Annotated in this window: 44 protein-coding genes (2 of these 44 only partly in view); 10 read left to right on the forward strand and 34 right to left on the reverse strand. The window is 54.5% G+C overall.

The genetic code is table 11. The features are described from left to right. The 10 genes from dnaJ to gpr form a co-directional block, all read right to left on the reverse strand. On the reverse strand, positions 1-1,099 hold the 5' portion of the coding sequence (gene dnaJ, locus MKX51_RS23125; protein WP_340994013.1) for a molecular chaperone DnaJ. The gene continues 29 nt to the left of window position 1, outside the view; only the first 1,099 of its 1,128 coding nucleotides appear in the window; the start codon lies at positions 1,097-1,099; its stop codon lies beyond the left edge, outside the window. A gap of 118 nt (positions 1,100-1,217) precedes the next feature. Beyond that, complete coding sequence (dnaK, locus tag MKX51_RS23130; RefSeq protein ID WP_340938839.1) at positions 1,218-3,065, reverse strand: molecular chaperone DnaK; 1,848 nt, start codon at positions 3,063-3,065, stop codon at positions 1,218-1,220. Between the two features lie 73 nt (positions 3,066-3,138). Continuing rightward, on the reverse strand, positions 3,139-3,726 hold the full coding sequence (gene grpE / locus MKX51_RS23135; RefSeq protein ID WP_340994014.1) for a nucleotide exchange factor GrpE: 588 nt from the start codon (positions 3,724-3,726) through the stop codon (positions 3,139-3,141). 49 nt (positions 3,727-3,775) lie between these two features. Next, positions 3,776-4,807, reverse strand: a complete 1,032-nt coding sequence (hrcA, locus tag MKX51_RS23140) for a heat-inducible transcriptional repressor HrcA (protein ID WP_340994015.1) — start codon at positions 4,805-4,807, stop codon at positions 3,776-3,778. Positions 4,808-5,058: 251 nt separating this feature from the next. Further along, positions 5,059-5,568 carry an N-acetyltransferase gene (locus MKX51_RS23145; protein WP_340938834.1) on the reverse strand — a complete coding sequence of 170 codons (510 nt, stop codon included), beginning with the start codon at positions 5,566-5,568 and terminating at the stop codon, positions 5,059-5,061. A 74-nt stretch (positions 5,569-5,642) separates the two neighbouring features. Then, positions 5,643-6,827: a radical SAM family heme chaperone HemW gene (gene hemW, locus MKX51_RS23150; RefSeq protein WP_340938832.1), complete on the reverse strand. Its 1,185-nt coding sequence runs from the start codon at positions 6,825-6,827 to the stop codon at positions 5,643-5,645. Between the two features lie 144 nt (positions 6,828-6,971). Beyond that, positions 6,972-8,783, reverse strand: coding sequence for a translation elongation factor 4 (gene lepA, locus MKX51_RS23155; protein WP_340938830.1), 1,812 nt, complete (start codon positions 8,781-8,783; stop codon positions 6,972-6,974). A gap of 225 nt (positions 8,784-9,008) precedes the next feature. Continuing rightward, complete coding sequence (locus MKX51_RS23160; protein WP_340994016.1) at positions 9,009-9,524, reverse strand: hypothetical protein; 516 nt, start codon at positions 9,522-9,524, stop codon at positions 9,009-9,011. A 30-nt stretch (positions 9,525-9,554) separates the two neighbouring features. Continuing rightward, entirely contained in the window at positions 9,555-10,928 is a 1,374-nt protein-coding gene (locus tag MKX51_RS23165; RefSeq protein WP_340994017.1) for a stage II sporulation protein P, read from the reverse strand. 193 nt (positions 10,929-11,121) lie between these two features. Beyond that, entirely contained in the window at positions 11,122-12,132 is a 1,011-nt protein-coding gene (gene gpr, locus MKX51_RS23170) for a GPR endopeptidase (RefSeq protein ID WP_340938827.1), read from the reverse strand. A 180-nt stretch (positions 12,133-12,312) separates the two neighbouring features. On the opposite strand from gpr, the gene rpsT reads away from it, so the two are divergent. Further along, entirely contained in the window at positions 12,313-12,585 is a 273-nt protein-coding gene (gene rpsT / locus MKX51_RS23175) for a 30S ribosomal protein S20 (protein ID WP_036732246.1), read from the forward strand. A 190-nt stretch (positions 12,586-12,775) separates the two neighbouring features. On the opposite strand, the gene holA is transcribed toward rpsT, so the two are convergent. The 5 genes from holA to MKX51_RS23200 form a co-directional block, all read right to left on the reverse strand. Then, positions 12,776-13,795, reverse strand: a complete 1,020-nt coding sequence (gene holA, locus MKX51_RS23180; RefSeq protein ID WP_340938826.1) for a DNA polymerase III subunit delta — start codon at positions 13,793-13,795, stop codon at positions 12,776-12,778. Between the two features lie 308 nt (positions 13,796-14,103). Beyond that, positions 14,104-15,360, reverse strand: coding sequence for a zf-HC2 domain-containing protein (locus tag MKX51_RS23185; protein WP_340994018.1), 1,257 nt, complete (start codon positions 15,358-15,360; stop codon positions 14,104-14,106). Further along, positions 15,357-15,908, reverse strand: a complete 552-nt coding sequence (locus MKX51_RS23190) for an RNA polymerase sigma factor (protein ID WP_036690462.1) — start codon at positions 15,906-15,908, stop codon at positions 15,357-15,359. Before MKX51_RS23190 ends, MKX51_RS23185 begins: the two co-directional genes overlap by 4 nt. Before the next feature lie 290 nt (positions 15,909-16,198). After that, the gene (locus tag MKX51_RS23195) at positions 16,199-16,459 is read right to left on the reverse strand and encodes a hypothetical protein (protein WP_340994019.1); all 261 of its coding nucleotides are present in this window, start codon (positions 16,457-16,459) and stop codon (positions 16,199-16,201) included. Positions 16,460-16,750: 291 nt separating this feature from the next. Next, positions 16,751-17,392, reverse strand: coding sequence for a bifunctional 2-keto-4-hydroxyglutarate aldolase/2-keto-3-deoxy-6-phosphogluconate aldolase (locus MKX51_RS23200; protein WP_340994020.1), 642 nt, complete (start codon positions 17,390-17,392; stop codon positions 16,751-16,753). Between the two features lie 340 nt (positions 17,393-17,732). Here MKX51_RS23200 and MKX51_RS23205 point away from each other — a divergent pair, with 340 nt between their 5' ends. Beyond that, a complete protein-coding gene (locus tag MKX51_RS23205; RefSeq protein WP_339250324.1) occupies positions 17,733-18,686 on the forward strand; it encodes a sugar kinase in 954 nt (317 codons plus the stop codon). A 376-nt stretch (positions 18,687-19,062) separates the two neighbouring features. On the opposite strand, the gene MKX51_RS23210 is transcribed toward MKX51_RS23205, so the two are convergent. The 3 genes from MKX51_RS23210 to MKX51_RS23220 all read right to left on the reverse strand — a co-directional run bounded on the left by MKX51_RS23210 (position 19,063) and on the right by MKX51_RS23220 (position 21,914). Further along, positions 19,063-20,088, reverse strand: coding sequence for a LacI family DNA-binding transcriptional regulator (locus MKX51_RS23210; protein ID WP_340994021.1), 1,026 nt, complete (start codon positions 20,086-20,088; stop codon positions 19,063-19,065). Between the two features lie 135 nt (positions 20,089-20,223). Further along, positions 20,224-21,381 (reverse strand): hypothetical protein, encoded by a 1,158-nt coding sequence (locus MKX51_RS23215; protein ID WP_340994022.1) that lies wholly within the window; start codon positions 21,379-21,381, stop codon positions 20,224-20,226. Then, positions 21,378-21,914, reverse strand: a complete 537-nt coding sequence (locus MKX51_RS23220) for an RNA polymerase sigma factor (protein WP_340994023.1) — start codon at positions 21,912-21,914, stop codon at positions 21,378-21,380. Before MKX51_RS23220 ends, MKX51_RS23215 begins: the two co-directional genes overlap by 4 nt. A 615-nt stretch (positions 21,915-22,529) precedes the next feature. On the opposite strand from MKX51_RS23220, the gene nrdI reads away from it, so the two are divergent. The 4 genes from nrdI (at position 22,530) to MKX51_RS23240 (ending at position 27,215) form a co-directional block, all read left to right on the forward strand. Continuing rightward, positions 22,530-22,889 (forward strand): class Ib ribonucleoside-diphosphate reductase assembly flavoprotein NrdI, encoded by a 360-nt coding sequence (gene nrdI, locus MKX51_RS23225; protein WP_036732265.1) that lies wholly within the window; start codon positions 22,530-22,532, stop codon positions 22,887-22,889. After that, a complete protein-coding gene (gene nrdE, locus MKX51_RS23230) occupies positions 22,876-24,960 on the forward strand; it encodes a class 1b ribonucleoside-diphosphate reductase subunit alpha (protein ID WP_340994024.1) in 2,085 nt (694 codons plus the stop codon). Before nrdI ends, nrdE begins: the two co-directional genes overlap by 14 nt. Positions 24,961-24,996: 36 nt before the next feature. Then, on the forward strand, positions 24,997-25,956 hold the full coding sequence (gene nrdF / locus MKX51_RS23235) for a class 1b ribonucleoside-diphosphate reductase subunit beta (protein ID WP_340938813.1): 960 nt from the start codon (positions 24,997-24,999) through the stop codon (positions 25,954-25,956). Positions 25,957-26,405: 449 nt separating this feature from the next. After that, positions 26,406-27,215, forward strand: coding sequence for an alpha/beta fold hydrolase (locus MKX51_RS23240; RefSeq protein ID WP_340994025.1), 810 nt, complete (start codon positions 26,406-26,408; stop codon positions 27,213-27,215). A gap of 22 nt (positions 27,216-27,237) precedes the next feature. Here the strand turns inward: MKX51_RS23240 and MKX51_RS23245 are convergent, their stop codons facing one another. The 7 genes from MKX51_RS23245 to MKX51_RS23275 all read right to left on the reverse strand — a co-directional run bounded on the left by MKX51_RS23245 (position 27,238) and on the right by MKX51_RS23275 (position 35,341). Next, entirely contained in the window at positions 27,238-28,002 is a 765-nt protein-coding gene (locus tag MKX51_RS23245) for an ABC transporter permease (RefSeq protein WP_340994026.1), read from the reverse strand. Next, positions 27,995-28,921, reverse strand: coding sequence for an ABC transporter ATP-binding protein (locus MKX51_RS23250; protein WP_340994027.1), 927 nt, complete (start codon positions 28,919-28,921; stop codon positions 27,995-27,997). Before MKX51_RS23250 ends, MKX51_RS23245 begins: the two co-directional genes overlap by 8 nt. An 80-nt stretch (positions 28,922-29,001) precedes the next feature. Next, complete coding sequence (locus MKX51_RS23255; protein ID WP_340994028.1) at positions 29,002-29,709, reverse strand: response regulator transcription factor; 708 nt, start codon at positions 29,707-29,709, stop codon at positions 29,002-29,004. Further along, positions 29,687-30,640, reverse strand: a complete 954-nt coding sequence (locus MKX51_RS23260; protein ID WP_340994029.1) for a sensor histidine kinase — start codon at positions 30,638-30,640, stop codon at positions 29,687-29,689. The genes MKX51_RS23255 and MKX51_RS23260 overlap by 23 nt, the downstream gene beginning before the upstream one ends. A gap of 35 nt (positions 30,641-30,675) precedes the next feature. After that, complete coding sequence (locus MKX51_RS23265; RefSeq protein ID WP_340994030.1) at positions 30,676-33,372, reverse strand: ComEC/Rec2 family competence protein; 2,697 nt, start codon at positions 33,370-33,372, stop codon at positions 30,676-30,678. Between the two features lie 159 nt (positions 33,373-33,531). After that, the gene (locus MKX51_RS23270; protein WP_076082103.1) at positions 33,532-34,050 is read right to left on the reverse strand and encodes a deoxycytidylate deaminase; all 519 of its coding nucleotides are present in this window, start codon (positions 34,048-34,050) and stop codon (positions 33,532-33,534) included. A gap of 406 nt (positions 34,051-34,456) precedes the next feature. Next, a complete protein-coding gene (locus tag MKX51_RS23275; RefSeq protein ID WP_340994031.1) occupies positions 34,457-35,341 on the reverse strand; it encodes a ComEA family DNA-binding protein in 885 nt (294 codons plus the stop codon). 138 nt (positions 35,342-35,479) lie between these two features. Here MKX51_RS23275 and comER point away from each other — a divergent pair, with 138 nt between their 5' ends. Next, positions 35,480-36,331, forward strand: a complete 852-nt coding sequence (gene comER / locus MKX51_RS23280) for a late competence protein ComER (RefSeq protein WP_340938799.1) — start codon at positions 35,480-35,482, stop codon at positions 36,329-36,331. A 589-nt stretch (positions 36,332-36,920) separates the two neighbouring features. On the opposite strand, the gene leuS is transcribed toward comER, so the two are convergent. Both leuS and MKX51_RS23290 read right to left on the reverse strand, forming a co-directional pair. Beyond that, entirely contained in the window at positions 36,921-39,350 is a 2,430-nt protein-coding gene (gene leuS / locus MKX51_RS23285; RefSeq protein WP_340938798.1) for a leucine--tRNA ligase, read from the reverse strand. Between the two features lie 819 nt (positions 39,351-40,169). Further along, entirely contained in the window at positions 40,170-41,237 is a 1,068-nt protein-coding gene (locus MKX51_RS23290) for an AI-2E family transporter (RefSeq protein WP_340994032.1), read from the reverse strand. Positions 41,238-41,464: 227 nt separating this feature from the next. On the opposite strand from MKX51_RS23290, the gene bglS reads away from it, so the two are divergent. After that, a complete protein-coding gene (gene bglS, locus MKX51_RS23295) occupies positions 41,465-42,154 on the forward strand; it encodes a beta-glucanase (protein WP_036732455.1) in 690 nt (229 codons plus the stop codon). Positions 42,155-42,434: 280 nt separating this feature from the next. Here bglS and MKX51_RS23300 read toward each other — a convergent pair whose 3' ends face one another. Further along, on the reverse strand, positions 42,435-44,015 hold the full coding sequence (locus tag MKX51_RS23300) for an extracellular solute-binding protein (RefSeq protein ID WP_340994033.1): 1,581 nt from the start codon (positions 44,013-44,015) through the stop codon (positions 42,435-42,437). Positions 44,016-44,099: 84 nt separating this feature from the next. Between MKX51_RS23300 and MKX51_RS23305 the strand changes: the two genes are divergently transcribed. Together MKX51_RS23305 and MKX51_RS23310 are read left to right on the forward strand one after the other, a co-directional pair. After that, positions 44,100-45,848, forward strand: a complete 1,749-nt coding sequence (locus tag MKX51_RS23305; protein WP_340994034.1) for a sensor histidine kinase — start codon at positions 44,100-44,102, stop codon at positions 45,846-45,848. Then, the gene (locus tag MKX51_RS23310; RefSeq protein ID WP_340994035.1) at positions 45,826-47,433 is read left to right on the forward strand and encodes a response regulator; all 1,608 of its coding nucleotides are present in this window, start codon (positions 45,826-45,828) and stop codon (positions 47,431-47,433) included. Before MKX51_RS23305 ends, MKX51_RS23310 begins: the two co-directional genes overlap by 23 nt. Positions 47,434-47,438: 5 nt before the next feature. On the opposite strand, the gene MKX51_RS23315 is transcribed toward MKX51_RS23310, so the two are convergent. The 6 genes from MKX51_RS23315 to MKX51_RS23340 form a co-directional block, all read right to left on the reverse strand. Continuing rightward, the gene (locus MKX51_RS23315; RefSeq protein WP_340994036.1) at positions 47,439-50,411 is read right to left on the reverse strand and encodes a GH36-type glycosyl hydrolase domain-containing protein; all 2,973 of its coding nucleotides are present in this window, start codon (positions 50,409-50,411) and stop codon (positions 47,439-47,441) included. A 209-nt stretch (positions 50,412-50,620) separates the two neighbouring features. Beyond that, on the reverse strand, positions 50,621-55,177 hold the full coding sequence (locus MKX51_RS23320; RefSeq protein ID WP_340994037.1) for a carbohydrate binding domain-containing protein: 4,557 nt from the start codon (positions 55,175-55,177) through the stop codon (positions 50,621-50,623). Between the two features lie 256 nt (positions 55,178-55,433). After that, the gene (locus MKX51_RS23325) at positions 55,434-55,643 is read right to left on the reverse strand and encodes a hypothetical protein (protein ID WP_036690502.1); all 210 of its coding nucleotides are present in this window, start codon (positions 55,641-55,643) and stop codon (positions 55,434-55,436) included. Positions 55,644-55,657: 14 nt separating this feature from the next. Continuing rightward, the gene (locus tag MKX51_RS23330; protein ID WP_340938789.1) at positions 55,658-56,179 is read right to left on the reverse strand and encodes a PRC-barrel domain-containing protein; all 522 of its coding nucleotides are present in this window, start codon (positions 56,177-56,179) and stop codon (positions 55,658-55,660) included. 90 nt (positions 56,180-56,269) lie between these two features. Further along, on the reverse strand, positions 56,270-57,421 hold the full coding sequence (locus tag MKX51_RS23335) for a cysteine desulfurase family protein (RefSeq protein ID WP_340938788.1): 1,152 nt from the start codon (positions 57,419-57,421) through the stop codon (positions 56,270-56,272). Between the two features lie 157 nt (positions 57,422-57,578). Further along, positions 57,579-57,671: the 3' end of a DUF523 domain-containing protein gene (locus MKX51_RS23340; protein ID WP_340994038.1), read on the reverse strand. It continues 378 nt past the right edge of the window; only the last 93 of its 471 coding nucleotides appear in the window; its start codon lies off the right edge, out of view — the gene reads right to left on this strand; it ends in the stop codon at positions 57,579-57,581.

Genomic DNA, 57,671 nt, shown 5'->3' on the forward strand with positions numbered 1-57,671 from the left:
GGTCGAAGAACGACTGCTCCTGCTCATGCGTGTTCTCTCCGTTGAAGGAGGCGAACTGGCGGAGCAGGTCCTTCTGCTCTTCGCTGAGCTTGCTAGGCGTGACGACGATGACGCGGACATGCTGGTCGCCGACGCCGTTGCCGCGCAGATGCGGAACTCCTTTGCCTTTGAGGCGGAAGAAGGTACCGGTCTGGGTGCCTGCCGGGATCTTGAGCTTCACCTTCTCGGTCAGCGTTGGGATCTCAATCTCGTCACCCAGTGCCGCCTGAGCGAACGTCAAGGGAACCTCGCACATAATATCGTTGTTCTCGCGCTCGAAGAAATCATGATTCTTCACACGGATCACAATGTACAGATCTCCGGCCGGGCCGCCGCGTGTGCCGCCTTCGCCTTCACCGGTCATGCGCAGCTGTGCGCCGTCATCGACACCGGCAGGGATACGCACATGAATCTTGCGCTGTCTCTTCACCTTGCCCTGGCCTGCGCAGGTGGTGCATTTCTCTTTGATGATTTTGCCTGTGCCGCTGCAATTCGAGCAGGGACGGCGGTTACGCATCTGTCCAAGCGGTGTATTCTGCACGAATTCCTGCTGTCCGCTGCCGTGGCAGACGGAACAGGTCTCCGGCTTCGTACCCGGCTTGGCTCCGGAGCCGAAGCAGGTATCGCAGGTCTCCGTGCGTGGAATGGTAATATCGGTCTCTTTGCCGAACACCGCTTCCTTGAACTCAATGGTCATCGTATACTGCAAGTCGCCGCCGCGCTGTGGGGCATTCGGATCACGCCGTCCACCGCCGCCGCCGAAGAACATATCGAAGATATCACCAAGACCGCCGAAATCTCCGCCACCGCCGCCAAAGCCGCCGCCCATTCCCTGATTAGGGTCAATATGCCCATATTGATCATACCGCGCGCGCTGTTGCCCGTCGCTCAGAACGTCATAGGCTTCCTTAACCTCTTTGAACTTAGCCTCAGCATCACTGGCCTTATTCACATCGGGATGGTACTGGCGCGCCAGCTTGCGGTAGGCCTTCTTCACTTCGTCTTCTGAAGCATCTCTTCCGAGGCCCAGAACCTCATAATAATCACGTTTATCTGCCACTGCTTTCACCTCCGTACATCGTTAATTCTCCCCATTTACAAGGTAAAAGGAAAGCCAAAACCCGGGATGCCCCGGTCTTGACCTTCCCTCTCACCACCATAGAACTTATCGTCTAAGGTTACCCTTGATTCTTCTCATCGTCAACCACTTCGTAATCCGCATCTACCACGTTATCCTTCTTGGCATTGCCTTCAGCAGCATCCTGACCCGCTTCAGCGCCCTGCTGCTCCTGCGCAGCCTGCTCATACAGCTTCACGGACAACTGCTGCACAATCTCATTGAGCGCCTCTGTAGCGGCATTGATTTCTTCCAGGTTGTCAGTTTCAAGGGCAGCCTTCACTTTGTCCTTAGCTTCATTCGCTTTATCGATCTCGGAAGCATCGACCTTGTCGCCCAGATCCTTAATTACTTTATCTGTGGAGTATACGAGCTGGTCAGCACCGTTCTTGGCTTCGACCAGTTCTTTACGCTTGCGGTCTTCCTCAGCGTGCAGCTCGGCATCCTTCATCATCTGTTCCACTTCTGCGTCGCTCAGACCGCTGGAAGAAGTGATGGTGATCTTCTGGCTCTTGTTGGTGCCTTTATCTGTAGCAGAGACGTTAACGATACCGTTGGCATCGATGTCGAAGGTAACTTCGATCTGCGGTACGCCGCGCGGTGCCGGTGGAATCTCATTCAGCATGAAGCGTCCCAGCGTCTTGTTGCCGTTCGCCATCTCGCGTTCACCCTGCAATACGTGGATTTCCACGCTAGGCTGGCTGTCTGCGAAGGTCGAGAACACCTGCGATTTGCTTGTAGGGATCGTAGTGTTGCGCTCGATCATCTTCGTGAACACGCCGCCAGCAGTTTCAATACCGAGGGACAGCGGAGTTACGTCGAGCAGAACTACGTCTTTTACATCGCCAGTCAGTACGCCCGCTTGAACAGCAGCACCCAGGGCTACTACTTCATCCGGGTTAACGCCTTTGTGAGGCTCTTTGCCGGTAAGCTTCTTGATCGCATCCTGTACGGCAGGAATACGGGTGGAGCCGCCGACCAGTACGATTCTGTTCAGATCCGCAGGGGTCATTCCGGCATCCTTCAGCGCTTGACGTGTAGGTCCCAGCGTGCGCTCAACCAGACTTGCCGTCAGCTCGTCGAACTTGGCGCGGGTAAGGTTGATCTCAAGGTGCTGAGGCACTCCGTCAACTACCGTGATGAACGGAAGCGATACTGTAGTTGTAAGTACGCCGGACAGCTCTTTCTTCGCTTTTTCCGCAGCATCCTTCAGACGTTGAACAGCCGCTTTGTCCTTGCTCAGGTCAATGCCTTGCTCTTTCTTGAATTCAGCTACGAGATAATCCATAACCAGTTGGTCAAAATCATCTCCGCCCAGACGGTTGTCACCGCTGGTAGCCTTTACTTCAAAGAAGCCGTCGCCCAGCTCAAGGATGGATACGTCGAAGGTACCGCCGCCAAGGTCATAGACCAGGATGGTGTGATCTTCGGATTTCTCCAGACCGTAAGCAAGAGCTGCTGCTGTTGGCTCGTTGACGATACGCAGCACTTCAAGGCCGGCGATTTTGCCTGCATCCTTGGTAGCCTGACGCTGGCTGTCATTGAAATAAGCAGGAACTGTAATAACCGCCTGAGTTACAGGCTGGCCCAGATAGGCTTCAGCATCGGATTTCAGCTTCTGGAGAATCATTGCCGAGATTTCCTGTGCAGAATAGTCTTTACCGTCAATGCTTTCTTTGTGGCCTGTACCCATGTGGCGCTTGATGGAAGCGATGGTACGGTCCGGGTTCGTAATGGCCTGGCGTTTTGCCGTTTCACCGACGATGCGCTCGCCGTCCTTCTTGAAGCCTACAACCGATGGGGTTGTACGCGCGCCTTCCGGATTCGGGATAACGACGGCTTCGCCGCCTTCCATAACGGCAACGCAAGAGTTCGTGGTTCCTAAGTCAATACCGATAACTTTACTCACAGTAATGTGCCTCCTCAGAAATAATGTGAAGCCCGGGGCTTCATCCATTTAAATTATCTTATATAGAACAGATCTACATGCTGACTTTGACCATGGCCGGACGAAGAACCTTATCCTTCAGGAGATAGCCCTTCTGGACCTCTTCCGTCACGATGCCTTCCTCGTACTCCTCGCTCTCCACCTGCATGATCGCCTGATGATATTCAGGGTTAAAAGGCTGTCCTACCACTTCCATGGCTGTAAGTCCTTCAGTCTTAAGGACTCCCTCCAGCTGCCGGAAAATCATATTCACGCCTTTGATGAACGCTTCAGCGTCTGCACCTGCTGCAGGAGTCGCCAGTGCGCGTTCAAAGTTATCCATTACCGGAAGCAGCTCGGTTACAAGCTTAGACGTTGCGTACTGCGCCAGCTCTTCCTTTTCTTTCTGGGTCCGGCGGCGGAAGTTATCGAAATCAGCCTGCACACGCAAGGTGCGCGCCTGATGCTCATCTGCCAGCTCCTGCAGCTTTCTGTACTCCTCATTGCCTGAAGCCGCCTCGCTGGCCTCTTCAGCCGTGAATGCGCCGCTGCCTTCTGTAGTATCTGCCTCTTCAGCGGCGTGATTATCATTCACCGAGGGATCATTCTTCTCATTCATTTCCTGAACCTCTTCCTCTTTCAAGTTGTCTTCACCTCCTTAATAATATTCATCATGGACTAGTACACTCTGTTCACTTATACCAGTGTGCCAGCATCGCTGTCAAATCCCGGGACAAAATCCCCAGAATACCCATTACACGTGCGTACTCCATACGGGTCGGACCCAGGATACCAATGCTCCCCAACGGCTTGCCGTCTAATGAATAGGTGGCGGTGATCAGACTGCAGTTGGCAAAAGCCTCATGCTTATTCTCTGTACCGATGCGCACCTGCATTCCTGCTTCGCTGCTGGCCGGGGTAAGCATTTTGAGCAGCGTGGGTGTCTCCTCCAGCAGATCCAGAATCGTCTTCACCTTGTCGACGTCCTTGAACTCCGGCTGGGTCAGCATATTCGTGGCTCCGCTTAAGTAAATCCGCTGATCTTGGTCGCTCTCAAGCGCCTTATCCAGCACCTGCATTAATTCTTCATAATGGGAGATGTGGCGCTGCATTTCTTCGCCCAGCTCGGAATAGAGCTGACTCTTCAGCTTGTAGAGCGGTACATTGACCAGCTTGCTGTTCAGCAGATTCACGACCTTCTCCATCTCGGAGACAGATATCTCCGGAGGAAGACTCACGGTTCGGTTCTCTACCTGCCCGGTGCTGGTAACGATAATCGCCACAGCGGTCTTGTCATCGAGCGGAAGCAGCTGAAAATGGCGCAATGAAGTATGAAAAACCTCCGGTCCCAGCAGGATGGAAGTATAATTCGTCATATTGGACAGGATCATTGCCGCATGTTGGATAACCTGCTCTGTAGCATTCAGCTTCTCGGCGAAAAAAGCGCGGATCGTGCCCAGTTCGGCAGTTTCGGCGGAATTCCACGGTACCAGATGATCCACATAATAGCGGTAGCCCTTATGGGACGGGATTCTCCCTGCCGACGTATGAGGTTGCTCCAGATAACCCAGATCCTCCAGATCGGCCATTTCGTTGCGGATCGTGGCTGGACTGTAGCCCACATCCCCGCGTTTCGAGATACTGCGCGAGCCCACCGGCTCAGCGGAAGAAATATAGTCATCGACAATGGCATTCAGTATCATTCTCTGGCGTTCAGTTAACATGTTATTCCCTCCTATCCGGCTGTGGCTCCGATTCGTTAGCACTCTAGTGAGATGAGTGCTAACCACTAATACAAAAATACCAAACTGACCTCGGCATTGTCAAGTGAGTTCAGCAACTTGATTGCGCCTATTTTAGTCAAAGCAAGATTTGGGTCTGTTATCCGTAAAAAACCACTGTCACCCTGAAGCATCAGCTTCCGGGTGAACAGTGGTTTCTTATTATAGTTTACCTGGGGCTATAGCCCGCCGGATTAGTCCAGTCTCTTCAGCACGGCGATCTCATCGCAGGCATGCTGCTTCTTGCAGTTCACACAATCGGTCCAGACCTTCTCGGGGAAAATCTCCTTCTGCACTACATCGAAGCCGTTCTTAAGGAAGAAGTCCACGGCATAGGTCAGTGCCATAATCTTCGGGATCCGCTGGCGTCTCGCTTCTTCAACCAGCTTTTCCAGAATCATCGTGCCTACACCTTTGCCCTTACCTGCATCATTCAAGCCAATCGAACGGACCTCCACAAGATCACTTCCTAGCCGGAACAAGGAACCGCAGCCGACAAACTTGCCGCCGATCTCGGCGATCACGAACTGGTCGATCTGGCGGGTCAGTGCTTGCCTTGAACGGGGCAGCATAATCCCCTGCCTGGCATACTCCTCTATCATCAGATACAGCGGCTCTACATCCTCCACCGTAGCATTTCTGCATATCACTTGCTGCTCTCCTGCTGGAGAAGCCTTTTGGAAATGATCCGTTTTGACAAGCACCTTGACTCACCCCTTGTTGTTAATATGAATAAATATACAACAAGGTGAATTACAATTCAAGGGGTATTTCAAAATTAAACCACTGTCAAAGCACCGACAAATTCCCCGAAAACATCGTTGCCAAACAGGATTCCCTGCTTGCTCAGGCGATAGGTGTCCCCCGACTGCTCCAGCAGCCCGGCCTTCAGCATTTTATGCAGCGGTTTTGCAAAAACAGCCTCCAGCGGCTTTCCGAATTGTGAGCGGAACGCCGCATCCGAAATCCCTTCGCGCATCCGCAGGCCGACCATCATGAAATCCTCCATCGCCTCCTGCTCGGAGACCTCAAAGCTGTCCAGACGCGGCAGCCCGCTGCGCGAAGCCTCGTTATACGGGTTCACGCCCTTGATATTCATGTGCCGCTGCCGGCCCACATATCCATGCGCCCCTGCGCCCAGACCGTAATAATCCTCGTTGCGCCAGTACGTTATATTGTGGCGGCTCTCCAGCCCCGGCTTGGCAAAATTACTGATCTCATACTGCGTATAACCTGCGGCCTCCATAGTGGACATCAGCAGCAGATACATCGCCAGCTCATCCTCTTCATTCGGCAGCGGAAGCTTGTTCTTGTTGAACAGGGTGTGAAACAGCGTATTCTCCTCCACCTTCAGACTGTAGATGGAATAATGGGGAAGATCCAGCGCCAGCGCCTTGTCGATACTCTCTCTGAGCATATCCACCGTCTGGTTCGGCAAGCCGAACATCAGATCCAGCGACAGGTTATTAAGCCCGACCGCACGGGCATTCTCCAGACTGCGGTATACGTCATTCACATCATGAATCCGGCCGATTCCGCTCAGCAGCTCATTCTGGAACGCCTGCACCCCGAAGCTGACCCGGTTGACGCCGCCTTCCTTCATTACTCTGAGCTTGTCGATATCGGTTGTGCCGGGGTTAGCCTCCATCGAGAATTCAATCTGCTCATCCCACTGCGGGAAATGCCTGCGGACCGATTCCAGGAAATAAGCCATCTCATCAGGCTTGAGGACAGTAGGCGTACCCCCGCCGACAAAAATCGTCTTGATCACACCCGGAGGCGTGTGCTGCACGGTCAGCTCCATCTCGCGGTCAAGCGCATGGAGATAGTCCATCACCGGCTGATCCTTCAGCACGTAAGAATTGAAATCACAATAGAAGCATTTATTGGTGCAGAACGGGATGTGAATATATACGGCCTCAGGGGGACGGCCACTCTGTGCAGAGTTCATAGCTGAGTTCATTAGCTGTCTCCTTTTGTTCTATTAATATACAGGCCTGCCACACTACCTGCTGCTGAAAAGCAAGAAGAAACGGCTGCACCGCCCTGCGTAGGGCGGCACCCGTTTCTGCGATAAACCGGAAGCTCCGGGGGAGCTTATATGCTGCTACTCAATCTGAAGCACGGCCATGAACGCTTCCTGCGGCACCTCGACGCTGCCGACCTGCTTCATGCGCTTCTTCCCTTCCTTCTGCTTCTCCAGCAGCTTCCGCTTACGCGAAATATCGCCGCCGTAGCATTTGGCGAGTACGTTCTTGCGCATGGCCTTAACGGTCTCACGCGCAACCACCTTCGTGCCGACGGAAGCCTGAATCGGCACCTCGAACATCTGGCGCGGGATAATGCCGCGCAGCTTCTCACAGATGACCCGGCCGCGGTTATAAGCGCGGTCGCGGTGAACGATGAAGGACAGTGCATCGACCTGCTCATTGTTCAGCAGGATGTCCATCTTGACGAGATTGGACTGGCGGTAACCGGAGATCTCGTAATCATAGGAGGCATAACCCTTCGTGCCGGATTTCAACTGGTCGAAGAAGTCGTAGACGATCTCGGACAACGGAATTTCGTACGTAATGGTTACACGGTTGCTGTCCAGATACTCCATGTTGACGAATTCACCGCGTTTGTTCTGGCACAGCTCCATAACGGTACCCACGAAGTCGTTAGGCACAATAATGGCTGCTTTGACATACGGCTCTTCGATGAAGTCAATCGTCCCGATCTCCGGGTAATGCGACGGATTGTCGATCTGGATGGTCTCCCCGTTCGTCAGCTTAATACGGTAAATAACGCTCGGCGCAGTAGTAATCAGCGGCAGATTGAACTCGCGTTCGATCCGCTCCTGAATAATCTCCATATGCAGCAGCCCCAGGAAGCCGCAGCGGAAGCCAAAGCCGAGGGCGCTGGAGCTCTCCGGCTCGAAACTCAGGGAAGCGTCGTTCAGCTGCAGCTTCTCCAGCGCTTCACGGAGATCATTATAATCGGAAGTCTCAATCGGATAGAGACCGCAATAGACCATCGGATTAATCCGGCGGTAGCCCGGCAGCGGTTCAGGGGTCGGATTCTTGGCATCCGTCACCGTATCCCCGACACGGGTGTCGCCTACATGCTTGATCCCGGCCACAATGAAGCCGACATCACCGATGTTCAGCTCCGGCACAATGGTCATACGCGGCATGAAGGCTCCGACCTCGATCACCTCAAAGGTTTTGTCGGTGGCCATCATTTTAATCTTGGAACCGGCACGGATACTGCCGTCCATTACGCGGACATAGACGATAACACCCTTGTACGGGTCATAATGGGAGTCGAAGATCAGCGCCTTGAGCGGTTCTTCCGAGCTGCCTGTCGGCGCCGGAACCTGCTTCACAACCTGCTCCAGAATCTCCTTGATGCCGATGCCTGCCTTAGCGGAAGCCAGAACGGCTTCGCTGGCATCCAGCCCGATGACATCTTCAATCTCCTGCTTTACCCGGTCGGGATCTGCGTTCGGAAGATCGATCTTGTTGAGTACCGGAAGAATCTCCAGATTGTTATCCAGGGCCAGATACACGTTGGCCAGCGTCTGGGCCTCAATCCCCTGGGCTGCATCCACTACCAGAAGAGCGCCTTCACAGGCAGCTAGACTGCGTGATACCTCATAGGTGAAATCGACATGCCCCGGTGTGTCAATCAGATTCAGATAATAATCCTGTCCGTCATCGGCACGGTACGTCAGACGTACGGCCTGCAGCTTAATGGTTATGCCGCGCTCGCGCTCCAGGTCCATCTGATCCAGAACCTGCTCCTGCATTTCACGCGTAGACAGCGCACCCGTATACTCCAGAATGCGGTCAGCCAGTGTCGATTTGCCATGGTCTATATGTGCAATAATCGAGAAATTGCGAATTTGTTGTTGTCGTTTCTGAACGTCAGTCATTCCTTACCCCCACAGACAGCCTAATGTTAATCCACTTATTATAACAGTACGGGCTCCGCCCATCAATCCCGCCAGCCGCCGGAAAAGAAAGAAACCGCCCAGACCCTCTACATTTGCGAGCTGAACCCTGCAAAAAAACACACAAACGGGTGCGGGCTTCCATCATCCGCAGCCGTTTGTGTCCTCAACCTCATTGCAGCCCGGGAGACTCCGGGCAGCTCCTGCTCACTCCTCCGAGGAGTCGAAGAGGGAGACCACCCAGCGGATGCCCTTCTGCGAAGCCTGCTGGAGCAGCCCGGCGGTCTTATCCGCCAGCACATCCACAGTCGGCTTCCGCTCCTCTGGAATCAGAATCTGCTCGGGACTGAGCGCAGAGTAGTCCTTCACCTCCTGCTGCGGGAGACTGCCCTTGCCGCTAGACGTCTGCGCCTGTGTACCTGCAACCGGCTGCTGTACCGGCAGCACGGTGTAGGCGCCCGTTACCGGATCAATAGTCACGGGCACATATACATAAGCCTGGCCGCCCGGGGCCGTGCTGGCAGCCGGAACGTACGCAGTCCCGGCTGTGCCGTTCTGTCCAGCCGGAAGCTGGCTGCCGGCCGCGCTGCTCCCGGCCGGCTTACTCCAGTCCGGCAGGATACCGGAGACTCCCGAACCGCCGCCGCCGAACTGCAGGCCGATCAGCAGCCCCACGCCTGCCCATATTCCGACCATTACCAGCTTTTTACCGAACCGTGTCATAATCTCCACTCCTTTTCAGCTATAATCCGTTCAGGAACCTGTCGATGTCTCTGCCCCGGTGCCTCCAGATTGCGTACTGCCCTGATCTGGCGCAGCTGCCTTCTCGGCGTCCCGGCTGCTCCAGTACACATCAGCGATGGCATCCGCCAGAATATCCGCCGTCCGCTTCAGCTCATCGGCGCTGTTGTCAATTCCGCCTACCTCAATCAGCACACTGTTCGGGGACAACGTCTGGTTATATTCCCCATTATTCCCGTTTCCGGACGATTTCCCCCATATCCCGCGTGAAATTCCAGGATAATTTTTCTCAAGCAGCTGATGGATCTTATTGGCGAAGGCCTCGTTTTGTTTCCAGTTTTTATTCGCATGCCCCAAAATAAAATAGACCTGGGCATAATTTTTCCCGTTAATCAAAGCTGTTGTTTTGCCGTGCCGCTGCGAATCGCGGTGGATATCAATCAGCTCACTCATGTTCTGATTGGAGGCCATGGCCGATTTCACAGTCATACGTGAATATTTATAAGAGAAGTTCCAGTTGTAGCCCGGTACCTCTGTAGCATAGTCCTCCTGGGCATGTACAGTTCCGATCCCCCGCTCTTCCAGCCTCTTGGCAATATAGGAGCCTACCAGCATGACATTCTTGGAAGGGACTGCCGAGCTGGGATTGTCGCTCTGTGCGCCAAGCAGCGGATTATAGGCCTCCCGGGGATGGGAATGATAAACGAGAATCCGCTTGACCGAAGTATCTCCTGTGCCGTTCTCGGCATCTCCGCTTCCGGAGTAGCCCTCGTCAGGTTCTGTACCGGACGGGTCAGGGACAGGCGAAGCCTCGGGCTCTGCCACGCCTTCCCCCGGACTGTCATGGCCATTACCAGCCTCAGTACCGTTCCCTGAATCTGGCAAGGCTCCAGGATCGCCCCCTGCTCCGGGATCTTCCCCGGTGGCCAGTTCATCGCCCCCCGGATGATAATCGGCCGGCGCCCCTGTACTCCCCCCTGAGCCTTGCCGCAGCAGGAAGGGATCATCGGCAGCAAGTCCTGGCATCTCACGCGAGACCAGACTCTTGGGATCACCTGGATCAACACTGGTAAGCAGCCGGAATACGAAGGAGGTCACCTTGTCCCCGGAGAAGGCCGAAGGCTCCTCGCCCTTCGGCAGATGGGGAACCTCCATGCCCAGCAGCTCCATGAAGAATCCGCTGGAGAGCGAGGCCGCCAGACCTTTCATGGAAGGAATGGGCGAAGAATTCAGCTTCTGCCCGGCCAATCCGCCGGCTCCAAGCAGCATGAACAACACAAGCGAACCTCCGGCCAGCAGCAGCATCGTCCTTCCCAGCGACAGAATATCCATCAGCCGTCCGCGCAGCCGCCCTATATTCCATAGCTGAAACCATTTTCTGTTCATGATTGTTATGTCCTCCTCTAAGCCCTCTGTAATCTCTCATACTCCAAATCTATGAGCGGAAGAGTTGTGCTAGAACCACAGAATGAGAGATAGCAGGGAGCATCGATAGAGAAGTGAAGGGGCAACACACAAAGAGCCCGCGACCAGTTCTGCGTTATGGCAGGACGGTGCGGGCGAGGTGATAAGTGACAGATCAGTGAGTGTAAGCTCCGACATTGCCCGGATCTACCGCTTCATGGAGTGCAGCATTCAGTCCGCTTGCCACAATGTTGGCGATCTCTTCAATGAATTCATCGATCTCTTTAGGGGTCACAATCAGGTCATGCCCCAGCGGCTCAAGCACTTCCTTCACCAGGGCGAGACGCTCCTGCTCAGATATATCGTCAAGGAGACCCATAATTTCTTTGGTGTGAGCACCGCCGTCCGCCATCTGCCCGAAATGAGTCCGCATCATCTCCAGCACATTGTTGACGATGGTGGAAGCATAGCAGACCGTTGGGACGCCGATGGCGATGCAGGGCACGCCCAGCACCTCCTTGGTCAGCCCTCTGCGCTTGTTCCCGATCCCTGAGCCGGGATGAATGCCGATGTCCGCAATCTGGATGGTGGTATTGATTCTCTCCAGTGAACGGGAGGCCAGCGCATCAATAGCTATAATGACATCCGGGCTGGTGCGGTCCACAATCCCCTGTACAACTTCGCTGGATTCAATCCCCGTCAGGCCGAGCACTCCGGGAGCAATAGCACTGACATTCCGGTACCCGGGCGAGATCTGGTCGGGCACCAGCTCATAGAACTGGCGGGTAATCAGCGAATTCTCAACGACCAGCGGGCCGAGCGAGTCGGGCGTCACATTCCAGTTGCCCAAGCCTACGATAAGGACCTTGGAATCGCGGCCAATGCCGATTTCATCCAGGAAGTGCTCGAATTCCCGGGCAAACACTGTGGAGACCTTCTGCTGCAGCCCGGTGTCCCCGCCGCGCAGCCCAGGCACCTCCAGGGTCACGTAATTGCCGATAGCCCGTCCAATCGCCTGAGAACCGGCAAGGTCTGCTACAGCAAGTCTCGTGACCTTGATGCCGTCCGCTTCTTCCACTTCCTCATTGACACCCGGGATCGGCGCATTGGCGTGCCGCTCTGCCATTTCCTTCGCTTCCACTGCCAAGTCCGTACGTACCGAATACAGCTGAAGATCCAGTTCCATTCTTAGTTCAGCCTCCTTTTGCATATTGCTGATAGTGTGCGAGAGAAAGCCTCCGTTTATACAAACCGCTCTAAGGGAATTACAAAGCTTTTTATCTTGCTTTTTGCTACCCTTCATGCTAAACTATTTTAAGTTGTGAATCATTTGTTGATTTCGAATGTCTTTCAGGAGGTGAATGCAATGCCAAATATCAAATCCGCGATTAAACGCGTCAAGACGATCGAGAAACGCCGTGCACTGAACGCTTCCCAGAAGTCTGCTCTTCGTACAGCTGTGAAAACTGCTGATGTAGCAGTGACTGGTACGGAAGTTGAAGTAGCTCAGGCTGCTTTCCAAGCGGCTTCCAAAAAGCTGGACAAGGCTGTAACTAAAGGCCTGGTTCATAAAAATGCGGCTGCCCGCAAAAAATCCCGCTTGGCTAAGAAATTGAACGCTCTCAAGGCTCAAGCCTAAGCCAAGGGCGACAATCATAACGAGCACTGAAGAACCTGACCGCTATGCTGCATACGGTTAGGTTTTTTTATGCTCGTTAGCTTCATTCATTGAATTTCGCTGTGCAATCAAAGAGCCTGTCCATCCCATGATACACGCGGGTGGACAGGCTCTTTGATTCGTTGATTCGTTCCATGAGAAGCCGCTCTGTTCAGGCTCCAAGGCGCAGCATGAACATCTCCAGCCCCAGCACCTTATCGACAGCTCCCGTCTTCATCTGATAGTCCAGATCCGCCAGAATACTCAGGATCTGCCGCAGCCGCTGGCTTCCGAACTTATGAGCCTGCTCTCCGGCCAGCTTCACTGCATACGGATGCAGTCCGAGCTGGGAGGCAATCTGTCCCTGCGAATAGCTCTGGGCCGACAGATCCTTGACCTGCAGGATGATTCTGAACTGCCGGGCAATCAGCGAAGCGATCTTGATCGGCTCCTCCCGCTGCTTGAGCAGCTCATAGAGCGTATTCAGCGCCTTGTCCAGGCGCAGATTCGCAATATCCTCCACCAGCGTGAAGATGTTCTGCTCCGTCCCCCGGTGGACCAGACTCTCCACCGCTGCCGCATCCACCCGACCGCCAGTACCGGCGAACAGACACAGCTTGTCCATCTCCGCAGACAGACCCTGGAGTCCGGTTCCGCTGCTTGCAATCAGAGCCTCCGCTGTCCCCGGCGCAAGGGAGCAGCCGCGTTCGCGGAAGCCCTTCTCCACCCAGCGCAGCAGCTCCTCCGCACCCAGGGGATTGAAGGCCAGCACGGTGCCGGCGGTCTTGATGCTTTTGACGATTTTTTTACGTTCATCCAGCTTGTCGCCGTTCACCATAAATACAATCACACTGAACTCGGCAGGGTGCTGCATATATTCGCTCAGCATCTCCACGTTATGTTCCAGCTTCGCCTTCTCCTTGCCTGCCGTGAACAGAGCCGCATCCCGCACCAGCAGAAGCTTACGCTCTACCATGAACGGTACCGTTTCCGCCTCTTCAATGACAGCCTGAACCGGAGTTTCGGAGAGATCGAACGGGATCACCGCGAAATCGCGGTCTTCTTTGGGGATCAGGTGTTCCTCCAGCATGGCCGCGAATTCATTCATCCGGAACTTCTCACTGCCGTACAGCAGGTACAGCGGAGAGACCTTTCCTTGCTTGATGTCTTTGGCAGCCGTTTTGGCATCCATCCCGCCACTTCCTTTTTCATTTACTTGCCTGATCCGTATCAGACACACACATTCGTACATTTTAACAAAAAAACGGCTGAAAACATAGGTATCATTATCACTTCTCTTGACCGGGGCGCAAGCCAAAACGGAGCAACCTCGGCAGCCAGGGCCAAAGTTACTCCGTTTCAGCGGCGCATCTATATAAACGACGGAGGGAGCAGCTCTAGAAACTCTCCCGGCCGCCGGTCATACCGATGATACTCGCAAAGCCTGTAATTCATGTCCTCATGCCTTAGCATATTCCGCAGGCCGGAAGAACGTTCCGGTTATTTGTCGGACGTTGCCGCATCCGGGGTAATAGCCGGGCTGGGGACAGATGAAGCAGAAGCCGCCGGAGAAGCGGTAGGCGCTTGAGAGTTGGCAGGAGCCGGAGAAGCAGATGGAGCAGGTGTCGCACTCTCTGCCGGAACCGTGTATACCTTCGTCGTCTGCGTACCGTCCTCAAGCTGTAGCACATAAGTGAACTGGGTGCCGTCTTCCGACCACACACCGGAGACCCAGTTCCCCTCCAAAGGAAGCGAGGTTAATACTGTCCGTTGTTGTTCTTCTCCTTCTGCGGTTAGGCTGTAGATTACAACATGCTGACCCGTCAGCTCAGCCGTATGCTGCCCGTCCGGTGAAGTCCACGAGGAATCTGCGACCATCAGCATGGCTCCTGCCTCGTTAGGGGCTGGAGTCGGCGCCATCCTTGTATCTCCCGCAGCCGCTTTATCATCCGCCATCTTCTCTTGTGTTGGTGCACTCGACTGTGTGCCTTGGGGTTCCGCTGACTGGCTATCCGCTTTCTTGGTGCTCTTAGGGCGGTCCGCCGGAGGCGCAGTAGCGGTGCGGTTACTAATCGGAGCTTCGCTTACCGCAGGCACCTTGTCAGAAGACGTACCGCCGCCAGCTGCGGCCGGTTGATCAGCTCCCTCACTGGGAGCAGGCGGTGCAGATTTCAAATTAACTTCTGCAGATTCACTAGGCGTGGCCTGGTCCATCTTATTAAGCTCACTGCTGCCGCCGCTGTTATTCTGTCCGTCCGCCTGCGGGGCGTCCGCACTGCTTTCCGTGCTCATGTTGGAGTTCGCCGCTCCGCTGCTCATCAAATTGGATGACATATCCAAGTCTGCGCCCGGCAGGCTCTTAGGCATATTGAATACGGCGATGAGCAGAATCACCGCTGCCGCCGCAGCACCAATGCCTGTCCGCGCAGCCAGTGAAGGGCCCTTGGACTTTTTGCCCCGGCTATTGGAACGGGAGAAGGGAATAACCTTCGGATCCTCCGGCTCCATTACAGCAGGCTCTTCCGGGACACCGCGGTCCAGCTGTTCAAGCTGAGGCAGGATAGAGTCAACCAGACTGAAGGGGGGCTTCACGTCGGGAAGCTGCTCCAGCTGCTGGGAGAGCAGCGTCAGCCGGTCCAAGACTTCCGCGCAGGCAGGACAATCGTCGATATGACGGAACATTTCAAGCATTTCTTCCTGACTGAGATCATGATCCAAATAGCGGTGCATCCATTCCATCACCTCCGCGCATTTCATCCTGACACACCACCTTTCTGATACTCCTGAAGTCTATTCTGCAGCTGCTGCCGCGCCCGGAACAGGTACGATTTGACCGTGTTCAGAGGCAGATCCAGACAGTCTGCAATCTCGTTGTAAGAAAAATCCTGTAAATAGCGGAGCACGATTACCGTCCGGTGATGCTCCGGAAGCTGGTCGATGGCCTCACGGATATCCTCCGCCAGATAACCCGACATCACTTCGCGCTCTACGTTATGTTTTTTATCCTGGAACACCATTTCGTGTTCATCGATAGAAACGGTAGGCTTCGTTCTCCGGAATTTGTCTATACATATGTTGGTTACTATTCGCTGAACCCATGTTTTGAACTGCGCCTTCTCCTCATAGGAGCCGATCTTGGTGTACACCCGGATCAACGCTTCCTGGGAGGCATCCAGAGCATCCTGTTCATTATGCAGAATGTAGAAGGCCGTCTTATATACATGCCCCTCAATTTCTCGCAATAGGGTGATTAGAGCGTCGCGATCGCCCGCTTGAGCGGCTCTGATGAGTCCCTGCTCCACCACGAAGGTTCCCCCTCTCTATGCAATCTTACTGACGCGCAAGACTGCGAATTTGTTGCAAGCCTGTAATGATTATTTTAAAAGATAAAAACTATATGCTTCGCGCATAAATGTTCCTTATCTTTCCCGCTGAAACGGTACCGTCCTAAAAAAGGACGGCAAAGCCGTTTCTACTTGTAGTCCACAATCCCTACTAAGCATACAAGGGATGCTGCTATCATTCAAATACTCTTTTTATAGAAGTTAGTTACAGAAATGACATGAGAAGCAGACCGTCCCATACCTGACTTACGCTACGACCGGGACGGGTCCTCTAATGTATATAATGTCGTTGCGCACACCAGGAGCACCGCATAATTCTCCCTGGAGTCATCATCAAGCACATATACTTCTCCCTGCTCAAAAAGTTGCGGATGATTATAGTTACGATACAGCTTATAAAGAGCTCCCGCGCTCACCCTGCAGCCGTGGACTGCAGTTCGAATCTCCACATAATCGGCTTCTTCCACTACCAGTGTCGGGTACAGCTTGCTGCGAAGATCGTCGCCAGTCATGGCATCACCTTTCAGGTATACTTCTCAATGTCCGCAGGCGCTTAAGCACTCTGCTCTATTATAAGTATTGCCCGAAGCGGCAGCAATTCTATCATTTAGGCTTAGCTAACAGTTAACAAAATAACCCCACAAAGTGGGGCTTTAGCGCAGGTGATGACCCAGGTACTTTGCGGGGACCCCAAAACATATAAATTCATCAAAAAAATGCCCTGCCTCATAGAGGCAAGACATTCCTGTTGTTCATGTATGACCGGGGTCCAATTCCGCGAACGGCTCACCCTGACTCCCAGTTTACTTGCCTTGAATCTCCTTGAACTTCGCTACATACTGCGCAGCCAGCTCGGTGATCTGGTCATAGCGGCCTTCCTTGGCCGGTGCGGTCAGGTTGCCGCCGATGCCGACAGCGATGCAGCCGTTCTTGATCCATTTCTCCATATTGTTCAGATCCACGCCGCCGGTAGGCATAATGTTCACATGCGGCATTGGCCCCTTAACCGCCTTGACATAGTCCGGTCCGAACGCACTGCCAGGGAACAGCTTCAGCACATCCACACCGAGCTTCAGAGCTTCCTTCATCTCATTCAGCGTCATGCAGCCCGGCATGTAAGGAATGCCGTACAGATTACACATCTTGGCCGTATCCTCTTCAAAAGAAGGGCTGACCACAAATTCCGAGCCTGCCAGAATAGCAATTCTTGCCGTCAGCGGGTCAAGCACGGTACCGGCACCAATCACGGCGCGGCCCCCGTATTCGTCAACCAGGCGCTTGATCGCTACTTCGGCTCCCGGAGTCGTGAAGGTAACTTCAATATTATTCAGTCCGCCCTCGATACAAGCCACCGACATGGCATAAGCATCATCGGCATTATCCGCACGGATAACAGCTACTACGCCAACAGAGGTGATATTCTGCAATACTTTAATTTTCTTCATGGTTGTTACTTCCTCTCTGGTTATATTCCACTTAGAATATTTATTTAGATAAATTAATTTATCTATTTTACTAACATCAGGCTTTATCCTTCTAAGAAAATAGTAATAACATTGCCGCTAACAGTCAATATATATTTATTCAGGAAGCGTTATTAATCCTTCAAAAATCTTCGAAAACGCTTATGTATCAAGGACAAATGAATCTGACCCCCTGTTTCCTGTGCAAAATAAGCCCGCAGAATGAGCATTGCTATATTGTACAAAACCGTTTTATGTGATAATTTCAACTTATATTTTATTCTAAACCATAATAACGTGTTCATTTTAGGAGGAACTATTCATGAACAAACAGCTGGATGCAGTCACCTTCGGGGAGCCGATGGCCATGTTCTACGCCAATGAAGCCGGCCCTCTGCATGAGGTCACTTCCTTCTCCAAGGCGCTGGCAGGTGCGGAGAGCAATGTAGCCACCGGATTATCACGCCTGGAGCATCTGACCGGTTATGTGACCAAGCTTGGCGAAGACAACTTCGGCCAGTTCATCACCTCGGCGCTGAACAAGGAGAAGATCGATACCGCGAGCATCACAACGACCAAGGAGTTCTCCACGGGCATGCTGATCAAATCCAAGGTACTCACTGGAGATCCCAAGGTGGAATATTTCCGCAAAAATTCCGCCGCCTCCAAGCTGAGTCTCGCCGACTTCGATGAAGATTACTTCGCTTCCGCAGGCCATCTGCATGTGACCAGCATCTCTTCCGCACTCTCGGCTTCGTGTCACGAGTTCTCGCTGCATGCCATGGAGTTCATGAAGCAGCGCGGCAAGACTGTATCACTGGACCCGAATCTGCGCCCGACCCTGTGGCCGGACACTGAAACTATGGTTAATACGATCAACGATCTGGCTACCCGCTGCGACTGGTTCCTGCCCGGCCACGGAGAAGGTAAAATCCTCACCGGACTTGAGACTCCTGAGGAGATTGCCGGGTACTATCTGGAGCGCGGCGTATCCCTTGTAGTGATCAAGCTCGGTCCCGAAGGCGCTTACTACAAGACCTCCGCTGGTGAAGAGGGTTATGTGGACGGCTTCAAGGTCGAGCAGGTTGTCGATACAGTCGGCGCCGGAGACGGCTTCGCGGTTGGGGTAATCAGCGCCATGCTGGAGAAGCTCAGCGTAGCAGAAGCCGTGAAGCGCGGCAATGCGATCGGCGCACTCGCCGTGATGTCGCCTGGCGATATGGACGGCCTGCCGACCCGCGCCCGGCTGGAGGAGTTCATGAGCGCTGGCGTATAGCCAATGAGCAGGTGCTCTGCTGCCGGCAGCGCCCGGCTTCAGCATGAACACACATTAGCACAGCAAAAAGGGTGTCCCTGAGCCGGCAGACGGCTGGGACACCCTTTTGCATATGTTATTGACTTACGGACCGGAGAGCCGTTATTTGGGGAATTGCTGCACTATAGCAAGCCTAACGGACTCAGATGACGTTAAGCCGCACTTTCCGCGCCATCCAGTGCTCTAAATAGCCATTTAACGGCTCCTGTGTCCGTAAAACTTACACCCCCCCTTATTTTCCGCACCATAACGGCCCCTGGGTCCGTAAAGCCGTGGATTCCTGAGCAGATTTCCTATCTGTTGTCACCACGATGGACCTTTCGCCGCCCGCCCTGCTCTATTCCGGCTTAGCCGGCGGTTGCACCGAATCGCCCTGCTGCAAGGAAGGCGGGAATCTGTAGGTGATGGGCATCGCGCTGTCCGCATCATTGATCAATGAGAGCATGATCTTCGCTGCCTGCATCCCCATCTCGTAAGCCGGCTGGCGGATCGTTGTAATATCGGGATTATAGATCCGGGCGAATTCGGCATCGTCAATGCCAATCACTGACAATTGGCCGGGGATGGAGATGGCCTTGCGGTTCGCATATTTAAGAATCTCGCCCAGCACCAGATCATTGGCGGCAAGCAGCGCCGTCGGCGGCTGGGGCAGCTGTAACAGCTCGTCCAGTGCGGAAGCGATATCTTCGCGCGACACACTGCGCATATACGAACCCAGCAGAGGCAGACCTGCTTCCTCCATCGCTTTTTTGTACCCGCTCATTCGCTCTTTGCGCGGGGTGATCGCATGTACGCCAAGCGGCAAGGATAGAATAGCAATCGCTTCATGGCCGTGGCCGGTCAGCTCCCGGATAGCGGTCTTCACCGCCATCTCGTTATCCAGAAGCAGGCTCTGGGTCGTAATCCCGTCAACCAGCCGGTCCATGAAGACCAGCGGATATTCCGCTTCAATTAATCTGGTGTAAGGCGCAGGCTGATCTCCAGCCGGGAAAATAATCAGGCCATCCACCTGACGGGCGACCAGCGTCTCCACATAAGTATTCTCCTTATCGGCATTCTCGTCCGAGTTGCAGATGATCACCTGAATACCGTGGCGCTGCAGCTCATTCTCGATGGCCCGGATACACTGAATGGACAGCGAATAATCTATATTGGCCACAATAATGCCAACCATATGCGTGCGGTTCTGCTTGAGACTGCGGGCAAGCCCGTTGGGCTGGTAATTCAACTCATCGATAACCTCGGCAATGCGGTTTTTGGTCGCCTCACTCATATACTTGAACCGTTTATTCAAAAATTGCGAGACTGTGCTTTTCGATACGCCCGCTTTCCGGGCCACATCCTCAATAGTCAGCTTCTTCATTGTTCCCGCTCCACTCTTCGATATCGAACTCCAGAAGTAAACACAAACCAAGTTTACTTAGAGATATTATCAAAAAGTATAGCTTTTTTTTAGTAAATTATCTATATGATCCACGTAAAATAATTAGGAGCCCCTTCACTTCCCTGTCTTGGCAGGATCAATCTGCTGTCCGTATTCCTGATAGTACCATTCATAGTACCACTGCTGACCGAGGAGCAAAACGATATCCGCTTTCCGCTTCTTACCGTTCACTTCATAAATAGCCGTCTGCTGCTGGCCTTGAACGTCGATGCCGATTTTGCTGCTTATATTCTGTATCGCTCCAGTAGCAATATCGTACAGACTGCCATGAACGTCAAAACCATTCTTTTTATCATCACTGTAATATACAAGCAGCATCTCGCTATTAGTTTTATCAAAAGCAATAAAGGATCTGTACAAGGAATATTTGTCACCTAAGCTGCTTAAATCCAGCAGTTCCTGCGGGGCTATTGTTTCTCCAGCTGCGGCTGCTTTTAAATTCAATACGGATAACTTTTCAGGTGTCATTCCTACCCCTTTACCCAAAGTGATCGTTCCGATACCCAGCACTACATAGTTACCTCCATCGCAGATCCCCGTTAATTCATAATATTTCTGCGAGCCACCCGCATAGAGCGGAAGAGTATATATCCGCTTAGCTGTGGCTTCAGATAACTCGGCCTGACCTTTGGGAGACAGATACAATGTGTAAGGCTCTGTAGGATGGGTGTATTTGGGCTTGCTGTAATTTACCATCGGAGGCGGCGGCGACCAGACAATCCCGGCGTTGGTCTCAACGGCACGCGCACGTGTCTTGTCTCTGTTCATGGGCAGGGGCATGTAGTACTTCACTCCACCAAGCTCGAACTCCGCAGAACCAACCGGCGGGTTGTAGGCTTGCGGCGATGTTGGTGAAGCAGCATTCTGCGTAGCCGAAGGAGACGCCGACGGCATCACCACAGCCGCTCCCGAGCCAGGCTTAAAGACCGCTGCCAGCCTCCCTGCCGGATCGAGGCCGGCCCCTGGGCCAAACGGCCAGATCAGCGTGACGAGCAGCAGGGCGGCTGCCAGTCCGCCGAAGGCGGCCATACGGCTGAAGCGGCGGCTGCCTCCACTTTTGCCGCTGGAGGATTCATGGGCAGCCTCTTCAATCCGCGCCATGAGCTGTGGCGTGAATCCAGGCTCTGCAAGCGGGCTCCGCCCGGCTTGCCTGTACCAGTCCTTCTCCCCGCTCATCACCTTCACTTGCTCCTTCTCTTGTCTCGTCTTCACAGGTCTTCCTCCTTTATCGCCGTTCTCACTTTCTCTCTGGCCCGTCCGAGCCGGGATTTGACCGTCCCCTGCGCGATCCCGAGCAGCGCGGACATCTCAGCAACCGGAAGATCCTGCTGGATATCCAGCACCAGCACCTCTCTGTACTTGTCCGGCAGGGCCATAATAATCTCCCAGATCCGGTTGGCGTATTGATTGCCGATGGCCTCTTGTTCTGCGGACAAGGTGCCTCCCTTATCCTGATAGCTGCCCAGCGGAGTGAACCTCCGCCAGAAGCTGTTGCGCCGTAAGCTGAACGCGGTGTTGCGCGTGATGGTCAACAGCCAGGTTTTCAGGGTGGCCTGTCCCCGGTACTTGCCGATGCTCTTGTAGGCCTTGAGGAATACCTCCTGGCTGATGTCGCTGGCCTGCTCCCGGCTGCGGGTTAAGACATAAGCATAATTCCATACGTCCTGGCCGTAGGTCTCCATCATCTCGCGAAGCGATACCGATGAGGCACAGGTCATGCTATACGTTAGTTCTTTACTCTGCATGTTCTCTCCCCTCTCACCTAATAAGACTCCTGCCGGCGGATATGGTTCCCTGTTATTGTAAAACTGAATATGCGGATTGCACTTTCTGCAATAGAATTGCCGATATTTGCCGTTAATCTCCATTCTATTGTATTTCCTGCATTAGAATTTGAAGAATCTGCTCAATTAGCCGCTTTTAGCTGAAATCAACTGTACAAAATACAACAGATCTCAACTCTTCCCGAATTTAAGGAGCATCTAATGTACGAAGTGCAATGAAATCCAGAACCGCTGAAGGCTAAACGCTTTCAAAAATTACAGCCGTTTCCCCTTCCCGGGAGCCCCTGTCTGCACCATTCCACAGCCCCGCAAAATGCTTAAAAAAAATACTAATTAATTATAAGAGAATAGAATGCAGGCGGGGCGTGGGATTGGCGGTTTTAAGCTCTGTTTTGAGGGGCCGCAGAGGTCTGTCTGTCTCTTGACTTTTCAATATATGGTATATAAAATGATTAAGCATTACTAAATATAGTGTATATAAGAGCTAAGCCCATAAATCTAGTGATTTCGCCCAAGTTCATTTGTCAAGTAGAAAGAGCTGTAGAATGGGCAACATGTTATAGGAGGTTAGGAGCCATGTTGATTGCTTACGATTCCAAGACCGGCAACGTCAGAAGATTCATTAATAAACTGAAGCTTCCGGCGGTTCAAATCGAAGAGCATATGACGATCGACGAGCCTTATGTGCTTGTTACATACACTACCGGATTTGGACAGATTCCAGAGAAGGTGTCAACATTCCTTGAACGAAACCACTCCAGGCTCAAAGGCATCGCCGCGAGCGGCAACAAAAACTGGGGCGAGCTATACGCGCACAGCGCAGACTTAATTGCACAGCGTTACAACGTACCGGTGGTCGGCAAGTTTGAATTGTCGGGAACCTTCGGGGACGTACAGCGCATAAAACAGGAGGTGGACCGGGTTGCGGCATATTGAATTGAACAACATGTTGATGAAGAGAGACGAAAGCGGCTTTTTCCAATTGGATAAGGACCAGGAAGCAGTAGCCGAGTTCATGCAGGATGTGGAGCGGCGCAGCCTGACCTTCACGGATACGAAAGCCAAGATTGATTATATGATTGCCAATGACTACTACGAGGACCTGTACGACCGCTACTCCGCTGCTGAGATGGAGGATGTCTACCGGATCGCCCATGAATATAATTTCCGCTTCCCTTCCTATATGGCGGCTTCCAAGTTCTATACCGACTATGCCGTCAAAAGCAATGACCGTAAGCAGTACCTGGAGCATTATCCGGACCGCGTAGCGGTAGTGGCTCTGCATCTGGGACGGGGTAACGTAGAGACTGCCCGTACACTGGCCCGCTCGATGATGGAACAGCGCCTGCAGCCGGCGACACCAACCTTCCTCAATGCCGGTAAAAGCCGCCGCGGCGAGATGGTCTCCTGCTTCCTGCTGGAGATGGACGACTCGCTCAATTCAATCAACTATGTGCTGAACACCTGCATGCAGCTGTCGAAAATCGGGGGCGGCGTTGCCGTCAATCTGTCCAAGCTGCGCTCGCGCGGCGAGACGATTAAAGGTGTCGAGGATGCGGCCAAAGGCATCATGCCTGTCCTGAAGCTCATGGAAGACGGCTTCTCCTATGCGGACCAGATGGGTCAGCGTAAGGGTTCGGGGGCGGCTTATTATAATATTTTTGGCTGGGACGTACTTGAATTCCTGGACAGCAAGAAGATTAACGCCGACGAACGGACACGCCTGAAGACGTTGTCTATCGGCCTGATCGTGCCTAACCGCTTCTACAAGCTCGCACAGGATAATCAGCCGCTGCATGTGTTCGCTCCTTACACGGTCTACCAGGCGTACGGTACGCATCTGGATGACATGAATCTGGACGTAATGTATGATACCCTGCTTGCCGATCCGCGCGTGAAGAAAAGAATCGCCATGAGCGCACGCGACATGCTGACCAAGATCGCCATGATCCAGCTTGAATCGGGCTATCCGTATATTATGAACAAGAGTAATGCCAATAACGCCCATGCCCTGCGTAATGTGGGCCAGATCAAGATGTCCAACCTGTGCACCGAGATTTTCCAATTGCAGGAGACTTCAGAGATTAACGACTACGGTCAGCAGGACGAGATCCGCCGCGATATCAGCTGTAACCTGGCTTCCCTCAACATTGTGAACGTAATGGAGCACGGCAAGATTCGTGAATCCGTACATGAGGGCATGCTGGCACTGACGGCTGTCAGCGATATGACAACTGTCTCCAACGCTCCAGGCGTGGCTAAGGCGAACAAGGAAATGCACTCCGTGGGCCTGGGTGTAATGAACCTGCACGGCTATTTTGCCAAGAACAAGGTGGCTTATGAGAGTGAGCAGGCCCGTGATTTCGCACGTACCTTCTTCATGACCATGAACTATCATTCGATTGAGAAAAGTATGGAGATTGCCGCCGAGACAGGTGAGACCTTCTATGGCTTCGAGCAGTCCGACTACGCCAGCGGCGTGTATTTCGACCGTTATCTGACTACAGACTACCGTCCGGTTACGGCAAAAGCGCAGGAGCTGTTCGAGGGGATCTACATTCCTACTACAGAGGATTGGAAAGAGCTGCGTGACAAGGTGATGAAGCACGGCCTGTACCATGCCTACCGTCTGGCGATTGCGCCGACCGCAAGCATCTCGTACATCCAGAATGCGACCTCCAGCGTCATGCCGATTGTAGAGCAGATCGAGACCCGCACGTATGCCAACTCGACCACCTACTATCCGATGCCTTACCTGCGTCCGGACAATGTGTTCTATTATAAATCCGCCTACCAGATGGACCAGTTCAAGGTGATTGATCTGATTGCGGAGATTCAGCCTCATATCGACCAGGGTATTTCAACGGTCCTGCATGTGAACAGTGATGTCACAACCCGTGAGCTGGCCCGTTCTTACCTGTATGCGGCGCACAAAGGGCTGAAATCCCTGTACTACACCCGGACCAACAAATTGTCTGTCGAGGAATGCCTGGCCTGCTCCATCTAAGAGGAGCACAGGTACAGAAAGGGAGAAGATACGATTATGAGCGCAATCCAAGCGGTGAACTGGAACCGTCCCGACGACGATTTCTCGCTGATGTTCTGGAATCAGAATATTATGCAGTTCTGGACCGATGATGAAATACCACTATCCGATGACAAAATGTCCTGGCTCACGCTAAGCGAGATCGAGAAGGACTCTTATATGAAGGTGCTGGGCGGACTGACCCTGCTCGATACGATTCAGGGCGGCGTGGGGATGCCGCAGATTATGGAGCATGTGGACGGCTTGCAGCGCAAGGCGGTCCTTGGCTTCATGGGCATGATGGAGCAGATTCATGCGAAGTCGTACAGCAGCATTTTCACCACACTGGCTTCGACTGAACAGATTGACGGGATTTTCCGCTGGGTGGAGGACAATACGTTCCTACAGTTCAAGGCGGAGACGATCTCGGAGTATTATCAAAAGATTGAGACGAAGAAAGACCTCTATCTGGCGATGTCCGCCTCGGTCCTGCTGGAGAGCTACCTGTTCTACAGCGGCTTCTTCTACCCGCTCTATCTGGCCGGTCAGGGCAAAATGACCTGCAGCGGCGAGATCATCGACCTGATCCTGCGCGATGAGAGCATCCACGGCGTCTATGTCGGCGTGCTGGCCCAGGAGATTTTTGAGGAGCTGTCCGAAGAAGACCAGAGCGATGTCTACGAGACCCTGGTCGGCCTGCTGCGTCTGCTCCACGCGAACGAGGAGCAATACACCGAGCAGATCTACGCACCGATCGGTCTGGTGGAGGAAGTGAAGACCTTCCTGCGCTACAATGCCAACAAGGCGATGATGAACCTCGGCCATGATCCGCTGTTCGATGAGGAAGAGATTAACCCGATCGTCCAGAACGGAATCAGCACCCACACGAAGCAGCATGACTTCTTCTCGAAGAAGGGGAACGGGTATGTGCGGGCGATGAATGTGGAGCCTTTGCGGGATGAGGATTTTAATTTTTGAGTGGGTAGATTGAACTTGCAGTATCTTTATCTTGGGATAGTCATGACTCCAGAGAATGTTTGGACTTCCGGCCGCTGTTGTATACAGATTTCCTTGATTTAACCGCTGTTCGCGATAGAAATCCGTATACAAAGGCGGACGCTACCGCTCCTACAGTTCCAAAATTCCCTTCCGCCATTCATCCCTTAATTTGTATATTACAAGTTCAATCTATTGGATGGTATGTAGAATGAGCACCCGGCAGCTTGGACAAGCTGCCGGGGCTTTTTTATGAATACAGTGCCGATCCCCGCAAAGATCCTGAGTAAACATCGAAACCCAAGCTTCACTTTTCACTGAAACAGTACCGTCCCGAAAAGGAAGACAAAGCCGGTTCTACTTATGAGACCATATTGTTACTGGGACGTAGGAGTAGGAGTGGCTATTTTACAAGAAAGAGGTGTAAAGGGATGGCGATACATATTCATGAGTACGGAGACCCGGATGGGGCTTGTCTGATGGTCTTCCTGCATGGCGGGGGCGTGAGCGGGTGGATGTGGGAGAAGCAGGTGGCGGCGTTCGCCGGGTATCATTGTCTGGTCCCGGACCTGCCGGGGCACGGGTTCAGCCGGGAGGATACGGAGTTCACGATCCGCAGCCGGGAGGATACGGAGTTCACGATCCGCAGCAGTGCGGAGGAGCTTCTGTTGCTCATTGAGGAGCGGGCTCAGGGACGAAAGATCGTTGTCACCGGCTTCTCACTGGGCGCACAGGTATTGGTTCAGATGCTGGGGATAAGACCGGAGCTGATCGATTATGCCATCATCAACAGCGCGTTAGTGCGGCCGATTCCCTCCGCCAGCAGGCTGATCGGGCCGGCGGTCAGACTCTCTTTTCCGCTGATTAAGTACAGATGGTTCGCGAAGCTACAGGCTAAGACGCTCTATCTGGGCGAGGAGTACCTGGAACGGTATGTTCAAGAGAGCCGGCAGATGGAGTTGAAGACGCTGATCCGGGTGCTGGAAGAGAATATGTCGTTCCGCATTCCAGTCGAGTTCAGTGAGGCTGCAGGCAAAATACTGGTTACTGTAGGTGAGCGTGAGAAATCTGTCATGAAGCAATCCGCCCGGGACCTTGTAGCTGTGAATCCCCGCTGCATGGGCGTGGTGATTCCCCGGATGGGACATGGCCTCTCTCTGGCGAAGCCGGAGCTGTTCAATAAACTGGTCGAGGCCTGGATTCAGGGCGGGGAGCTGCCCGGGGAATGCAGAAGAATCTGATTCCCTCAGGCGCGAAATGACGCTAGTTCAGATCCTCCCTGATTTTGTAGCGGACAGCAAGATAGCTTAGTATTAGAATCGCTGCAACCGCTACTCCGAATGTATGAATCAGGTCAGCCGTGCTGCCTAGATCCTTGACCCGTAAGAGCGTGTTGATCAGCAGATATTGCGTCAGATGAGTGCCTGTGAACTGATTCTCCAGCGCCCCCAGTACCATCCCGATCACATTCAGGGCCAGAACGAAGCCGGCGCTCAAGCTGATGAGCAGGTTCTTAGTCATCATAGCAATGCAGAGAACAAGCAGTGAGAACGCCCAGTGCAGCAGGAATTGGCTGGCCAGCAGGGTAATGAGCATGCCTGGATCTCCCATATCCGTCTGGTCAAAGAACATCCTTCTCCCGATCCCATCCGCAATTAACAGCGTCAGGAACATCATGGCCACAAACAGGGCGAGGATCGCCATTTTGGAGAACACGGAGTGGCTTCTGGCCTGCCGCATGGAAACATAATTCTTATGGAAGCCGGAATTCCATTCGCTCATATAGAAATAGATCGTGAACACGGCGATATAGATCAGCATCCAGGAAGGCGGCTGTGAGATCGTGTACTGGATGAAGTCTATCTCCGTTAAATTTCCGATCTGAACACCGCCTTCCTCCACAGGCTGCGCGTATTGCTTCATCATATAGATGCCGAAGATCTGAAAGGCACAGAACAAAAGCAGCAGCAAGTACATAATCTTGTTCCGTGTGAAGCGGTACAGGTCCATCCGCAAGAGGTTAATCATGGCGTTCACCTGCACTCTCCGTGCGTTCCAGGAAATACTGCTCCAGGCTCTGCTTATGTCTTGAAATGGAATCTACCATTATCCCATGCTGCGCCAGTTCCTGGACGATCTGCCGGATGCGGATATGCTCGTCGTATACATACACCGTACGGCTGTCCACCACTTTATATTGTGTAATCTTCAGCTCGCGCTCCAGCACCGGGAGAGCCTCCCGGGCTTCCTCCACGCTAATCTCGATCCGTTCCACACAGCGCTGCTGTAATTCTTCCTTGGAGATGACCTCGGCGAATTCCCCCTGATGGATAATGGCATACTTGGTGGCGATTTTGGAGAGTTCCTCCAGAATGTGGCTGGAGATCAGAATCGTCAGACCCGCTGCGTTCAGCTCCAGGATGAGCTCCCTGATCTCTACAATCCCCTGCGGATCAAGCCCGTTAATCGGCTCATCCAGAATCAGCACATCGGGACTTCCAAGCAAGGCCACCGCGATCCCCAGCCGCTGCTTCATACCCATGGAATAGCTTTTGACTTTGGCGGTATTCTTAGGGTCCAGTCCTACGAGCCTCAGCAATTTCTCTATCGTGGTAACCCTGTCACTTAGACCATATGCGATGGCGAGCAGCTTCAGGTTCTCGTAGGCCGAGATGTTCGGATATAACCCGGGCTGCTCAATCAGTACCCCCATCCGCTCGAAAAAAGACTGGTCTCCCGCCGCCGCACGGTTGAAAAAATGCAGCTCTCCCGAGGTTGGATACACGTGTCCGCTGATCATTTTGAGCAGGGTCGATTTGCCCGCCCCGTTCTTACCGATGATGCCGACAATCTCTCCTCTGTAGATTTTGAGATTGGCATTCCGTACTGCCGCTTTCGATTGGTACATCTTGGTCAGTCCGCATAGTTCAATGATGCAATCTGTCATGTCTGCCACCTCCTTACCCTAAGTTAACAGGATGAAGACTAATAGTTCGCCAACAAAAGGTTAAGAAAGTTCAAAGTTCATCATGGACTCAGCCGGAAGCCGATGCCCCAGACCGTATCGATATAGGCTTCGCTGTCGTGCGCTTTGATTTTATTGCGGATATTGCTGACATGTACCGTTATCGTCTTGTCCTCGCCCAGATAGATCTCCTCCCAGGCCAGCTCATAGAGATCCTGCTTCGTGAACACGCGGGTAGGATTCTTAACCAGCAACTCGACAATTCTGAATTCCTGGCGGGTCAGCGAAAGCTCAGTTCCATGAATCCTGACACTGTAGGCCGTGCAGTCCAGTACCAGATTTTTATGCCTGAACTCCTTCACCGGCTCACCGGCAGCCGTCCGCTGGATATGGACATGGATGCGGGCAATCAGCTCCTCCAGCTCAAAGGGCTTGGTCACATAATCGTCAGCGCCCAGCGTGAACAGATCCAGCTTATGATCCAGCTGATCCTTTGCCGAGAGGACAATTACCGGAATCCGGGACTTCAACTCCTCACGCAAACGGTGCATGAACCCTTCGCCGGACAATCCGGGCAGCATCAGGTCTAAGACAATCAGGTGGTACTCCTGCTCTGCCAGATTCAGCATCCCTTCACTGCCCGAATAGGCCCGGGTACACTGAAAGCCTGCGGCGGTAAGCCCGTCATGCAGAATTGCGTTAATATGCTCGTCATCCTCAACGATGAGAATTCTCCTGCGGTGCCCGCTATCCTTGAGATGGGTACTCATGGCTATGCTCCTTCCCCCTTTTTGAGAATCCGATTAATATACTGAAGGTATCCGCTGTACACCCGGCCTCTGCATCCCCGTTCATTTTCTCCATCAGCGCCTTCACAATCGAGAGTCCAAGCCCTGAGGAATGCCGGGTACGCGAGGGATCTTCTCTGTAAAAGCGGGTAAAGATCTTCTCCGTATCCACCCTGCTGCCTGCCTTAAGCCGATTGGTGAAGCGTATACACAGCATCTCTTGCCTGTCTTCAACCTCTACGGTCAACGGGCCTTCGCCGTGGATGAAATAGTTGCCGATGATATTGGTAAAGATTCGTTCCAGCGCATGGATATCCCCCATCACCCGGGGAGAACGCTCCGGCAGCCGAAGCTCAGGCTCATTCCCGGACCGGGTAAAATCATCAATGAACGTGAATAGGTTCCGCTTCAGCACCTCCGCCACATCAACCGCCTGCAGCTCCAATTCATATTCGGGATTCTGCAGCTTGGTATAGAGGAACAGCTCCTCTACCAGCTTAATAATCTGCTGTATTCTCGACTGGGCAAGCGCTACGTACCGCCCCTTCTCCTGCTCCGCCTCTGTCCGCAGCGCCAGCTGAAGGTAACCATCCAGCGAAGTGAGCGGCGTGCGGATATCATGCGACAGACTGGTAATCGCCAGATTCATCTCCTGATTCTTGCGGCTGAACTGTTCTCCCATCGCTTGCTGGCGGCTTAACAGGTTATTGCACTCCCGCACCAGCCTGCCGATCTCCCTTGGCTTCAACTGGGTCGCTACCAGCTTACGGGACTCATGCTCCATAATAAAAGACAGCTGGCTGCTGATCTGACCGACCTGTCTCCGGTAGTTCAGCAGGTACATAGTCTGGGCAATCAGCAGCAGCAGCAGGAGTCCTGCCAGAACAATAAGGATAAGATCAACCCCTTTCATATGATTGTATTATATACGATTACAGATACAGAGTCTTAGTGCGGGACGGGAATGGGGGTGAGCTTGTGGCGTAGGGAGATGCCCTCCTTGCCCACTCTAAGCTGAATCTCCCCCTGCTGATCGGTCCGGTAGATCTCAGTATTTGCGTCAGCCAGCCGTTCCAGCACACTGCCATTCGGATGCCCGTACAGGTTATTCACACCGGCTGAGATAACAGCGGCCCCGGGGTTCCAGAAGGCCAGCCAGTCTGCGCTGGTGGCGGTTTTGCTGCCGTGGTGGGCGACCTTGAGGGCATCGATGGGTCTGCCTTGCTTAATCCCGGATTGACTTGCGGAATGTAGGATGGCCTCCTCTGCAGCCTGATCCATATCTCCTGTGAAAAGAAAGCTCCGGCCGTTCATCTCCAGCCGGAACACCACCGATTCGTGGTTCTGGTCCTCCACTTCCTCCGGCAGGGTCTGTCCATCCGCTCGCGGCTCCGGCCAAAGGAAATTCAGCCGCGTGGCATCGTCCGGTTCCAGCGACATGCCCTGCTGCACCGGATACAGCCGGACACCCGCGTCCAGCGCAGTCGTCATCAGCTTAGTGTACGGCTGCGTGTCGGCCAATGTTCCGTTGAACAGTAGCGCTGATACCGGCATCCCTTCTAGCACCGCCTGGAGCCCTCCGGCATGGTCCTGATCGCCATGCGTCAAGATAACCGCATCCAACCGGTGGATGCCCCGCTGCTTCAGGAGCGGTAGCAGCGTCTTCGCCCCGACCTCGAACGGGCTGCGGCGGATGCGCCATTCCTCCCGGTTGCCGAAGCTCACGGTCCCGCCGCCGTCCACCAGGATATGGGCTCCGCCCGGCGTGGTAATCAGGCTGCTGTCCCCCTGGCCTATGTCCAGGTAACTGATGGAACCGAAGCCGTCGCGTATAGCCTCAGCTTTATAGCCCTTATAGAGCAGAATGGTCAGGCCTACGGCACACAGTATGGCTGCGGAATTACTCCAGCGCGTAGCTCCAGTCGGCGGATAGGCTTGAAAGGCCAGCGTCGCTCTTCTGCTGTTCGCAGTGGATGGAAAATCTGGCTGGTTGGTGGTGTTGATATGGTTACCCGGCGGTTCCGGCCTCTCCAGCTCTGCCAGCGGACGGGTCTCATCATCCATGAACTGGGGAACAAGCATGGCCTCAGTCCTCCGTTTCAACGCGTGTAACAAACCATATAACAGACCGTAATAGAGGCAGATCCACAGGAAGGAAGGCGAAGCCCAGATCAGCACCCCGGCGGTGAATCCGTTCACCCACTCTACTGCTGCGAATGTAATATTATTCAGGAACTCTGCAAGCTGCGCCGTCAGTAGTGATGCTGCATTCCAGACCCTTCCGAGGAGCAACGCCAGTGTTCCTAAGGGCAGCACCAGGAAGGTGATGAAGGGAACCAGCAGCAGATTAGCAGCAACGGACAACAATGAGAATTGGTTGAAATAATAAATCGTCAGCGGAAACGAGACCAGCTGAGCAATAATCGTTACAGAGAGACTGCTGCCCAGCCAGCCCGGTAATCGCCTGAACAGCGGCGCAGCGAGCGGTGTATACACCATAAGTCCTGCCGTCACCAAAAAAGACAGCTGAAAGCTGACACTGAGAAGCAGATAAGGATTCCAGACCAGCATCATCAGAGCGGATGCAGCCAGAATGTTCAGTCCATCCTTGAGCAGGCCCAGCCTTGCCGCCAGCAGGGCAATCATGCTCATGATCCCGGCGCGGATCACAGACGGTCCGGCCCCGGACAGCAGCACATAGACCGGCACCAGCAGCAAGGTCACCGTTAGTGCGGTTTCCCTGGTTAAGCGGCAGCGGCGCAGAAGAACCAGGATTACTCCGACGTACACCGCCACATGCATCCCCGAGATGGCTAGGATATGGGTGAGCCCGAGCTGAGAGAACTGTCTGAAGGTCTCCGGGTCCAGCTCCTTTTGGATGCCGATGACGAGACCCTTCATATAACCCGCATGAGGCTCCTGAAATAAGCGGCTCATTTCTGCACCGAGCACAGATCTTGCCTTATCATTCCAGCGGAGAATAGTGGACGGCTCCCACGAGACTTGGGGGTTAACCGTTACACTGGCTGTTCCCGTTCCTTTGAGCAGCCAGTGAATCTTTTGGGTGAGCAGATAGGCACGGTAGTCGAATCCGCCGAAGTTGCGCGCTATCTGGGGCTGTATCAATTCCCCCTCAATGACCACCCGGTCTCCCCGCTGCCACAAGGCAGCCTCAGCGATCTCACTCTCCTCCTGAAGCTTGATCTGTACAGTTACACGTTCACCTTCAGGATCACTCCCCACTGCTCCCGCTGCGGCAGACTGTTCCCCTTGCTGGTGTAGTCTGACACTGGACAGCTTCACGACAAAATCCACCCGGTCCCCGTCCCGCTCCACCGGAGAAGCGATAACGCCTGCGGCTGTTATATATGCTTCATTCAGTTCGCTTACCGGTTGCACCAACACCTCAGGCAGCAGACTCACATTGCGTACCTCGCTGTGCTCCCAGTATAGGGCTGCCACGATCAGCGCTGTCACCAACACTCCAGCCATCCTCCAGCGTATTCTGCTGCTCACCGCCCAGACTACAGGCAGCAACAGCAGCCCTGTGAGGCAGAACAGCAGACTGCGGCCAGAGAACAAACATCCTGCGGCACTTCCCGCTACCCAGCAGACCGTAAAGCTTAAGAGCGGCCTTCTGTTCATAATCATCTCTCCTTCCTAATTAGCACTAGACGCCAAAGAACCCCTGCATACGCATACAAATGCGTGTACAGAGGTTCTTCCTCTGGAGCCCGTCACTATTCTTTTCGCGGCTCGTTCAGCCAACTATGTTAAGCCCGTCAGCCCATCCGTAGATGCTGGTTATTCAGATACCGAAATCATCGTTTCCTTAGGCGGCTCGTAGTTCTCCAATTGACGGAACACGATTCCTTTGGAGGAGAGCATCGCCTGTACCTTCTCCATGTCTTTCTTGTAAGGACGCAGGTAGACAATCTCCACGATTCCGCTGTTAGCCAGCATATTGGCACAGGTCCAGCACGGCTCATCCGTAACGTAGACCGTACTGCCTTCCCGGTCGCTCCGGTCTGTGAACAGCAGCAGATTCTGCTCGGCATGGATTGTACGGATACAGCGCTGCTTTTTGACCATTGTCTCTACACCGTCTATCATCTCACGCTCGTATTGCTCAGATACCATACAGCCTGCTTCCGAGCAGTCAGGAACGCCCATCGGCGCACCGTTATAGGCCGTACCCAGCAGCTTCTTCCCCTGCACCAGCACCGCGCCGACATGGCGGCGGGGACAGCGCGAACGGGTGGAGACCATGCAGGCAATATCCATGAAGTATGTATCCCAGTTCTTGCGGTAAGCCACAGTCATCAGCAATCTCCACTTTCTCTTCAATAGTTGTTCATTATTGTAGCATACCTGTCTGCGTTTTCACTAGGATATTGATAGCCCACAACACCCCACATTTCACCTAACTCTCACTTAGATCTCCCGTCCTGCTCACTTTTACAGCTCATTTGCTCATCAGTAGAGTCGGGTGTGATTGCACTTCATACAGTAGAAATTGCATTCTCAGCGCCTAAGTAACGTTCTGCTGCACTTCATACAATTGATTCTCTCATTTAGTCTCCAAAGACCCTCTTTTGCAAAATTCTAATGTACGGAGTGCAGCAGATTCAGTTTTCAGGCGGATTGAGGGATAATCTAATGTACAGAGTGCAATTGCAACTTACTCTGTCTCGGCAGACAGGGTTGTTAGTGGTTCAGAACGGCAGCCTTAAAAGACCACCAGCGGCTTCAGCTTCTCCAGCAGCTTGGGGCCGATGCCCTTCACCTTGCCCAGCTCGTTCGCGCTGCGGAAGGCTCCCTTACTGGTGCGGTAGTCGATAATCGCCTGTGCTTTCTTCTCTCCGATGCCCGGCAGGTCCATGAGGGCTTTGGCATCGGCTGTATTCACATTGATCCGGCCGTCAGCCGCTGCCGGGGGTGCAGTGCCAGCGGCTCCACCAGTTCCAGCTGTTGCAGCCGCCGTTCCACTTGCACCGCCGCTTCCCGCCGCTCCTCCGGGTCCTCCTGAGTCCGCCGCACCCGCACCCGATATCCCGGCACTCGCCGCTCCAGCGCCAGCTGTTCCATCACCAGTGGCCGCACCGCCAACAACTCCGCTACCCGCCTCGCCTACAACATTCGCGCCAGCAACTCCATTACCAGTCACACTCCCGCCAGCTCCTGTGTCTACTGTTGCACCACCCGTGGCTGCGTTGCCAGTTACTCCACTACCCACCTTACCGCCAACAGCTACCTCGCCACCCGCCTCTCCACTACCCGCCGTACCTGCAACACTCCAGCCAACTGCTCCGTCTCCCGCCGCACTCCCGCTAGCCACTCCACTACCCGCCTTACCACCACCAACTACCTCGCTACCAGCCACTCCACTACCTGCCGTACCGCCACCCGCTACCTCGCCACCTGCCACCTTACCGCCCGCCGAACTCCCGCCATCAATGCCTACGTCCGCCACTCCCAGCGCCTGCGCCATTCCGGCGTTCAGCGTCGTCCATCCGGCGATGCCGGTGTCCTGTGCTTTATGGTCTGCGGCCCATACCAGGCCGCCGCCCAGCAGCGCGGCGGTGATGGCACAGATGATCATTCTTTTATCCATCAGGTTGTCCTCCCTCATCGAACTGGAATTTTATTCAAAAATCCGATTAAAACCTGTCATTGGTCCAAGTCTGGTGTGCATACATTTAACGAAGAGTATCACTGTAAGCCAGCAGCATAAGAAAGGAGGTACCACAGGATGAAAGTGGGATTTATCGGAACAGGCAGCATGGGAAGTCTGCTGATCGACACCTTCCTTCGGTCGGGAGCCCTTGATCCATGTGATGTGATGGCCAGCAACCGCAGCCCGGGCAGGCTGATGGAGCTGAAGAAGCTTCATCCCGGAATTACGATATGCTCCGGCAACATCGAAGCCGCCTCGGAGAGCGACCTGGTGTTCCTGTGTGTCAAGCCTTTGCAGTTCAAGCGGGTAACCGATGAGATCGCCCCTTATCTGCGCAGCGACCAGATCGTTGTATCGATTACAAGCCCTGTGCAGCTCTACCATCTGGAATCGGCCCTGCCCTCCAAGGTCGCCAAAATCATTCCCAGCATCACCCATTCCGTCAGAGGCGGGAGTTCGCTGTGCATTTTTGGAAGCCGATTAAATAAAAAAGACAGGCTCCTGCTGCTCCAGCTATTCTCCTGCATTGGAGTTCCGGAGGAAATTCCTGAGGGCCATACGCGGATTGCCTCAGATTTCTCTAGCTGCGGCCCGGCCTTTCTTAGCTATTTCCTGGAGAGGTGGATTGAAGCGGCTGTTGAAGCAACCGGCATCGACGAAGCCCTGGTCACCCGGCTCGCAGGGGAGATGCTGCTGGGTACGGGTAAGCTGTTGACCGAAGGCTCGTTCACCCCGCAGGAGCTGCAGGAACGGGTAGCCGTCCGCGGGGGTATTACCGCGCAAGCCCTGAATCACTTGCAGACCAGTCTGGAAGGGGTGTTTGAACGCCTGATCACCACCACACATGACAAGTATGATGAGGATGTGGAAAAGCTCGACGAGCTGTTCGGGCTTGGCAGTATCGCCCAGAGCCGCATCGACCGTTAAGCTGCCCTCATCTGTCCTATACCGCTTGTCATCCCGCCGCACGGTACCCTGCTTTGAACGGGCCACACGCGCTAATCTTCGCGGTACCAGCCTTGAAGCCATCGTTCACGCTCCAGGCTAGGCCGCCCGAAACCAAGTGGAAACGGCTTTGCCGTCCTTTTAAAGGACGGTACCGTTTCAGCGAGAAATAGAAGGATAATTTATCGTATGCAACATATAAATTCTTATATTTGAACAAAATCACCCTGCGGGTGAACGATGCTAATGCCTCTCTCACCGGCCGCTTTTAAGGAGCAGTAATGTTGCCCTTTTTGCAGGATTTCTCTATACCTTTTACGGGTTGAAGTACAATGTTGCATTATTTGCACAAATTTCGGTGTTTAGAGCAAGTTAGTGCTGAATTTGTTGCATTTCGTGCAGGATTTCAGCATAGACTGCTTCTTTGGGGCAGTATTGTTGCACTTTTGGCAGGATTCCTCTTAAAATGTTACCGCCTGTGATGCATGGGGCCCTTCCCTCGGCGCCTAAACAGCAACAAAGCCCGCAGCACGGAAACCTCCGTTGCTGCGGGCAGAATTGCGTTCTTCGCTTAACCCACTACGATATTTACCAGCTTGCCGGGAACGGCAATGATTTTGCGTACGGTTTTGCCTTCGACGGCCGCCTTCACATTCGGCAGGGCCAGGGCGTGGTCCTGCATCTCCTGCTGGCCCATATCCGCCGGAATCAGCGCGCGCTGGACGATTTTACCGTTGACCTGCACCACGATCTCAACCTCAGCATCTACGGTCCAAGCTTCATCATAGGATGGCCAGGCGACATAGCTGATGCTTCCTTCATGGCCCAGCAGCTCCCACAGCTCTTCGGCAATATGCGGTGCCAGCGGGGACAGCATCTGTACGAACTGTTCTGCCGCTTCCTTAGACAGGCTCTCCTGCTTGTAAGCGTCATTGATGAAAATCATCAGCTGGCTGATTGCCGTATTGAAACGCAGATGCTCGAAGTCTTCGGTTACCTTCTTCAGCGTCTTGTGCCAGGTGCGTTTGAATTCATCCGTGCCGCCGCCCTCTGTAATCTTCGCGCTGAGGCTGCCGTCTTCATTCACGAACAGGCGCCATACGCGGGAGAGGAAGCGGTGAATGCCTTCGACACCCTTCTCGTTCCAAGGCTTGGTGGCTTCCAGCGGCCCCATGAACATCTCATAGACGCGCAGGGTATCTGCCCCGTAGGCTTCCACGATCTCATCCGGGTTAATGACATTGCCGCGTGATTTACTCATCTTCTCATTGTTGTTCCCCAGGATCATTCCCTGGTTGACCAGCTTGTGGAACGGCTCCTTGGTATCGACTACGCCGATATCATAGAGTACCTTATGCCAGAAGCGGGCATACAGCAGGTGAAGCACTGCATGCTCGGCTCCGCCAATGTACAGGTCAACCGGCAGCCATTCCTTCTGCTTCTCCGGTGAACACAGCTCCTGATCATTGTGCGGATCGATATAGCGCAGGTAGTACCAGCAGCTGCCGGCCCACTGCGGCATCGTATTGGTCTCGCGGCGGGCCTTCATGCCGGTCTCGGGATCAATTGTCTCCACCCATTCTGTCACATTCGCCAGCGGGGATTCACCAGTGCCCGAAGGCTTGATGGCATCCACATCCGGCAGAACCAGCGGCAGCTGATCCACAGGCACGGTCTTCATCGTGCCGTCTTCCAGGTGCAGAATCGGAATCGGCTCGCCCCAGTAACGCTGGCGGCTGAACAGCCAGTCGCGCAGGCGGTAGGTTACTTTACCCTTACCGCTGCCCTTCTCTTCCAGCCAGGCGATCATCTGAGCCATCGCTTCAGTATTGGACAGGCCGTCGAGGAATCCCGAATTGACATGCGGACCGTCACCGGAGTAGGCTTCTTCTTCGATATTGCCGCCCTGCACCACTTCGATAATGTTCAGGCCGAACTGCTTGGCGAACTCCCAGTCACGGGCATCATGGCCCGGAACGGCCATAATGGCTCCGGTTCCGTAGCCCGCCAGCACATAGTCAGCAATCCAGATCGGCACCTGCGCGCCGTTCACCGGATTAATCGCATAAGCGCCGGTGAATACACCGCTTTTCTCCTTAGCCAGATCCGTGCGTTCCAGATCGCTCTTGCGGGAAGCCTTGTCGCGGTATTCGGCAACGGCTGCCTTCTGCTCATCCGTGGTGATGGCATCCACCAGCTTATGCTCCGGTGCGAGTACGCAATAGCTTGCTCCGAACAGGGTATCGGGACGGGTAGTGAACACTTCAAGCACAGCCTCATGCCCCTCAATCGCAAAGGTCACCTCAGCGCCGGTCGATTTGCCGATCCAGTTGCGCTGCATATCCTTGATGCTCTCTTCCCAGTCCAGCTCCTCCAGATCCTCCAGCAGGCGGTCGGCGTATTCGGTAATCTTCAGAATCCACTGGCGCATCGGTCTGCGGACGACGGGATGGCCGCCGCGCTCGCTTTTGCCGTCGATGACTTCTTCATTCGCAAGAACCGTTCCCAGCGCCTCGCACCAGTTCACCGATACTTCGGCCACATAAGCCAATCCACGATTGTACAGCTGGATGAAAATCCACTGCGTCCACTTGTAGTACCCCGGATCTGTCGTACTGATCTCACGGTCCCAGTCGTAGGAGAAGCCCAGCGACTTGATCTGGCGGCGGAAATTGTCAATGTTCTTGAAGGTAATGTCACGCGGATGCTGGCCGGTATCCATGGCATACTGCTCTGCCGGAAGTCCGAAGGCATCCCAGCCCATCGGGTGCAGTACGTTGTAGCCGCGCATCCGTTTGAAGCGGGACACGATGTCGGTGGCGGTATAGCCTTCCGGATGGCCTACGTGCAGCCCTGCGCCGGAAGGATACGGGAACATATCCAGGGCGTAGAATTTCGGCTTGCCTGATTCTTCACTTGTCTTGAAGGTCTTGTTCTCGTCCCAGAATTTCTGCCATTTCGGCTCGATGGTCTGGGCGCGGTATCCAATATTATCGCTCATCTTGTGCTCCTCCTTGGAGTGTTGCTGTAATAGGTGGTACTGCTGCTGTCTTAAAAAGTTAAGAGATTAGTCTCCACTACAAAAAAGTTTTGGGCTTCCGATCGCTGTTATTCTCTGATTTCTTGATTTTATCCGCTTCTAGCGGTAGAAATCCGAGCATAAAGGCGAACACTTCGTTTCTCCAGCTCCAAAATTTCTTTCCGTTCCGTTTCTCTATAACTTAGGTTAACATCATCTGTTCCCCCGGCGGAACAGCAAAGCCCAAGAGCCGCCCATGATTCGCTGAGCCGTAAAAACCACGGCAAGGCCATGTACCCGCCCATGATTTGCCGGGCCGGGAGCCGGAGCGAATCAACATAATCGCTCCAGCCTGCTCAGGACCTGCGGCTCCGCCGGGCTAACCGCAAAAAAACCTCCCATCCCTAGCGTATAATCGCTAGGGACGAGAGGTATGAATTCCCGTGGTACCACCCTAGTTAGCGGCGGACATTCTTTGTCCGGCACTCACTTTGACACCCTGTATCGGGGGTGAGGCGACGGCGGTTCACACGCTGGTCCCTCTAAGGAACCTGCGGCTCGCGCCATTACTCGGAGGTGAGTTCACTGCGGTCCGTTAACCGGCTCGCACCTGGGGTGCCGGCTCTCTGCAATAACGGTCTCACGAATTAATACTCCTCTTCATCGCACTGCTATGATAATTCTTCTTATCGTAATATTCACCACATTATAACCAAAAGATACATGTACCGTCAATCCTTTCACCCGAAGTAGCAGCAGGTCCCCTTGTTCCTGCATGTGACGGGATGAATTACGGCTGCTTTATGCCGGCCTTCTGCGGATATAATAGCCGATGATATGCTGAATGACCACCTTGGCGGCGGCGAAGAAAGGAACGGCCAGAATCAGTCCGATCATTCCGGCAATCTCCCCGCCGACCAGCAGCGCGAAGATGATCAGCAGCGGATGCAGATGCAGCTTCCGTCCTACAACCTGCGGAGAGATCACGTTGCTCTCCAGCATTTGGCACAGGGTATTCACCACCGCCACCAGCAGGACAAGGCGCCAAGACAAGGTTGAGGCCATTATAATGGCCGGGGCCGCCCCCAGAAACGGACCCATATAAGGAATAATGTTGAATACCGCGACAACACAGGCGAACAGCAGCGCATAAGGCATGCCGATAATCGCGTAGCCGATATAAGCGAGCACACCGATGATGATGCAGACGAGAAACTGCCCGCGGATATAGTTGCCGAGCGCTTCATCAATGTCTTTTAGCAGCATCACAATCGACTTGCGGCGCGAACGGGGCAGACAGGAGACCACCATCCGTTCGAATACCTCGAAGTCCTTCAGAATATAGAACACGAGAAAAGGCACAATGAATGCGTTGAACAGCACGCCAATGGTCGAAGCGATATTATTAAGGAAGTGGGAGATGCCTTCGGCCAGGCGGTTCTCCAGCTGATAAAACCAGTTATTCATTCCCGTCTCCACCCCGGGCGGAATCAGTCTGGAATTCATGCCCTTCATCAGCCCCTGCGCGTGCAGCGTCATCTCCGGCAGATGCTCGTTCAGTTCCTCCAGCTGTTCAATGAACATCGGGATCAGATTGATTAGAATCACCGCAAGCGAGGTCAGGAACACCGCATAGATCAGCAGGACGGCTACGCTGCGCGGCATTTTTCTCCGGGAGAGCATAGTGACCACCGGATTCAGCACATAGGAGATAATCATGGCGGCCAGGAACGGAGCCAGGATCGCTTTTAGAAACAGGAATACCCCATTCAGCATCGGACGGAGCAGCCAGACGAAATATAGAATAATCAGTGAGAGCAGCACGCCGGTCATCCAGCGGAGCCATTTACTGCGGAACCACTCCTCCATAATCTCCCTCCTGAACGTGTACAGCCCTTAACCATCATGCATATTAGTATGTGTGGGAGGGGAATGAAATACTCCGCTCTGCAAAAAATTGGTTTTTTGTTATTTCGGTTCGCAGGTTGGTATAGTTGCCGGGTTCAAGGTCCGCTACAATCATATTGTAAAGCGCTTACATTATAAGGAGGGTATTGTATATGAGGAGAACGCTACACAAGCTATTCGGTGCAGGGATGACCCTGCTGCTTGCCGGTCTGCTGACAGGAGCTCCGTCCGTTTCGGCGGCCACCGTCTTTGATGAGCCCCTGACCTACTTCAACCCCGCAACCTGGCAAAAAGCAGACGGCTACTCGAATGGCTCCATGTTCAACTGTACCTGGCGTGCGAATAACATCTCTTTCACGAGCGGCGGACAGCTTCGTCTGGCCCTGACCAGTCCCAGCAATAATAAATTTGACGGCGCGGAGTACCGCTCTGTGTACAAGTACGGCTACGGCAAATACGAGGTCAGCATGAAGCCGGCCAAGAACAGCGGGATCGTCTCCTCCTTCTTCACCTACACCGGGCCTTCAGACGGCACGCCCTGGGATGAGATTGATATTGAGTTCCTCGGCAAGGATACCACCAAGGTCCAATTCAACTATTACACGAACGGCGTTGGCGGCCATGAGAAGATTGTCAATCTCGGCTTCGATGCTTCCCAGAGCTATCATACGTACGCCTTCGATTGGCAGCCGGGTTATATTAAATGGTATGTAGACGGGGTCTTGAAGCATACGGCAACCAGCAATATCCCCTCCCGGCCCGGTAAAATCATGATGAACCTCTGGAACGGAACGGGTGTGGATTCCTGGCTCGGTTCCTATAACGGGGCGAACCCGCTCTACGCCTATTACGATTGGCTGAAATTCACAGGCAACTAACTTGCAGGCAGGAGATGGACCCCGGCGATGCGCAAGCGGCATCCGCCGGGGTCCTTTTGTCTATGCGGACCATGGCGGCTCATCTTCAATATTTGTTATTCCAATCGCCACATTGGTATGGCGGCTGCTGCCGTCCTTCTGTACGATATATAGCAAGAATACAGCACAGGAGGAACAGATCCGGGTGGGGCCGCCGCCAGACAAACAGGCAGAAGCACCCAAGCGTATCTGCGACAAGAAACCGCCTTATTATAGAGGCGGTTTCTTGTCCCTGCGGTATTTAGCGGCTGCTGCGGTCCCAGGCATTAACCTCCATGGTTTCGGTAAGTCCGCCGTAGGTGTTCCACTTGTGCACGAATTCGTCGAATTCTTCAAGCGGGCTGTCCGCGAAGATGATTTTGATGAAGCTTTTCTGCTCCAGCTTCTTCAGCAGCTCGCCGTCACGCTTCATCGTCGCTGTCGGAGGTCCCGTGAACTGTTCCTTGCGGGAAGCCTCTTTCTGGCCCAGCAGTACAGGGGCAATGTCCTTCGGGATCTCCCGGATGACCCCGGAGGGAATCCTAGCCCCGTCGAAGGTCAGCGTGTAGGAGGCTACCCGGATGCCGCCCAGCGGCAGCGCCGAAGATTGGGCGCTCGGCTGGCCGCCCGCCATGGACCAGTCATAGCCCTCCGCAAGGCCATGGGCGAACTCGCCGGTCGAGGTAGCGTATGAATCGAACAAATAATTCTGATACGTAAAAAAGATTTCAGGGTGCTTCATCTGCTTATTAATCAGAATGGCACCATTGACAGGCAGTGTCCCTCTTCTCATGGTGAGCCCACCTGGCCCCGAAGGGATGGCAATTGCCCGGATGCGCGCCTCAGCGTCACGCTTGGTCAAGGAGGACAGCGGCCAGCCGCGCATCCAGTGGGGGCCGGCAATGATGCCCGCTTTACCGGAGATGAACTGGTTCGCCGCCCCCTCCTCATCCAGCCAGGCACTGTCAGCGCTCAGATAACCGCGCTGTACCCATTGCTTCATGAGCCCGGCAGCCTTCCGTGCACCGGGCTGGATGGAGCCGTATTCCAGGGTGCCGTCACTCCGGCGGTTCCACTGCTCAGGAACCGTACCGTAGGCGCCGAACACCCAGCTGCTGTCTCCCATCCAGGTGCTGGGGCCGTTGCGGAATCCGACCGACAGGCCGTAGGTATCCTTGATCCCGTTGCCGTCCGGGTCCCGGTTGACGAAGGCATCCATGACCTGCTCCAGCTCATCCAGGGTCTGTGGGGCTTTCAGATGAAGCTTGTCCAGCCAATCCTGGCGGACCCAGAGCAGCGGATCGGAGTTATATTCATAATCCATAATGGGAATGGCATACCTGTGCGCGCCGCGCATGAAGGGGTTCCATGCCGAAGCATCCTCGGCAACAGCCTTCTTCCACACCTCGGACGCATGCTGCTCGAACAGGTCGCCGACTTCCATGAATTGCCCTGAATCAATCAGTTCCTGGATAATAGCGGCATCTCTGGTCGTTACGATGTCGGGCATATTGCCTTTGGCCAGCTCCAGCCTCAGCTTGTTGGCGTAGGTCTCTGAGGTGCCGGAGATCGTCCAGAGATAACGGATGCGGATGCCAAGCCGCTTCTCGGCCCAGGCCGTATGTACGTTATGCTCCAGGCTCTCCCCTTTGATAAAGTTCAGATTGGGGTTCACGGAGCCTACGGTATACAGGTCTACCGGAGGATCATATTTACCTTCCTTAACATCGAAGTAAGGGGCTGTACTCTGCGGTGAAGCGGGCGGCTGACTATATTCGGTGCTGTCCCAGGAGCAGCCCGACAACATCAGGAGCAGCAGGAACAGCGGTGAACGGACTTTCATATAACCACCTGCTTTTCGTAGAGTTCATAATCTTATGATACACTTCTCCATATTACAGCAAATGTCTTGCAAAGGATGATCTTTATGGTGGCATGGCGTCCCAACCTGTTCATTAAAATGGTGGCAATCCTGCTCTCGCTGATTGCCGCCACACTCTTATTCTACGGCTCATCCTACCGTAAGGATGTCGGAGTCATTACAAGTCAGATCAAAACCACCGACCTTAATCATCTGGAATTTCTGACCCAGCAGATGGATAACAACATCAACCAGCTGGCGGGCAGCATGTATGCCCTGCAGAGAGATCCCACCATCCGCGATTATGAGCAGATTACGCAGCTGGGCCATCTTATTGATCCCGCCCAGACGATTATGACGGTGCTGGAGAAGCTGTCTCTCCAGACCAGCTCCAGTACGTGGGAGAACCGGATTGTCTTGTACAAGCCCTTCAGCGGGGAGACCTTGGGCTCGGATTCCTCGCTGTCCTTCGATGTTTCTGTCCTGCACAAGCCGCTCCCGGCGGGCTGGGAGTATATCTCGGCGGACAGGGCCGGCGCGGAGGCAGGCTTCCGGCTGCTCTTATCGGACCCTGCCCAGGCAACAAGCCGGCCGCGCGAGGCGCAGCTGCTGATGTCCATGTATTTGCCGGTCTCCAATATTGAACGGATGTTCGATGCCTACCAGTCGCAGAACACGGGGGACACCTTCTTGTACCATCCGTCATTCGGCGTCATCCTCTCGCGGAGTTCGGACCGGCAGATGGCGGAGCAGGTCACCGCGGCACTGAATATCACGGCCGGGAAGAGTACCTCCGGCATCTTCGATCTTAAGCAGGGCAGCTTCCTGGTCAGCTCGGTGCCCTCCTCGGCCATCGACTGGCAGGTCGTGCATTATTCACCGCTGAAGCAGATTCTTGAGCCGATCCGCAGCAGCCGCTTTTCCTTCCTGACAGGATCGGCTATCCTGCTGGTGATGAGCCTGCTGTTCTCCTTGCAGCTCTACCGCCAGGTGCAGCGTCCGGTAAGCCTGCTGCTGCGTTCGCTCAACCGGATGAAGGAAGGGCGCTGGTCTACCCGTATCCATACCCGGACCAACCCGGAGTTCACGCTGCTGAATGAAGAATTTAATGATATGGCCGAGAAAATTCAGTCGCTGATCGAGCAGGTCTATCTGGAGCAGCTCCGGGCCAAGGATGCCCATCTGAAGCAGCTTCAATCACAGATCAATCCGCATTTCCTGTACAACTGCCTGTTCTTCATCAAGAGCAAGGCCGCCATAGGAGATACCGAGTCCGTCGAGGCGATGGCACTCAGCTTAGGCGAATATTACCGCTATATCACCAGGGTCGATCATTCCCTCACCACCCTTCAGGATGAGCTGAAGCTGCTGGAGAATTACCTGAAGATCCAGAACCTGCGGAAGCAGCGTATCTGCTACGAGATGGATATGGAGAGCGGGCTGCTGGACCTGCACATTCCGCGGCTGCTGATTCAGCCTCTGGTAGAGAATAGTATCATTCATGGCATTGAGCGGAAAATCGGCCCGGGCTCCATCCGGATCACCGGCCGCCATACCCGGGAAGCCATTCTCATTACCGTTGAGGACAACGGCGCCGGTATGACAGGGGAAGCCATTGCCGCGCTTCAGGCGCGTATCAACGAAACTACGCGTGAGGATGGAGGCTGCGGGCTATGGAATGTCCAGCAGCGTCTCAAATTACATTACGGCGAGGCTTCCGGCCTGATGATTGCCCCCTCACCGGAAGGCGGTCTAATAACAACTCTCCGTATGGAGAAGAAAGAGGAACCTGATGCACCAAATTCTCTTGGTTGACGATGAACCCTATGTGGTCGATGATCTGTCCATTTCGATTCCCTGGGCGGAGATGGGCTTCGGACAGGTCCACAAAGCTTATTCCGGGTATGAGGCGCTGGAGCTGCTCCAGCGTTATCCCATCGATATTGTAGTCACAGATATCAATATGCCGGAGCTGTCCGGCACCGAGCTGATTGCCGCCATCCGCAAGCGCTGGAAGCATATCCGGGTGGTCATGCTGACCGGCTATGCGGAGTTTGAATATGCCCGCAAGGCTATTGAGGAGCAGGCCAGCGCCTATCTGCTCAAGCCGATAGCCAGCGACCAGCTGATCGCCGTCATCGGTAAGCTGCAGGAGAAGCTGCGCAGTGACTGGGAGGCCTGGTCCTCCCACCAACGGACGATGCAGACCTTCCGCGAGCATCTGCCCATCCTGCGGGACCGCCTGCTCGGGGAGCTGCTGCAGGGACGGAAGCTGCCCGGGCCGCAGCTCCAGGAGCGGCTGAACCAGTTCGACCTGCCGTTCTCGGCCGGACAGCCGGTCTGTCTGGCCGTGGTCCGCCCCGAGGAATTCTTCCGCCGCCAGGATATGCACAGCATGCTGCTGTTTGAATATGCAATCATTAATATCGCCCAGGAGCTGTTCCAGGACCGGTTCCTGATCTGGTCCTGTAAGGATGTGCATGACTATCTCGTATTCCTGCTGCAGCCCAGAGAGGATCTTGAACATGGCGGCAATCCGGGAAATGAGGTGGCCCAGGCTGCCTATCAGCTGCAGAATCATGTCAGTACCCTGATGGGAGGCGGCCTGTCCGTGGTGACCACCGGCTGGGGAGACTTTCCCGATCAGGTCTACACCCTCTATCAATCCGCCATCTCAGCCATCCGCCAGCATATCGGCAGCGAGACCGGCATCTATCTCGATACTACGGATAACAGCAGCTCCCAGCCCGTGGAGATTCTCCAGCCGCTGTATGAGCCTCCGCTGCTGTTCCACATGTTCGAAGCGAACAACTGGCAGGGCATTGAAGACAAGCTGAACGCTATCGTATCGGAGCTGATCCACAGTCCCGAGCGGTCACTGGAGCATATCCAGGAAGCCCGTCTGCACTTGGAGACGGCCTTCTATTACTTCGCCCACAAGAATAACAAGCTGCTGAGCGAGATTGTGGGCAATCCGCTGCTGGAGCAGGCTCCCTTTCAGACGCCGGACAAGCTGCGGGAGTGGGCTATGGAGGTTATCCTTTTGCTGAGAGAGCATACGGATTCCGAACGGCGGAACAGCCGGACCGTGCTGATCCGCAAGGTGCATGAGTATATCAACCGCAATCTGCACTACGTCTCCCTACAGGCCATCGCCGACCATATCCAGATGCATCCGGTCTATCTCTCCAAAATGTACAAGCTGGAGACCGGCAAGCGGATCAGCGACTATATCAGTCAGGTAAAGATGGAAAAAGCGGCGTATCTGCTTATCCATACGCCGCTCAAAATTTATGAAGTTTCCTCGGAGCTCGGGTACTCCAACGCCCATTATTTCATCAAGCTCTTCAAGGAATATGCGGGGATGACTCCGCATGAATACCGTGACCGGGCGCTGTAATTCCGTCAGTCCGCGAAGATAAGCTCTACCTCATGGGCGAAGCCGTCATCTACGGCCGGTACCAAGCCGTCCTCCAGTAAGCGGCCGTCCAGCATCAGGCGGGTTGCCCCATCCTGCATGCGGTGGAAGCCCTCCGGCTTACGGACCTGAATCCGGTAGGAGGAGCTGCCAAGCTTCAAGGTGTAGGTAAGCTCCGTCTGCTCTTCCCGCAGCACCGGACTCAGGGCTATGCCCTGCTCCGTATATTCAATACCCAGCGCTTCCATCAGCGAGAGGGTGAGCCAGGTCGAGGTGCCGCTAAGCATCGGACCGATGTTCTCACCAGTCTCGCTGTTGTTGTATTGGGTGCAGAACCGCGGATTCCCGCAGACGGCAAACGGATCATCCATCGTCTTGAACGGCATAATCCGGTCCAGCAGCCAGTAACCCAGGCGGCAGAGCTCTGCTGCCAGATCCGGGCTGGATACTTCCTTGGCCCCCTTGAACATAGCCGCAGCAGCCATCATGCAGGCATGCTTGAATACGCCGCCGTTCTCACGGTCACCCGGGAAGTATTCATCCGATGCCGTGTGCGTGGATACCCGGCCCAGCGCCACCGGTGAGACCAGCTTCATGCCGTAAGGCGTCATCAGATGTGCCTTCATGGTGTCCAGCATCACCGCGATCTGCTCCTCATCCGCACAGCCCGCCAGAATGCTCCAGCTGAACGAATTCAGGAAGTACGAGCCGTCCTTCGCCGGATCGGAGGACATCCCGTCCCCGGCAGCGCCGAGATACGTGTATTCTCCGTTCGGATAGCGGTTGAACAGCACACGGGCGAAGAAATCGCCCTTCCAGGCATGCTCCTGGATGCGTTCGCGCAGCTTGGCTCCGAAGCCGGTCAGCTCATCTGCATACGCCTGCTCGCCTTTGCGGGCGGCCAGGGCGGACAATTCATCGACCGCCACCTTCAGCAGGAAGGCGTTCATGACGCTCTCGGAATAATCACTCTCCAGCGAATCTCCGAAGACACCGCCGGCCTCCAGCTGCTTCCGGTAGAGTGCTTCCTTGGCCGGGCCGTTCAGGTAGGTGTCATCGAGCTTCAGACAGTCGTTCCAGTCTGCGAAGTCGAGCAGCGGCAAGCCGTGGCGTCCGATCGAGATCTGTCCGGAATAGACAATAATGGCCTTCAGGGTCTCGAATACCGGCCGTTCTGTGTCCGTGCCTGCTACCGGACAAGACTCATCGAGGAACTCCGCATCTCCGGTCAGCATGACATAACGGTAGACAGCCTGGATCAGCCATAGTGCATCATCGGACCATTTACCCGGCTCTTTGCCGGCCCAGAAGAAATTGTGATACGCATACCCCAGCCCGAAGACCATGCTGGTCCATTCTTTCAGCAGGCTCTTGACGAGGCCGCCCGCGCCCATCCCGGTGAAATAATACATCGAGGCATACATATCCTGAATTTCACGGAAGCCGATCTCCCGGTAGCCCTTCTGGGTCTGACAGAAGGAGCGGGAGACAAAGCTCTGATAGAGCACCTGAAAAGGCAGATTACGGTTCACGAACTGGTCGAAATTCTCGTCCCCCGAGGATACCTGCAGGAACCTGGAGTAATTCCGCACGAACTTCAGGGATTGCGCCAAGGCTTCTTCCGCCGAGCTGCGGCTTGTGAAGCGGGCGATCAGCGCACCTACCTCTTCCTCCAGTACCGTATCGCTCCAGGTAGCACCGCTCTTGTCGGAGACAAGACCCGTCAGCTGGTCAACTGCTGCCGTGGCTCCGGCAGCAACCTGAATCTCCCCCGCTACCGCGAAGAATCCCGGCCCCTTGCGGTGCAGAATGCTGCTTAGCTTCAGCGCGCCGGATGGGCGGTGAAGCGAGCCGGTACCGACGAACTCATTGTAGCTGACGCAATATTCGCGCGGCAGCACCGGTCCGTCTTCCCCGTGGATGATCATCGTGTGGAAGCGCAGATCATGACGCCCGCCTTCCGGATAGTAGTCAGGGCTGATTGCAGCCACGGCACCATCAGCGTCCTGCAATACGCCGCCTTGCATAATAACATTGCTATACAGCACATCCTCGAACAAAGCGCCCGGTGCTGCCGAACCGAACATGCCCGTGTACACCAGACGAAGCTGGCGGCTGCTCTCTCCATGGTTCGTAATCGTAACGCGCTGCATCTCGGTCGCCAGCGGCAGACCCTCAGCATGCGGCAGAATGAAGATGGTGCGCGTAATCTCAAGTCCGCCGGACAGGCGGTACGTGATGATGGTTACATTCTGTGAATGGCGGCAGACCGCCGATTCAATGCCTTCTCCGCCCGGATCAGCGGAATAGAGGATCTGCTTCCCGTCCTCGAACAGATAGAATTGACGGTTGGCCGGGAAGCCGTTCTCCTCCTGGCGCATATCCCAGCGGGTCGCCAGCACCTGGGTAGCCGCATGGGAACGGAAGCTGCCGCCGCCAAGGCGGTCTACCACACTCTTCGGTGTAGTCTGGAGCGGATGAGGGAACTCCAGCCGGTTGCCCAGCAGCAGATTGACCGCGAAGTGCGGACCCGGAACGGGGGAACGCAGGTCAATGACATGCTCGCCTTCAGCGTTAAGGGCACCAGCCCAGCCCGGTGCAGCCTGAAGCTGCGCCAGTGCCGCGCCTGCAGCCGCCTCCGGTATGGCTATTGCCTGTTCCTGTCTTCCGGCATGGCGGATATGCAAGGATAGTTCCGTACCTGTATCATTCACGGTGAACAGCGCGGATGCGCCAGCCTCCTTCGGCAGCAGCGCTGCCACCTCCGGGAGCTTCAACAGCTCCTGAATGGCAGGCAGCCGGAGCGGAAGACCCGCTACGCCAACAGCCCCGATGCACCTGGAATCCGTGAAGACGGCGCTTAGCTGGCCGCCCTCCTCTATCCGGTCTGCGAATGCCTGTCTCAGGATATCCTCAGGTGAAGCTGCCGCTGCTCTTGCGGTATTGAATTTCAGCATCATGAATGGTTCTCCTCTTTTCCTGTTTGCTATTGGATGATACTCATTCCCTGTTATGTATACTCATTGGGCCGAAGAATGGGGGGAAGGTTCTGAACAAGCATGAAGAACGGTTGCCCGTTCTCCATGTAATGATTATAGAAGTGTATGCGGCCAGTCTAAATACCAAATCGTAAGCCTTAATAACAAAATCCAAAGCATGTTCAAGGTGCTTAAGGTGTTGCTGCTGTCCCGTTATTCGTGAGCACAATATCATCTACGTCCACCGTCAGATGCCCGGTGCCGCCATCCTTGATATCCCCCAGCTCGAAGGAAATGCGGCCGATGGAGGTGCTGCCTCCGGCAACATCGAATTCTACGGTATATTCCTGATATTCGCTGCCCAGATCCACAATTTTGCTCGTATAACCGTGCCAGCTGTAATTGTCCGCTACATCCAGCCAGCCGATGCTGATATTCATTTTGCGTTCAGCCGATGCCTTGGCCTTGAAGGTAAGTGTATAATGATTGCCTTCGTTGTAAGCGACTCCCTCATAAAAGACCTGCCGGTCCCAGGTGTTCGTGCCGGTGGAGCCCACCTTGATCTGCAGCGCTCCATCCACATTGTCAATGGCTAACTCCCCGCTGTCGGAGGAGTAGCTGCTCCAGCCCTTAAGCGGTGCCGAGAAGTCCCCGTTCGGAATCAGATTCTCCCCGTAAGCCTCACCGTCCAGCACCGGGCTTACCTGAAGCAAGGAGATATTGCTCAGGTTGACTGTGTGCGCTCCCAGCTCTTCGGTGATCTTGCCCAGACTGAACTGGAGCACGGCTGCAGGATCGGTTGCCGGGGCAGTGAACAGATATTCATAGTGTCTGCCGTCTTGGCTGAGTCTCAGCTCCTGTTCCAGATAAGGGGTCCAGATATTATCGGCAGTACCGTCACGCTGAACCAGTGCCTTAATATCTCTGACTACCGAAGCATCGGCATCGAAACGCAGCAGATATTTCTTGCCTTGCTCTACCGGGATACCCGCTTGCTTCACCTGTGCATGCCAAGCCTCCGTTCCAGTTCCGCCGAGGCTAACCTGCAGTTCTCCATACACAGCCTTCATTACGGTGCTCTTCCCCGGGTCATTGTCATCCCAGTCCTTCTTGTATAGCGTCCAGTTGTCGGTGGAAGCGTCCTTGAAGCCGCCGTTCACCACCAGCTCGCGGGACAGATCCAGCCAGGCCAGATTGTAGCCGCTGCCGCCAAGACGGATGTAATAGCTTCCCGCAGGCAGCGCAAGTGGGGTTCCAATGATCGCCCGGTAGGACTGAAGACCTCCGGTATCGCCAACTGCCGTGCTGTAGACAGATTCCGTTACCACATTCTGCTTGCCGGCATCCAGCACTGACAGTGTAAGCTCCGAATCCGCGCGCACACTGGATACGCGGGTTACCGGAACAATACTTCCTGCCTGAGGCATTACCACCTTGTATTCCACATAGTCGCCCTTATCCATATCCGTGACATCCTTGCCGCCTTCACCGCTTGGAATCAGGCCCGTTCCCGAGGCTCTCCAGAACTGGTCTCCCCGCAGATGAAGATAGTTATTGAGCACTGGCGGATCGGTCATCCGTACCAGCCGCACATTGTCAATCTCGGTCTGCCCCGTAGCCGCGCCCAGAAGGAACGATAATGCAGCTTCTGTGCCGGACCCGCCGGACAGCTCAATTTCTGCTGTATAGCTCTTCCATTCCGGTGTCAGAGTGAAGGTGGTTCCATCCGGATAGACCGTCTGTCCACCGCTGCCCGCCAGCTTAATACCAAGCGGCTGCGCCTCGGCCGATCTCGCATCGAAGGCAAGCTGGTAGACGGCTGCCGCAGACACAGGAATTCCTGCCTGGGTCAGCGTCACATCCTCCGGCGATCCTCCGGCCTTCTGCACGTCCACCCGGAACTCCCGCTTCATCATCGGCAGGGCAAGTGTATTGCTTACACTGGCCTTCGCCGCTGCTTCCGAGCCCTGCTTAACGGCAAAGCTCCAATATCCGAGCCGCGTTTCTCCCAGATCGAAGCCTCCGTTATAGATCAGGTTGCCGTCAGCAAGCGGAGTGCGTACTACCGGCGGTGCTTCGGTCTCTACCACCCTTACATTCGCGAAGTAGGCGGATATGCTGTTCAGACCCAGATTGAACTCAAAGCGGGCATTATTGTCTGAAGCCTTCGTCATCGTAAAGCTGTACTCATACGGCTGCCAATCCGGTGTAAGCTGGAAATTGCGCTCCCCGGAATATGCCGTCCATCCGCCGCCGAATTCGGTCAGCTTGCTCATCAGCGGCCGGGCTGCGTCTGCTTTGGCATCGAAGGTTACCTTGTAGGCTTTGCCCCGCTCCAGCAGCAGCGGCTTCTGCGCAAGCTGAATGGAATAGTTCTGGGTTCCGGCTTCTTGGACAGCAACCTTCACCGCCTTGCCCTTATCCTGATCTTCAATGACGGAGACGGTTCCGCTTCCGCCCTCATTCTCAATCAATTCCCAATATTCCGGCTGACCCTGGGCCGCTACAGCACCCTTGAAGTCCCCGTTATAAATCTGATTCCCGTCTGCCAGGGCAGGACGCTGCGGGGTCGACAGTCCCGGATCGACCGGCCGCTTGCCTGTTACATCCGGCCATTGATCCAGGTCCTTGTATTTGTAGACCCGTACGTAGTCCACATACATTTTATCCGACTGGAAGTCGGCCTTCGGATCGCCCGGCCAGTCGCCGCCCACGGCCAGATTGAGAATCATATAGAACGGCCGGTCAAACGGAGCAGGGTACGTATAGTAATCCGGCTGCCCTTCGGCCTTCGTTCCCCAGTCACTCGTCTCAAAATACATTTCATCGTCCACATAATACCGGATCAGGCCCGGAAGCCATTCCAGCGTGAAGTCGTGATAATCATCCGCGAAGGTCTGGCCCTCCGGCAGTACATAGGTTTTGGTCTGGGATGCGTGCGGAATGTCGTAGTGAATCGAGCCATGGACCGTTCTTGGATAGAGATCCGCTTCTGCCTTGCCGGCAACCGGTCCCGTCAATTCCATAATGTCCATCTCGCCGCTTCCCGGCCAAGGTCCATACTGCGTCTCGTCATCGGTCGGCATCATCCAGATGGCCGGCCACATGCCCTGCTGAACCGGCAGCTTGGCCCGCACAGTGAATTTGCCGTAGGTCCAGTCGCCCTTCATCTTCGAGGTCAGCTTGGCTGAAGTATAATTCTTCCCGCCGTAAGCCTGCTTCCGGGCTTCCAGCTCCAGTACACTCTGCCCGCTCTCTGTTGTAAGCGAAGCATTGTCCGGGTGATAATATTCCAGCTCGTTATTGTACACCGTGCCGGTATCCTGTACATTCCATTTGCCCTCATCAATGGCCTGGCCGTCGAATTCGTCATTCCAGACCAGTTCCCATGGATTGTTCTGGGTTGGCGGAGTCGGGGCCGGCGTTGGGGTTGGCGTGACAGCAGGTGCCGCTGTCGGCAACGGCGTCGCTGGTGAAGACGTTGAGGTTGGCACTGGTGTGTCACCGCCGGCATTTCCGCCGCCCGCTTGGGCTGGGGCAGCAGTAGCCTTGGCACTGGCCTGCGCTGTTGCTGCTCCATTACCGGACAAGTCCCTAAGCGTCTCGCCGGGCTTGAGCGCCTGGCCGTTAAGCAGCACACGCTCCCCCTGGTTCTCAAGCCGGCCGATCTGCCCCCGGCTCATGATCTCTGATCCTGCAGCGCCTGCGCCGATGAGCACAGTCTCTGCGCGTGAGCCCGCTCCGATCTCCACCTTCGCCGGCTTAAGCAATTCGATGCGCGCTGCGGTGCTGCCATCCTCCAGTACCATCCTTACCAGGGTGGTAAGCTTATTCAGCTTGATCTGTCCCAGGGTAGATTGGCGGAACACCACCGAATGGTCACCGCCTCCTGAGATATGAGCCGTTCCCTGCACCTTAATGCCCGAGAACGAGACTTCCCCTTCCCCTGCTCCGGCTGTCACGTAGAGATTGCCGCTGACGGTTCCGTCTTCGAGCTGCACATTCGCCCGGTTGACAATCACATTGCCGGACACCGCTCCAAGCTTCTGGCTTCCCTCGCCGGAGCTGATCCACCCGACCATCCGGCTCAGCAGCTCGGCCAGCTCGGCCCGGGTCATCTGCGCTTGCGGATTCAGCTTGCCGTCCGCATCGCCGCGCAGGTAACCGGCGTCCAGCATCGCACTCACGGCTTCCCGGGCATAGCTGCTTACCGCTGCCGCATCTGACTGTGCAGCCAGCGCACCCGGGGAGCCCGCCTCCAGCGTGAACGCCCGGCTCAGCATGGTTACAGCTTCCTGGCGGGTGACAGCCGCTCCCGGCTGGAACCGGCCGTCCGTGTAGCCTTGAATAACGCCTGCGGCATTCACGCGGCTTACATCCTTGCCATACCAGGAAGAAGCGCTTACATCACTGAATACAGCGCTGCCCGAATCCGTATAACGGAACACGCGGCTGATGATGGCGGCCATCTCTGCCCGTGAGACCGCTTGTCCCGGTCTGAATTGTCCTGCCTCGTCCCCCTGCAGAATTCCTGCGGCTGACAGCCTGTTCACTGCGGCCGACGCCCAGTGCTGCTTCATATCGGCGAACCCTGCCGCCCGGGCTGCATCTGCCTGTCCTGTACTTGCAGACAGCCTGTCTGCGTCTTTCCCGTTATCTGCCTGCGCTATGCCTGTAGTTCCCGGAAGCTGTATCCCTGACAGCAGCAATCCGGCAATCAGAAGCTTGGATATTCCTTTGCGGTACATCTGAACATTCCCCCTCGTGTAGAACCTTGTTGAATTCTGGCCCCGCGCCAGTCGATTTCAGTATAGGGTCCGTATCCCGGAGACGACATACCAATTCCTTAGCCCGCATAACAAAGATGCAACTTTCGCAGTGTTGTTTTCCCCATTGTTTTTGGAGAACGCAAAAAGCCCAAATACCAGGCGGCTTCAAAAGCCGCCCGGTATTTGGGCACGGCGAATCTATGTAACTGTTAGCCGGTTATGAATCAGGCCATGCTCAAGAGGAGGCGTGGATTTGCGGGAAATCCTGTGCAACCTCTTCACCCGAGAACAGATCGTCAAGCGAGCTGAGCGTGCCATCCTCTTCAACCTGATACACCGACATTTTCTCGCCGTTGACCGTTAGTTCGATGAAACAGCCCCAGCAATAGAACTGGTGGGAGCCGATCTTGCCGATATCCTTGGAGTTGCAGTTTGGACACTTCATATAATACATTCCACCTATCCGTTAACAATATTAATGGCTTTTTGGAGCCGTTCTTCACTCATCGCAGGAACCAGTACAGAATCCTCTCCGATAGTCATCTCTTCAGAACAAGGCAGCCATTTGCGGCCTTCGATCAAATCAGTTACAAGCCCGTCACTGATTTCCAGCGCTACTATTGTGTTTCCCAACTTTTGGTCAAAATAAACATCCGATATCCGCCCAAGCACCGTTCCCGATGCGGTGAGCACCTGCCTGTCCTTCAATTTGTTCTTTCCCAAGAGGAAAGTGTAGGATATATGGTCAGCGTCGACCTTAACAATCGACTCTTTATTGCGGATCATGACAGCATCTTCGCCATAAGCGGCAATATTATCCCATGCCACAACTTTCACAAGCCTTCCAAAAAAAGATTTGCTTTCCAGTTCAATACCCGTAATATTCCAGTTTGAATCCAGTCCGATATCGATTATTTCACCGACTTCAGTACCCTCTTCAACTTCATACACAGTGAGGCCAATCATATCTTGAAGCTTCATGGTATCCCAAATCCCCTCACCCTTAAGTATTGCATACGGGTTCCCATGAGCCGGAGTGCCTCTTGAACGGCTGCCAGAATGTACGGACGCCTAGTCTCTTGTACGCAGCCGGCTCAAAACGGTTCCAACTTTCCGGGCAACAACCTGCATTTCTTCATTAGTATTACCCAATCCTGTACTAAAGCGAATCGCAGAGTTCAAAAGTTCTTCCGGAAGCTTCATCGCCCGGAGGACATGCGAGATTTCCAGAGATCCTGATGTACAGGCTGAGCCGCTGGCCGCCGCAATCTGTTCCATATCCAGATTCATCAGCAGCACATCTGTCCCGGCTCCGGGAAAGCTGATATTCAGAATTCCAGGCACCGTATGCTGTTCATTTCCGTTAATGACATATCTCCCTGCTCCGACCTGCTTGTCCAGCTCCTCCAGCAGTGTTCTGCGGAGCTCCAGAGCCTGCTCATGATGACCCGGCAGCCCTTGTACAACCAGTTCAACGGCTCTGGCGAACCCGGCGGTATGAGCCAGACTCTCCGTGCCCGCCCGCCGGCCGCGCTCCTGAAGTCCGCCATGCTGTCTTGGCGTAAGCGGCGCCCCCCGCCGGACGTACAAGCCTCCAATCCCCTGCGGACCTCCGATCTTGTGGGCCGAGAAGCTCATATAGTCAACGGGCAGGTCGCGGAGCACCAGGGGCAGCGTTCCCAGAGCTTGTACAGCATCTACATGCACAAGCACACCCCGTTCGGCCGCTAATCTGCCAATCTCTTCTATAGGCTGTACAGTTCCCACTTCATTATTCACATACATTATGCTAATCAGTACTGTATCCTCGCGCAGAGCCGATTCTACATCCTCCAGAGAGACACGGCCGGTAGCATCGACAGGAAGATAGGTGACCTCGAAGCCCTGCCCCGCAAGCTCCGCGCAGGTATGCAGCACTGCATGATGCTCAACCGCTGTAGTAATGATATGTCTACCCTTGGAAGCAGAAGCATAGGCTGCGCCGAACAGGGCGAGATTATCACTCTCCGTGCCGCCGCTTGTGAACACCCACTCCTCAGGGGAACAGCCCAAAAAGCCCGCGATTCTATCGCGCGCCCCATTTATAATTCTCTTGGCAGACCGTCCGAACTGGTGCACACTGGACGCATTGCCGTACTCGTTCAACAGCATATGATACATAACCGCTGCCACCTCCGGATGAACCGGTGTTGAGGCGGCGTGGTCCAAATAGATGGGTTTCATAACGAAATTCTCCGCTTCTTGAAATTCAGAATTTTCTTAATGGACGGCAATGCCGTTTTTACTTACAGGACTACTAGATTATACTGCTGAACTGCCTGTTTTACCACCTGTTAATAAACACAATATTGTAACATTTGTCCATGGTTGACGCTCCCGGTCAGCCCTCTAATTCCGGCAACCGCGCGGCAAGCTGCTCCTCGGAGATCACTTCAATACCATGCAGCCGCAGGAGAGCTGTGGTCACCCCTTC

This window comes from Paenibacillus sp. FSL M7-0420 (assembly GCF_038002345.1).
Lineage (GTDB): Bacteria > Bacillota > Bacilli > Paenibacillales > Paenibacillaceae > Paenibacillus_AQ.

What these genes read in the sequence shown, in the direction of transcription:
- nrdI (WP_036732265.1), top strand. Translation starts at nt 22,530, where the DNA reads ATGTTGATTGCTTACGATTCCAAGACCGGCAACGTCAGAAGATTCATT.
- lepA (WP_340938830.1), bottom strand. Translation starts at nt 8,783, where the DNA reads ATGACTGACGTTCAGAAACGACAACAACAAATTCGCAATTTCTCGATT.
- bglS (WP_036732455.1), top strand. Translation starts at nt 41,465, where the DNA reads ATGACCCTGCTGCTTGCCGGTCTGCTGACAGGAGCTCCGTCCGTTTCG.
- MKX51_RS23220 (WP_340994023.1), bottom strand. Translation starts at nt 21,914, where the DNA reads ATGCAGAGTAAAGAACTAACGTATAGCATGACCTGTGCCTCATCGGTA.
- MKX51_RS23315 (WP_340994036.1), bottom strand. Translation starts at nt 50,411, where the DNA reads ATGATGCTGAAATTCAATACCGCAAGAGCAGCGGCAGCTTCACCTGAG.
- nrdF (WP_340938813.1), top strand. Translation starts at nt 24,997, where the DNA reads ATGAGCGCAATCCAAGCGGTGAACTGGAACCGTCCCGACGACGATTTC.
- MKX51_RS23320 (WP_340994037.1), bottom strand. Translation starts at nt 55,177, where the DNA reads ATGTACCGCAAAGGAATATCCAAGCTTCTGATTGCCGGATTGCTGCTG.
- MKX51_RS23245 (WP_340994026.1), bottom strand. Translation starts at nt 28,002, where the DNA reads ATGATTAACCTCTTGCGGATGGACCTGTACCGCTTCACACGGAACAAG.
- MKX51_RS23165 (WP_340994017.1), bottom strand. Translation starts at nt 10,928, where the DNA reads ATGAACAGAAAATGGTTTCAGCTATGGAATATAGGGCGGCTGCGCGGA.
- gpr (WP_340938827.1), bottom strand. Translation starts at nt 12,132, where the DNA reads ATGGAACTGGATCTTCAGCTGTATTCGGTACGTACGGACTTGGCAGTG.
- MKX51_RS23330 (WP_340938789.1), bottom strand. Translation starts at nt 56,179, where the DNA reads ATGAAGCTTCAAGATATGATTGGCCTCACTGTGTATGAAGTTGAAGAG.
- comER (WP_340938799.1), top strand. Translation starts at nt 35,480, where the DNA reads ATGAAAGTGGGATTTATCGGAACAGGCAGCATGGGAAGTCTGCTGATC.
- MKX51_RS23335 (WP_340938788.1), bottom strand. Translation starts at nt 57,421, where the DNA reads ATGAAACCCATCTATTTGGACCACGCCGCCTCAACACCGGTTCATCCG.
- MKX51_RS23240 (WP_340994025.1), top strand. Translation starts at nt 26,406, where the DNA reads ATGGCGATACATATTCATGAGTACGGAGACCCGGATGGGGCTTGTCTG.
- MKX51_RS23205 (WP_339250324.1), top strand. Translation starts at nt 17,733, where the DNA reads ATGAACAAACAGCTGGATGCAGTCACCTTCGGGGAGCCGATGGCCATG.
- MKX51_RS23185 (WP_340994018.1), bottom strand. Translation starts at nt 15,360, where the DNA reads ATGAAATGCGCGGAGGTGATGGAATGGATGCACCGCTATTTGGATCAT.
- MKX51_RS23255 (WP_340994028.1), bottom strand. Translation starts at nt 29,709, where the DNA reads ATGAGTACCCATCTCAAGGATAGCGGGCACCGCAGGAGAATTCTCATC.
- MKX51_RS23310 (WP_340994035.1), top strand. Translation starts at nt 45,826, where the DNA reads ATGCACCAAATTCTCTTGGTTGACGATGAACCCTATGTGGTCGATGAT.
- MKX51_RS23195 (WP_340994019.1), bottom strand. Translation starts at nt 16,459, where the DNA reads ATGACTGGCGACGATCTTCGCAGCAAGCTGTACCCGACACTGGTAGTG.
- leuS (WP_340938798.1), bottom strand. Translation starts at nt 39,350, where the DNA reads ATGAGCGATAATATTGGATACCGCGCCCAGACCATCGAGCCGAAATGG.
- MKX51_RS23300 (WP_340994033.1), bottom strand. Translation starts at nt 44,015, where the DNA reads ATGAAAGTCCGTTCACCGCTGTTCCTGCTGCTCCTGATGTTGTCGGGC.
- hemW (WP_340938832.1), bottom strand. Translation starts at nt 6,827, where the DNA reads ATGAACTCAGCTATGAACTCTGCACAGAGTGGCCGTCCCCCTGAGGCC.
- MKX51_RS23260 (WP_340994029.1), bottom strand. Translation starts at nt 30,640, where the DNA reads ATGAAAGGGGTTGATCTTATCCTTATTGTTCTGGCAGGACTCCTGCTG.
- MKX51_RS23270 (WP_076082103.1), bottom strand. Translation starts at nt 34,050, where the DNA reads ATGACTGTGGCTTACCGCAAGAACTGGGATACATACTTCATGGATATT.
- MKX51_RS23250 (WP_340994027.1), bottom strand. Translation starts at nt 28,921, where the DNA reads ATGACAGATTGCATCATTGAACTATGCGGACTGACCAAGATGTACCAA.
- MKX51_RS23210 (WP_340994021.1), bottom strand. Translation starts at nt 20,088, where the DNA reads ATGAAGAAGCTGACTATTGAGGATGTGGCCCGGAAAGCGGGCGTATCG.
- MKX51_RS23265 (WP_340994030.1), bottom strand. Translation starts at nt 33,372, where the DNA reads ATGAACAGAAGGCCGCTCTTAAGCTTTACGGTCTGCTGGGTAGCGGGA.
- MKX51_RS23200 (WP_340994020.1), bottom strand. Translation starts at nt 17,392, where the DNA reads ATGAAGAAAATTAAAGTATTGCAGAATATCACCTCTGTTGGCGTAGTA.
- MKX51_RS23275 (WP_340994031.1), bottom strand. Translation starts at nt 35,341, where the DNA reads ATGGATAAAAGAATGATCATCTGTGCCATCACCGCCGCGCTGCTGGGC.
- MKX51_RS23325 (WP_036690502.1), bottom strand. Translation starts at nt 55,643, where the DNA reads ATGAAGTGTCCAAACTGCAACTCCAAGGATATCGGCAAGATCGGCTCC.
- hrcA (WP_340994015.1), bottom strand. Translation starts at nt 4,807, where the DNA reads ATGTTAACTGAACGCCAGAGAATGATACTGAATGCCATTGTCGATGAC.
- MKX51_RS23305 (WP_340994034.1), top strand. Translation starts at nt 44,100, where the DNA reads ATGGTGGCATGGCGTCCCAACCTGTTCATTAAAATGGTGGCAATCCTG.
- MKX51_RS23290 (WP_340994032.1), bottom strand. Translation starts at nt 41,237, where the DNA reads ATGGAGGAGTGGTTCCGCAGTAAATGGCTCCGCTGGATGACCGGCGTG.
- holA (WP_340938826.1), bottom strand. Translation starts at nt 13,795, where the DNA reads ATGGATGCCAAAACGGCTGCCAAAGACATCAAGCAAGGAAAGGTCTCT.
- rpsT (WP_036732246.1), top strand. Translation starts at nt 12,313, where the DNA reads ATGCCAAATATCAAATCCGCGATTAAACGCGTCAAGACGATCGAGAAA.
- MKX51_RS23160 (WP_340994016.1), bottom strand. Translation starts at nt 9,524, where the DNA reads ATGACACGGTTCGGTAAAAAGCTGGTAATGGTCGGAATATGGGCAGGC.